The organism is Rhizobium hidalgonense (assembly GCF_002914525.1).
Classification (GTDB): domain Bacteria; phylum Pseudomonadota; class Alphaproteobacteria; order Rhizobiales; family Rhizobiaceae; genus Rhizobium; species Rhizobium hidalgonense.
On sequence record NZ_LODW01000139.1, the window covers coordinates 55,294 to 111,968 of the forward strand.

Sequence of the window (56,675 nt, forward strand, 5' to 3'; positions counted from 1 at the left end):
ACACGTTGCCAATGGTGAGCGATTCCGAGTGAGGCCACCCAGAAGGTCGTACCGGGATCAACTATAACGGCTTGCTGAGCCGATTGTCTCCTTGGTCAATGGCGGTAATCGGGCGCATAGCTGCCAAGGCCGCAAGGGTTGTTGGCGTGCTCCCAGTGTCGGCCTCTATAGCCGCTCAAAAATCAGAATTGGCAGAAAACGGGCCTTTTCCATTCACGATTCGCGGTTTATCGCTTGCCCGCGGGCCAATGTGGGGCCATTCTTAGGTCGGATCCTGGCGGTGCGGTAAGACGAGAGGTCAGGCCCTGCAACGCTCAATCTCGACCTCGAAGCCTTAACGTGGCGCCTTTGCTCGACCGATCCCCGAGCGAGGAGGTTGTCCATGTCCACGCCCTCAGTCGACCATCCGCTGCAACCCGGCGACCGGGTTCCGAACGTTGTGTTTGATGCGATCTCCTGCGAGGGCAAGATCGCCCTTGATGATTTCCGTGGCCGCAGCCCATTGCTGATCGGCTTGTTTCGAGGCCTGCATTGCCCGTTCTGCCGGCGCCATGTCGCGGCCATGGCCTATCTCAACCCGATGCTGCGTGAGAAAGGCGTCCAATCCCTGGCGGTGGTCAACACCCCGGTCGAACGCGCGCGGCTCTATTTCCGTTACCATCCGATACCCGATCTTCTTGCTGCTTCCGACCCGGTACGGGCTTCGCACCAAGCCTTCGGCTTACCCGAGATCGGGATCGACGCCGCCATGGCGATACGGATCGATCTTCCGGGCGAGTTGCCCGAGCCCATGAGCGTGATGGACATGGACGAATTTCTCAACGAGAAGGAAGGATATCAAGTTACGGAAGCCGACCAGCAGATGATGACTGCCGACCATGGGCAGCTTGTCGGTCAGTTCCTCATCGACCGGGAGGGCATTGTACGCTGGAGCTTCACTGAAGTTCTGGAGCCTGGGTTCCAAACATACAAGGCACCGAATTCGCAGGAATTGATGTCGGTCGCTTCCCAGGTCGCACATTGACGGCGAAAAAATCGCTCGACGACCACCGTCGAGTGGAGGCTCGATCGGCAGTCGCCGGTTCACTTCACCATCAGGTAAGGAACTGAGAAGCCGTACCTGAGAGCTAATGCGTTCGACCGTTCCCGTAATCCCTTATCAATGTCATGTTCGCACATAGTCGTAGTTGCAGTATAGTCTGCGCAACGTATAGTATTTCCTGGATTTTTGGAGGGAGTAAATGGCAATAGAAAATTCCGGAACCTTAGCGTTGCTTATCGATGGCGATAACGTTTCGTCAAAGATCGTCGTTGGCCTCATGCCTGAGATTGCCACCTACGGAACGGCTAGCGTCAAACGCATCTACGGTGACTGGACCGGCCCCAACCTCAAGGGCTGGAAGGAATGCCTGCTCGAACATTCCATCCAGCCAATTCAGCAATTCGCCTATACGACCGGAAAGAACGCGACCGATGGCGCAATGATCATCGACGCCATGGACTTGTTGTATACGGGTCGTTTCTCTGGATTCTGCATTATCTCCAGCGACAGCGATTTTGCGCGGCTGGCGGCGAGAATCCGGGAACAAGGTGTTACCGTCTATGGGTTCGGTGAGCGAAAGACTCCTCGCCCCTTCATCACTGCCTGTGACAAGTTCGTCTATTTCGACGTGCTCAATGCTCAGGCTGCGCAGGCGGAAGAAGCGGCGGCCCCGGCCCAAAACCCAGCTCAGGCCAAACCTGCCGCCGCGAAGGCGACGCCTAAAAAGGGGGGCTTGAATAAAGCGGCACGCGACATGCTGACCAAAGCGATTGTCGCAACTGCCGATGAAGACGGCCGAGCCAATCTGGCTCAGGTCGGCGCACATCTGGCGAAGCAAGCGCCCGACTTTGATGCACGCAACTACGGCTTCCCCAGGTTAAGCGATCTCGTGAAGTCTTCCGGTATCGTCGATGTCGAGCGAGCACCTGACAACCCGAAAACAATTCTAGTTCGCCTCAAGAAGGCTTAGCGGCACGCAGAAGCCACCTGACATCCTATCACTGGTTCAATTCTGCGCAATTCAATGCGACTTTTGAAATAAGGACTATCCTTGCGCGCTCGAAGGCAGGTCCGGCCACCGCTCACCAGCTCCCTGCTGGACGACGGTGAGAGCGGCAATACCCGCCTCATCGGCCGCGCGCAAAAGCGCTTGCTGGAACTGCTGCGGTGTGATTTTGCCGCTGATGGCGTCGACGCAGGCTTTTACGGCGGCGACATATTCCTCGCCGTCATCGAAAGGCCAGTCGTTGAGCAGCAGATACGCGGCGTCACCCAGCGTTCGTACGATCCTATGAGATGCCGGACTGCCCAAAGAAAGGCCGACCGGCGTGAATGCAGACGACGTATTCCAGCACATTGTCCTCGACCCCTCAAGGAACGGAGAACGCAATCCCCATCTGCAATATATACGCGTATTTTGTAATTGGGAATTGAAATTTATTTTAACGACACTGCTTGAACGCGAGGCTGCCGAAAGACCCCTCCGACAGACGCGTCCTGGACTTCATACGGTTGACAGGCCGGAACGGATCTTTCATCTGGAGCGCCAAGCGCCAGATCGGGAGCCTCTCATATGACCCTTACCATACGCCCCGCAACGCCTTCGGACGCGGCAACGATCCTGCGGTTCGTCCGCGAATTGGCCGATTATGAAAAGGCGATCGACGAGGTCGAGGCGACCGAGGAGAGCACGCGTGCGGCGATTTTCGGCGACGATTCCGTCACGCATGCGCTGATCTGCGAACGCGACGGCCAGGCGATCGGCATGGCGGTCTATTTCTTCAGCTATTCCACCTGGCAAGCGAAGAACGGCCTTTATCTGGAAGATCTCTACGTCACGCCGGAGGCGCGCGGCTCAGGCGCCGGCAAGGCGCTGCTGCGGCGCCTGGCGCAGATCGCGCTGGAGAAGAGCTGCGGCCGCTTTGAATGGAGCGTGCTCGACTGGAACGAACCTTCGATCCGCATCTATGAGGCGATCGGCGCGGCGCCGCAGAAGGAATGGATCCGCTATCGCATGGCGGGAGAGACGCTGGCGGCGTTTGCCCGCGGCGAAAGCCTTTCCGGGCTAGATTAAAGATTCACGGAGCAAGGCCAGCGCAGTCCGATCGCTCCCTCACCGCAACTCAGCACGAGCTCGAAAAATCCAGCCGGCCGAGGCATCGGAGCAGACGACGAAGGTCGAGTCCTCTTGCGCCATGAAGGCGACGTTGCCGCCGGCTCACGCGCGTTGATGCCATCGCGGCGGTTATGGACACCGCCCTGCCCGCTGCCGATCGCGCTGCAAAAAATTGCGGTGAACACCTGGGACGCGCAGGTCTACCAGGTAGTGTTCTGGAGTGGTGGCGGCCGGCACGATCGCCGGCGGGCCGATCGGCGACGCTGCCTGTAAAGACAGTGACGCAGAGCGGCCACGCACCGGCACGCCAGGCCAGCGTGTCAGCTGGCACGCATGGAAAGTTCGATATCCCCAGCGAACGGTGTGGAGATATAGCCGTTCGCCGGAGAGCGGACGTGTTCGAGATATTCCGGGCAATCGTCGGCATTGTCGGCGATGACGAGTGCACCTGGGCGAAGGCGCGGCTCGAGCAAGGCGAGAATTTCAGGGTAGAGCGCTTTTGCGCCATCGAGCAGCACAAGGTCGATGGTCTCCGGGAGATCGGCGGCAAGGGTTCTCAAGGCGTCGCCTTCGCGCATTTCGACGAGGTCGATCAGGCCGCCTTCGGTCAAATGCCGCCGTGCCCGCGCCACTTTCGAAGGCTCGAATTCCGTGGTGATCAGCCGGCCGCCGCCGTTGTCGCGGAGCGCGGCGGCGAGATGAAGCGTCGATATGCCGAACGACGTGCCGAACTCGACAATGTCTTGTGCCCGCCTGCTGCGCGCCAGCATATAGAGAAGATTGCCCGCCTCGCGAGACACGGGCAGCCAGAGGTCCTTCAGGCTGGTGTAGAGGTCGAGATATTCGGTCTTGCTTGTCACAAGGCGCAGCCGTTCCTCGCCGGACATGCTTGAGAGAGCCGGGCTTGTTGCCGAGGCGGCCTCTTCGAAGAGGCGAGCGAGCAGCGGTGCGAGCGGTGCGTTTGTCAGTGTTGTCATCGTCGAAATCCTTGTTGGCAATGTCTCTTGCGTCGCCATGGAAAATACGAATAATTCGTCGCATTCGCTAATCGCATTGCGGATCGTCGAGATGAGCAAGGTTACAAGCCCCCGGATTTCTTCAAGAAAGTCGCCGAAGCAGGAACGCTCAAACGACCTCGTCGGCGCGATCCTTCAGGCGGCTGTTCGCGTTTTAGCGGAAGAAGGAGCGCATCGCTTCACCACGGCGCGCGTGGCCGAACGGGCCGGCGTCAGCGTCGGTTCGCTCTACCAGTACTTTCCCAACAAGGCGTCGATCTTGTTCCGGCTGCAAAGCGAGGAATGGCAGCAGACGACCGATATGCTGGCGGAAATCCTTAGCGATCGGACGAAGCCTCCATTCGAAAGGCTTCGATTGCTGGTCCATGCGTTCCTGCGCTCGGAATGCGAGGAGGCATCGGTTCGGATCGCGCTCAGCGATGCCGCGCCACTCTACCGCGACGCTCCCGAGGCGGAAGCCGCAAAGCGCGCGACCGAGCCGGTCATGGAGGAATTCATGCGCGAGGTGCTGCCTGCAGCATCGAACCCGGTTCGCAATGTCGCCTGTGACTTGATCATGACGACGCTGAGCACGGTCGGCCAGGATTTCTCGGCAACGCCGAGGACGGAGGAGGAGATCACCACTTTCTCGGCGGCCATGGCGCAGATGTTTTGCGCGTACCTGCAGAGCCTGGTGAACCAGCCCGATTACAACCGTGAAGAGTATTGATATGTGGTATCAAAGGGCAGCGATGCAGCCGCTTCCCCCATGGGGTGCCGCTGATCTGGATATCGCATGCGATCTCCCGGCAATGTGTAAGATCTTGCCGTGTCAGTCTTCATCAGCACTCGCCCGCTCTTGGCGCATAGTCAGCGGCGCGCTGCGGCTTCCTCACCGCAACTCCGCAGTAACCCGAAAAATCCCGCCGGCCGAGGCATCCGAGCAGACGACGAAGGTGGAGCCCTCTTGCGCCATGAAAGCGACGTTGCCGCCGGCTTCGCAGGGGGTGGCGCTCCATTGCAGGATGATGTCGCCATTGTCGGGCAGTTTTTCCGTGGCGATCTTCGTGGCACTGGCCATCCATTCCGTCGCCGACGGCAGGTGGACGGGGGCGTTCAGCTGTTTCGACAGCCAGGCGGTATAGTTCTGCGCGACGGCGAGCGGCACGTCGTCGGCGGGCTGCTCAGGGCTGTCGGCATAGGCCTGGGCGGCGGCGGGATCGGAATTGGCGGTGTAATATTGCGCCATTTCGGCGCGGGTGACGGCCTTGGTCTGCATGCAGAAGGACTTGTCGATCTTCACGGCGCCATTGGCAACGCCGAGCATGCCGCCGAGCTCCTTCATCGAGGCGGTCATCAGCCGGACATTATCCAGCGAATAACTGCCCGCAGGCACGGTCTCGAAGGCAAGGGTCGGCGAGACCGGGCAGAAGCCGCGCGCCGACAGCGCCTCGAGATCGGCAAGGATCGGCTGGTAGGCTGATACCGCGAGCTTGTAGGCCTCGGCGCTGTAGCGCCCGTCGGCCTCGCCGATCTTCGGTGCGAGGGCGGCAAGCGTCGGATCGGCGGCCCCGGCGCGAGTGGCGATCGAGGCGTTGAGATCGGTGACTTTCTGCTTCAGCGCGGTGGCCTCGTCCTTCGCCGCCATGACATCGGCGATGAGAGCGTCGAACAGTTTGGCGGCGTCGCCATAGCCCGAGGTCGCGACGGGAAGCTGCCATTGCTCGGCCTTGGCCTTGGCCTCGGTCATCAATCCGCTCGCCTTGGCGACATCGGGGCTGTCGCCGGCGCCGATGCGATTGACGGTTTCGCGTTTGGCCGTCGCGTCCTTTTCGGCCGCCGTCAGCGCGGTCAGCGCCTTGGCGAGATCGTCGTAAGCGGTTTTCGCGGCGTCGTAATTGTCGACGGCGGCGTGCATCTGCTTGGCGCTAGCACCGTCGGCGGCGGCCTTCATCTTGACGTCGGCCTCGGCAAAAGCCGGCGCCTTGTCACCGCCGGCAGCTGAAGCGGCTGATTTCGCCTTCTCGGCGCCCTCCTTTGATATGGCGATCAGTGCATTGCCAAGATTGATGGCGGCGGTCTGGTAGCCCGGAAGCGCCTTGTCGTAATCTTCGTCCTTGAGCAGGGCATCGGCCGACGTCAGCGCCGCAGCACCCGTGTCATAGGAAAGTTTGGCCTGGTCACTGGGCGGGCGCTCCGGCGCCTTGGCGGCGATCGCCTTCTGTTTGCGGCTTTCGGCTTCCTTCTTCCAGGTGCCGACATCGGCGACGAGTTTCGGATCCGGGCGCAGCAGCTTGGGGATGGTGACCACACCGACGCCGACGCAGATCAGCAGCAGTGCTGCGATCATGGAGATTTTGACAGGCGTCCACTTTTTCGGTTTTGCCGCCTCCGGCTGCTGCTGCATGCCGCCGCGCGGATCCCACGCCATCGGCTGGATGCCTGTCGTTACCCGTGTGTATTCGCCGAGTGCATCGGCGCCGGTGCGCGGGCGCCCCGCCGGGTCGCGGCTCAGCATCCTTTCCACAAGGCTTGCAAGGCCCTCGGGAAAACCGGGGATCAGCACGTCGAGGCGGGGAAAGACATTGGAAGGATCGAGATGGATGTTCTTCCAGCTCTGCTCGCGCTGGTGCTCGTCTTCCCAGACCATGACGCTGTCGAAGACGCTGGCATAGGTCTGGCGCGGCAGGAAAAGCTTGTAGGCGATCATGCCCATGGCATAGATATCGAGGGCCGGTGAAGCGGAGAAGGTGCCGCTGGCATAGATCTCCGGCGCCCCGAATTCCGGCACATAAGGCGGGATGATGTGTTCGCCGATCTTCGAGATCAGGTGCAGGTTGCCGATCCGGACCGACAGGCCGGAATAATCCTCGGAGACATAGATGCACTGGTCCGTCAGGGCATTGTGGGCGTAACCGGCGCCGTGCAGCGTCGCCAGGCCTTCGAGGATGTGGCGGCCGATCTCGGCGGCGCGCTCATAGGCCACCATTTCGGTTTCGTCGAGATACTGGCGCAGCGTCTTCGATGGCCGCTTCTCGACGATGTAGAAATTATCGTCTTCCGGCGAGGGCGGGATGAGGTCCTCGATTTCGACGAAGCGCCGTGCGGTCAGGGACTTGGCTTCATTGATCGAGGTCCAGACCCGCTCGAACCGCGCCTTGTCGAGTTTCAACGCCACATCGGGGGCGACAATGAAGACCGCATGGTCCATCCGCTTGTCCTGAGCGGGATAGACGATGAACTCGTTCTCATAGACCGGCTCGCCGATCGTGTAGCGGGCGATCAGATCACTTCTCATGCACGTGTCCCCCTGCATAACTTTCCATGAAACCGAATTCCTATTCGCCGGCCAGAAGCGGATCGCCGATCAGGCCTGCGGCGAGCAGCAGGCCGGTCCTTGTATCCCTGAGTGCGAAGGCAAAACGGGCATTGGCGACGACGCGAACGAGTTTCGGATCGATGCTGCGTTCGGTGATCGCTGCCGTGGCTGCCGCCGCCTCCGTGCCGTTTTCGTCAACCTTGATCATGGTCTTCTGCAGGACGCGCGACAAGCGGATGTTTTCCTTGGTGAAACCCGGAAAGGCTCCAACCTTTGCCTGCTCCGGCGCCAGGCCGATCGCATTCAGGACCGGCATCAAATCACGCCCGTCGTTCAGGGAAAAGCGGGGCAAGAAGATTTCGCCCTTGGCGGCTTCGAATTTTTCCCCCTGCAGCCAGGAGGTGAGCGCCTTCAGGTCGGCGCCGCCGACGCCCTTGGCTGAGCGCGCCGTCACCACGACCATGCTGTAGCTCTCGCCTGTATAGGCAAGGTCGACGGCGGCGAATTTTTCATCGAAACGGAATTTTTGCCCGTCGCCGGCAAGATGCATCATCGGCACCGAAATCGTCGAACCGTCCGGCCGCTGAAAGGCGGCGGCTGGGCTTTCCCTGTCGAAGGAAGTCTTCCAGCGCGCCTTGAAGGACAGCGCGGCGAGGCTGACGAAACCGCCGCCGGGGGGAGCGTCGAGGATCGACGGAATGGCGCCTCTTGTGGCGTCCTTGACCCAGCCGTTGATATGCGCGACCGATGCCGGTCCGTCGAGATCCTCGATCGTCGGTTTGACGTGATGGGTGGCGAGCATGGGAAGTGCGCCGGGGACAAGCACCAGCCGGTCGTCGAAGACGATCGCGACCGCCGTCGCCAAAGGTGCATCCGACGCTGCCGGCTTCTCCGGAACCATGGCGTCAAGCACCGTCGCCGGTCCCTTCGGCTCTTGGAAACCCAGACTTTTGGCGATCGCCGCCTTGCCCTGATCCGAAGCGCCGAGGCCTGCCAAGCCGAGGGCGGCGGCAAGACTTGCCGGCGATACCATGATATTGGCCGCCTTTTCCATCGCCAGGGTGCGGTCGAGCAGTTCGACGGCAAGCCCCGCCTGGGCGGCAAGCATCGTCTTACCGTCTCCGGCATGAGCAGGCGCAAGCGTCATCAGAAAAGCGGCAAAACCCGCCAGCAGAGTGGATTTCGGCATGGTTCCCTCCTCTTTTAGCGGATGCGATAAAATTTGGAATCGAACGACCATTTGCCCTGGGCGCCGTTCTCGTCGTCGCCGACGATCCTGAGGCTTCGGGCGAGATCGTAGACATAGTTGAAGGCGGCGCGCTGGCCGACGAGCGGAGTCGGCACATCCGGCAGGTCGAGCACCTCGATCGGCTTGTCGCTGAGGATGGCGACGACCATGCCGACGCCGGCCGGCCCCTCCACCTGATATTCGAAGCCGATATAGGGGTTGCGGGCATCCGGCACGACCACGGGCCTTGCCGGATCGAGCCGGTTGTCGCCGCTTTTGGCCGTCGGCTTCAGGCCCATCGAGCGTTTGTTCGGGTAAAGCTGGGTCAGCTTGCCCGACGCGTCGATATCGACCAGGATCAGGTAACCGGATTTTTTGGTGGAGACGCGCATCGCCACCTTGTCGCCGATGCTGACCGAGGTGCCGGGCAGCATGTCGACGGCGACACCGGCGTCGTTATCGCTTTTCAGCGTATTCTCGACGGCGGCAACCGGCGTCTTTGCCTCCTCGCCGGTGATGACGTCGCGGCCGAGCGCATCCGGCTGGCCGTAAAATTGCGGCACCGGCGTGAAGCGGCAGTCCGCGGCATGCGTCCGGCAATATTCGTCCGATTTGCGCCGGACATAATCGAGCAGGGCGGCGTTGCTAACATTCGGCTTATCAGCGGCACGCGCCACGCCATCCTGCACGCCTTCGATGAAGTTGCGGGTGAAGACGCCGACCGGCGCCTTGGCCTCGCGGTCGACGAGCGCCCATTGGCCTGCGTTGACGGCCGACCAGACCATGGCGTTTTCGCCGCCGAAGGAAAACTTCGCTTCCTTCCCCGATTTGTTCGGCGGTTCGAGCGCTGCCAGCGCCGGGCCGAGGCAACGCACGGTGCCCGCGGGGGCTGCCACTGCGCTGCGGCTGCCGGGGCCCACGTGGCAGGCGTCGATCAGCAGCGTCACGCGGCGGTCCTTGAGGCTGTTCAGCCGGGCGGCGATCTCGGTTTCGCGGATCTGGTTGGTGACCGTTACCTTGCCGCCTTCGCGTGTCAGCTTGGCATCGACTGCCACCAGCGTCGGGCTCGTCGTCGCCTCGGCGCCCATTTCCTCCGAACCCTGGCCGCTGAAATAGAGGAAGACCCGGCTGCCCGGCGTCGACTGGCGCACCAGCCAGTCGTCGATCTCGGCAAGGATCGCCTCGCGGCTCGCCTTGCGGTTGGTCAGCGTGTGGATCTGTTCCGGACGATAGGCGAGCGTCTTGGCGAGGAAGACCTGCATAGCCTTCACGTCGCTGGCGGAGCCGGTCAGCTTCGCCTCGCGCATGTCGTAATCGTCGATGCCGATCAGCAACGCGCGGTCGCCAGGGGAGCTTTGCATCGTGGGGATTTGAACGGGTGCCGGCTGGACGGCGGGCTGATTGTCGGCCGGAGTATCTGCGGCCGGCACGTCGGGGTTCGGCGTTTCGGTTGCGCCAGCGGGCGGGGTGTTGCCGTTGGGCGAGGTCTCACCGGTCGGCGAGGCCTCACCTGTCGGCGAGGTCTCACCTGTCGGCGAGGTCTCACCTGTCGGCGAGGTGATGGCGAGGTTGGCCTCTTCCTGCCCGGACTTCCTCTGCTTCGTTCCCTCACTGGTGGTGGTCGACGCGACCTGATCGCCGGCGGCAGGCCCTTCCACATTTGGCACGTCACCGTCGGTCTTGGCGGCGATCCAGTCGCGGAAGGCGGCCACACGGGTATAGACGCCGTAATGTTCGGCCTCGGCGCAGCCCGCACCCCAGCTGACGATGCCGAGCTGGATCCAGCGCTTGTCCGGGCGCTGGGCGACCAGCGGTCCGCCGCTGTCGCCCTGGCAGGCATCCTTGCCGCCTTCGGCATAACCGGCGCAGACATTGCGCTCGTCGATCGGGTTCATCCGCATCGAGCTGTCGCGATAGGCAGCACGGCAATCCTCGCGCGGGACGATCGGCAGCTCGACCTCCTGCAGCTCGGTCGGCAGGTATTTGTCGTCCCAGCCGTGGTCGGCCTTGGTGTAGCCCCAGCCGGTGACGACGGCCTTGTGGCCGGCGCTTTCGACCTCGTCGTCTGAGGCTGAGGCGAGAATTGCCGGTCTGGAGACGGCCGGTTCGGCAAGCTTGATCAGGGCGATGTCGTTGGCGAAGACCTTGCGGTCGAAATCCTCGTGAATGACAACGTCTTCGACAGCAAGGCCGGGTTTGTCGGGCCCGTCGACCGCGATGACCTTGTCGATCTTCGACTTGCCCTCGACGATCAAGAGATCGCGGGCGAACAGATCCTGCTTGCCGGAGCGGCCGCTGGTGACGCAGTGGGCGGCGGTCAGGATCCAGCGCGGCGCAATCAGCGAGCCGCCGCAATGGCCGCCGAAGCGGCCGCGCTGTTCGGGATCGGGCGCCAGGATCTTGACCTGCCAGGGCCATTCGCCCTTCTTCGCCGCCTGGCCGCCGATGACACGCCCGCCATCCTCGCCGGCGAAATCGGTATCCTGCTGCGCCAACACCGGCGCGGCCAGAAGCAGCATGACGGACGCAATAGTGAGGACCCTGCTGATCGACGCGCTCATAGCTTGGCTCCGGCGGAGGTATAGAGGACGGTAAATCCGACGCGGGCGGCCTTGGGCAGGACGTCGCCAAGGCGCCTGGCTATATTGCCGGCGGTGCGGCGCCGGTCGTTCTGCTTCAGGAACTCCACAAGCTGGGGCATCGGGCTTTCAGAGCTGACGGCGACGAGCAGGTCGGTGCCGAAGGGGGCAACGACGGAGAGATCGAGATCGAAATTCTGAGACATCCCGGCATCGACGTCTTTCTCACCGGGATAGAGGAACTGCACGGTTCCATCGCCGGTGACGTCGAAAAGCACCAGCTTGCGGCCCGATAGATCGGAGATCGCGACGCCGACCCGTTCGCCCTCGCGATGGACGGTGTCGGACGGCGTGACGCGCACGGTCTGTGGATTAACTTCGGATAACCGCTTCAGCGTGTCGAGGGCGGCCATCCGGTCGACGACGAAGGGCATGTCGCCGGCACCGATGCCGGAGGCGACGACATCGCCGCCGGCAATCGCCTCGTGCTTTTCCGGATCGAAGACCAGTTCGGCATTGGCGCCATCCGTCAGCTTGAACGGCGTGACGGCCGGCTCGATGCTCTGCAGCACCGGCTCGGCGCCGAGGGCGGCGATACCGATCGGCGCCGGTTCGGCCGGCGGCGGAGTGGTTGATTTCGCTGCTGCCGCCGGCGTGCCGGCGCCGCCATAATCATAGACGATAGCGCGGTCGAGATCGGTTCCCGGCGGGCTTTCGGTGAAGATGTTCTGCCGCTGGTCGGTGAACTGATAGACCGACTGGCGGACATATTCGAAGAGTTCGCGGCGGGTCACAGTGCCGTCGCCATTGCGGTCGGCCGCCCCTTCGAAGGCGCGGGCGGTGGCATAACTCAGGGCGCCGCGTTTCTGCGGGATGCCGGGAATGGATATTTCGGGCGATTTGGTGTTGTCGTCGACGGCGGCGAGAAAGGTCAGCCGCTTGAAATCGAAGCCGGTGGAGAGCGCATCCGCGGTGGTCGAAATCGGCGCGAGATCGTCCTCCTCGATCGTATAGGACGGCGCCTGGCGCCAGCTGATCTCGGCGCCGCGCGGATCGACCTCGCGGGTCATGCCGCCGGCATGGCAGGTATCGGCGATGAACAACACATCGGCGCCCTTGGCCTCGAGATTGCGGATCAGCACCTTGAATTCGTCGCCAAAGATGCGCTCGCGCGATCCCGGTAGCCGGGTATCGAAACCGGCCAGCACATAGACCTCGTCGCGGCCGCTCGGCTTCGAGCCCTTGACGCGCTCCGGCTCGCTCGAGCCGTGGCCGGCAATGCCGAGCACGACGAGATCGCCGGCCCCTGCCCGTTCGGTGACGGCTTCGATCGCGTGGAAGATGCCCTCGCGGTCGGCAGCGCCATTCTTCAGCAGCGTCATGTCCTCGACGCCGACCGAACGAAGCGACAGCGAAAGGTCTTCGGCATCGGCAACAGCGCCGTGCAGCGGCGGGACGTCGCGATAGAGATCGATGCCGATCAGCACCGCCCGGACGGCGCCGCGCTCGGGCGCTTCGATCGTCCTTGCCAGGCTAGTGGTGGCCGCCAGGGTGAGGAAGGCAAAAGCTGCGGCCATGGAAACGGATGTGGACATGGCCGAGCTCCCCCCTCGCCCCAGCTATTCGCGACGCCATTCGACGCGGCGGTTCAGCGCATCGACATCGTCTTCGGTGAGGTTTGCGGTTGCGGTGACGTCCACCGGCTCGGAGGCGCCGCGGCCTTCGGCGTCTATCGTGGCGTCGATGCCGTGGCTCTTCAGGAAATCGGCGACGGCCTGGGCGCGGCGCTCGGAGAGTTTCTGGTTATAGTCGTCGCCGCCGCGCCGGTCGGTGTGGCCGACGAGGATGACGCGGCCGGGCTTCTGCTCCTTGAGCGCCTCCAGCAGCTCCTCAGCGGCTTCGGTGCCGATCGAGGTGAAACTCGACTTGTCGAAATCGAAAGTGATCGGCACCGGAATGGAAACCGGCACGATGCCGCGGACATTTTCCGAATAGATGCCGCCGAGCACGCCGCTGCGGTGATCCTTCTCGGCCGGCACGAAGCTGCCCTGCGGATTGTCGCTCGAAGGGTTGGCGGCAAGGATGCGGGCCTGGGCGGCGCGCTGGATGAGATCGGAGATGGTATCGGCCGGCGGCGCTTTCGGCGTGCGGGTCTCGTTCTTGATGATCTCGATCGCCTGCTGGTAATCGGCGGCAGCATCGGCAAAGCGGCGGGCGGAGAAATAGATCTCGCCGAGTGTGGCGGAAGCCTGCCAGAGCACCTGCGGACTGTCTGCGGCGACCAGCAGCGGCTCGTAATCGGCAACCGGCTGGTTGGCGGCCATCATCTCCTGGGCGGCGGAGAGCCGGAGCGCGGCGACCCGACGCTGGGCATTCACCTGGAACTGGCCGCATTCGGCGCTGACGGCGATCGCATCGGCCTCGGTTGCGGCGGCATTGATATCCTTGGCGGCGACGGCCGTGTTCAGCTTGTCGAGAAGGGCGGTGCAGGCAGGCGTATCGGCATTCGCCACCTCGATCTGTTCGCCTTCGCCGGCCTGGCCGGGCTCTGCCGAACGGCCGAGGTTGAGCTGCGGCATCTTGATGCTGAAACCGCCGGGAAGCTTGAATTGCGGCATCTTGAGCTGCGGCATCGGCATCTTCGGCATCTTGGTCTGGGATGACTGGGCCGGCTGCTTATACTGGCTCGGTTGTTTATATTGGCTGGGGCGGGTGGATGATGTGGTGTCGGCCGGGCCGATCAGTTGCAACTCGTCGGCGGCAAGCTCCTGGCCGGGGGCCAGATTGGTGACGATCTTGTATTTCTTCGGCGGCTGCGTCGTCGCCTGCTCCACAGGCTTTGGCGCGACTTTTTTCGGCTTTTCGATCACCGGCTCCGGTTTCTTGGCGACCTCCTGTTTGATCACCGGCTTCGGCTTCGGAGCGGCGGCCGGTTTCGGCGGCTTTGCAGCCTGTTCGACCGGTTTTGCCGCGGGGGCGGCTGCAACCGGCGGGGTTGTGACGGGCGGCAGGGCCGCCGGGCTGTCGACCGTCGTCAGCATCAGTGTCTTGCTGCTGATCTTGGTGCCGAGGCTGCGGGCTTCCTCGAGGCTGCGGGAGACGGCATCCATGCCGCCGTCGATCGAGCGGAACATGCCGCTGCCACTGCCGCCGAGATCGGCGAAGATATTGAGCGGCTTGGAGGAATAGAAGACCTTGATCTGCTCCTGACCCACAGGGCCGGAGACCTGCAGCCGGGCGCCGCTGGCCGGATCCGGAACCTGCACGCGTTTGCCGGCGCCGACGAGGGCATCGGTCTGGTATTTGTTCGGGAAAAGTTTGACGACAGAACCGTTCGGCGACACGTTCAGTACCGTGACATAGGCATTCTCGCTCGACTGAATGAAGAGGCCGACGACTTCGCCGATGGCGTATTTGGCCTCGGCGCGATCGAAGGTGATGCTGACGGGGCCGGTCTGGGCCGGGGCTTCGGTCAGTGTGCGTTCGTTCTGCGCCTCGACGGCGGGAACCACCGCAAAGAACGAAAGAAAGGTGGCTGCGGCTAGGATGGCTTTGCGGTTCGGCATTGGAAAACCTCCTCTTTCGAACAATCTCACACTGTGTCGAAGATGAGAATAGCACTGACCGGCGAAATTGGGATGGCTTTGCCCGTCTTGCTTGAGGGAGGGTTACAAATTATTTGGAGCCTGGAAGAAACCGTCCCGGAAAAGACCTGCGCATGACTCTGGTTCGGCAATATCCGCCGTCCGATGCAATCCTTTTGACTTCGAAGTCGTGGTTAGTTCTTGGGTTTCTGCCCGGCTGATTTCAAAATCGAGATCAGGTCGCTCATGCCCTCGGGCGAGGAATTGTAGAGCCAGAGAATATCCGGATTGTCTGATGTGAATTCTTTGCCGGGGCCGGAGCCCATGTCGCGGCCGGGCGAAGTCGCGTCCGGCAACTTGGTTTCGCCGGGTGTCAGCCCCTTGGCGCGTTCATGATCGGCGATGATCGCAGTTGCCGCGGCAAAGGCCTTTTCGTCATGCTGGCGCAGGGCGGCAAGCGCGGGGTTGCGCGCCGCCAGCGCATCCTCGGCCGGGCCGGCATGGCCGAGCTGGGGCAGCGCCGTGAGAAGGCCGATCGACAAGGTTATGAGCCGGAATTTCGTCATCGTCGTCACATCCGTCTTAGGGGCGTTATTGCGCGGCAATCGCTGAAACAATAGGCAGAGGCCGGAAAGATGGCAACGGCGCTCGGTGGCAATCGATTGGGAGGGTCGAAATCGGCTGGCCGCGAGCGCTAGCGCGAGGATTGGAGGCGCTGTCGTCAGAGGATCTTCAATTGCTGCAGGCCGAGGCGGAGATCGCGCAGCATCTCGCCGAAGATCTCCTCGATCATGCCCGTCGACCAGACAACCATGGTGCCGTAGGGCGAGCGCTTGCGCTGCATGAAGCCCGCCGTCTCGAAATCGATCAGCGTCTTGCGGCAGGTCTCGCTCGACATGACAGCAACCAGGAAGCGGGCGAGATTGGACTGGTCGATGGCGCCCGATTTTTCCGCCCAGTTCTGGATCAGCCGCGGCTTGGTATCGGCGGTAAACATCGAGGCGAGCGCCCGATCCTGCGACAGCCCGAGGCGCTGCAGCTTGGCCGGATCGCGGGTCAGCGACACCACGTAATCATTGTGCAGATCGGCGAAGCGCTCGATATCCGCAGCCGTGCTGATGCCGAACACCTTCATTGAATAGAGGAACTCGGCCATCAGATAGGTCGGCTCGGAACGCAACTGCGCCAGATGCTTATCGTCGGAGCTGGCCGAAGCCGCGCAGACGCGATCGGAGAAGCCTATCCGGGCTGCGCGCACCTGCTCCAGCAGGCTGATATCGAGCGCCAGTTCGTCACCGTTCCATTCCAGCATAAGCATTCCCTGCCAGTAATCTTCGCGACGATGTTCTTGTACTATTCCCCGCGCCGATCTCCAAATCGTTTGGAAAGCAACAGCTTGCTGACAAGCCACATCTGTCCTACCATTTTAAAGACTTGACGGTCTTTTGGGGGTCGAGGCAATGCGTGGTTTAGCGTCGCATGTTCTGATTGCCGCGGCACTTGCGGTTGCTTCGCCGGTTCTTGCCAAAGACACTGTGATGATCGAGCTTCCCGGCGGCGACGGCGGGCGTTCGGTCGGCATTATTTCCGCCAATGAGGAAGTCGAGGCATCCGGCCCGGCGGCGATCACCGTCGGCGACGACGGCACCCTCTATATTCTCGACCAGAACAACGGCCGCGTGCTTGCCGTCGACGCCGAACGCTCGCAGGCCGAGCCCGAGATCCTGCCGCTGCCTGACAATACCGCGCCCGAGGATCTGGCCGTCGTTCATAACGAACTTTACCTCTGGTCGGATGGCGTCGTGCCGCTTGCGCGTTCCACCGAAGCCGACGGCCGGTCGCAGACGCTTCGCGCCGTCGATGGCGGCGATGCTGACGACTATACCCGCTCGGTCTTCGCCTCGATGGGCTCGGTGCCGCCGGGGCCGCTGAACAGCATCGTCGACGAGATCGGCCGCAGCACCAGCCGGCCCGACGCCCGCCCGCCGGTCATCCAATATGTGCCGAGCCGCGGGCTCGGCGATATCGTCGCCGAAGTCGCGGCTACCAACGACAAGGCGGAGATCCTGCTGCGGCGCGAGAGCTCGGAGGAGAATTTCCTGTCGCTGCAGCTCGCCTCGGAAGGGCGGATCGGCACCGTCGAACTTCTCGACATCGACACGACGGGCCGCCCCTATGCGCTGGTCGAACTGGTGCCGGCCGACCGGCCGGAGCGCACCGGCATGCTGGTGGTGCGCTTCACGCCGAATGGGGCGATGGACCGGGTCTACGATCTGCCGATCGACCCCGGCACGGTTTTCTCCAGACGCTTCGTGGCGATCGGCCCGCGCGGCGACGTGCTCTATTTGAGATCGCAGGAAAGCCGGGCGCAGGTGCTGCGGCTCGACGGCCGCGACCCTGGCCGAAAGCTTGCCGTCGCGCGGCCCGCCAAGCCGCTGGTTGCCGGAAAACCCGGCAGGACGCCGAAGGTGGCGATCGTGCCGAAGTCGCGCAGCGATGTCATCGAGCGGGCGATCGGCTTCGAGACGCTGAACTGGCTGGTGACGTCAACCGCCTACGGCGGGGATCCCGGGCCCGGCTGCCTCAACATGAACCGGCTGCGCCGGCCGATCTACCTGATCGGCAAGCGCGGACAGACGGTCAAGGGCGTTCCCTATTGCTGGGGCTGCAAGACGCCGCTCGAGAATTTCATCGGCGGCGTCGAAAAGGGCCAGACCGCCGGCAATGTCTGCACCAAGAGCGCGCCGCAATCCAATATCCTCGGCGTCGACTGCTCCGGCTTCGTCAGCGATGCCTGGGGCCTGAAGATGCATGTCTCGACGCGCGCCATTCCCGGCATCACCAAGCGCCTCTCCGACCCCTGGTCGCTGCGGCCGGGCGACGCGCTGAACAAGCCGGGCTCGCATGTCCTGCTGTTCATGCGCTTCACCGACGACCGCAAGGTGGAGGTGATGGAGGCCTCGCCGAACGCCTGCAAGGGCCGCGTCTGCCGCAACACCTATTCGCTCGGCAGCCTGCTGATGCGCGGCTACCAGCCGGTGCGCTTCAGGGGGCTGGATGGCTGATCGACCGGAGCTTCGCGCCGGCTGTCTGCTGCATTCAAAGTATTATAGCGGCCGCCGCTGTCTGAGGCACGCGGACCACAGTCCTGACGTGGGTGTCCACGCTAAGATTTGCCACTTCCGCCCACCTCGTCCTCCGTCATGCTCGGCCTTGCGCCGAGCATCCACGCGGCACCCACCAGCAGCCGCGGCATGGGTCCTCGGGTCAAGCCCGCGGACGACGGAGTGGGGGACGCTGTTCCGCCAAACTCACCCTCGCCTACATCCTGTGGGTCTTCAGACGCGTGGCGCCGTCGGCGCCAGACGACGCTTCGCCATCGCCAAAAGCCCGTGCGCGGCAATGCTCTCGACATAATCCCGATAGGCGGGATCCCGGCTCAGCATGCGCTCTTCGGCGCGGGCGCGCATGAGGTAGATGAGACTGACGATCGCCAGCATGCCGGCCCGCGCAAGTCCTTCGGCAAACCCGCTGGCGACAAAGCTCGGGGCCGCAAACAGCCACCAGAAGATATTCTTCGCGACATAGGCCGGATGTTTGATGAAGCGGTAGGGGCCCGAGGTGATGATGCCGCGATGGGTCAGGTTGGAAAAACGCGGTCCGAAGGCAACGGTCGCCCAGACGTAGACGACCGTGCAGGACAGCGTCGCGACGCTCCAGAGAATGAAGACGGCCGAACCCTCCCGGATCACGCTCTGCCAACCCGGCCCGTCGCCATAGGGCAGGAAAGCATGTGAAATCGCCGGGAAGAATGGCTCGTAGCAGATGAGGCAGACGAGCCAGCCGAGCGCCGTCGTCTCCGTCGCCCGGACATGCCATGCGAAAAGCTTGAAGGTAGCGATGTAGCCGCCGGCTGCAAGGATGACGTCGAGAAGAATGGCAAGCCGCATCAAGCCTTCGAACCAGGCTGCTGAAAGGGGAGGAAAGACCCAGGCCGGCCTGTCGGCAAGATCGGAAAGCGCCGCTATGCCGCCCGAAAACATCAGCACGAGGAAAAAGCATTTGATCATAAGCAGGCGCAGTGCGAACAGTACGTCTTCTTCGCGAAAATCCTGCATCAGCACCGCACGCCCGACCTGATGGAGATAATCGTCGGGTTCTTCGGCGACGAGATCGGTGACTGCGACGTAGAGAATGGTAGCGCCGGCAACTGTGATGGAGATAGGAATGGTCGTGTGGCCGGCCTCGATGAACCATTGGACCGCCGGCGACTGCGTGAAAAACGGAAAGACGGAGCAGGCAATGACGACCGCGCCCAAAAGCGCAGCGAGTCCGGCGAGCTTGGTTCCGATGCGCCGCCAGCGAGCGGCGGGAGCCTCGTGCCGCCTGTCTCGCGCTGACCAGGCGCGACGAACGGCCGGCGTGCCGTCGACGGCGATCCAAACCAGGAGAAGACAGGTAACGGCAAGCGCCATCCCCTTGCCGGGCTCGAGCTGCAGATAGGTCGAGAGCGCAATGCCGATCAGGGCGCCGACAAGGGTCGCAGCCTGAATAACAAGGGGGTCCCCGGCAAGGGTATCCCTGTCCTGCGATATCGGCACGGCTCGGCCTCTCGATCAGATTGCCGGCTGGACGGGGACGGGAGAGCGTTTCCGCGCCGCCTTCACCGCTTGCGCCAACGCTGCTTCAGCTGTCACCGGTGACAGATCTGGCACAGAGATCATCGCAATATCGAGCTTGTCATAATCGACCATGTAATAGCCCCATCCGGTGGCGATGACCGCATCAGGTCTGATCGCCAGCAGGTCCTGCGCCATGGTGCCGACGAACATCGGCCCGCCCCAGATGTAGCGGAAGGCATAGATTGGAATACCCTCAGCCGAAGTGCCAAGCCGGCGGATTTCGGTCTTCAGGCGGCGATCCGACCAGGACGTGCCGCCGCTGGAGCTAGAGGAACTGCTGGAACTTGATGAGCTGCTTGAGCTGGAAGAACCGCCCATGCCGCCCGAGGAGCCGCCCATGCCACCGGAGCTAGAGCCGGAGTTCCCGCCGGCTCCATTATCAGAGCGGGCAAAAGCCGGTTGACTGCTCGTTGCCGCTACCTTTTTGACGGCCGGCGTTCGTTTTACCGTCGGCTGGTTGTTGACCGTCGGCTCTTCGCTGGCAAACAGCGTCCTGGCGCCCGGGTCGAAGATACAACTCTGCAGGATTGCGCCTGAGCCCGCGATGAAGGTTGAGCACATGAGAACACGAATGATGAGTTTGCTGTTCATGTAAGGCGCCCCCAGACCGCCATTTAGAAGAGATCGTACCTCGGATTTCGCTTGACCCATGTCGCCTTGGCGAGCTGAACGAGCCTGTCGTCGAGCGACTTGGTTTTTGGAAGCGCCTTTTTCTCCTGAGCGGTCAGCTCGGCGGCAAAGCTCTCTTCCGCTTTCTTCTTGGCAGCATTGGGCAAGGTCTTGAGCGCCGCCTTTGCCTGGTTCTTCGGATCGCCGCTGCCCGGCATGTTGACGGCGGTCGCCAGCGCGAAATAACGGGCGGCCGTTGCCAGGCCGTCAGCATCGGCACCGTCTTCCTTGGCCAGGATCGCCCGGTCCAGCGCGCCCCAATAGTCGCCACGTTCGGCGCCCATCTCCAGCCACTTCACAGCTTCCGCCTTGTCCGCGGCAACGCCGACGCCGTCCCGGTACATGCGGCCGAGATTTGTCGGGGCATAGGGCTGACCGCCTTCCGCCGCCCGCGTGAAAAGGTCGAGCGCTTTCGGGAGGTCCTCCGGCGCGCCTTTTCCGAAACGGTAGACGAGCGCAAGATTGTTCAGCGAATAGATGTCGTTGCGCTGGACGCCGGCCTCGTAGAAGCGAATGCCGCGATCCGGATCGGCCGGAACGTTGACGCCGTTCAGGAAGATATAGCCGAGTTCGTTCATCGCGTAGGTATGGCCAAGATCAGCGGCTTGCAGCATCAGGCGTAATCCCAGCTGTTGATCGGCCTTGGTGCCGCGGCCGTAGTAGAGCGCCTTGCCGTAACTGTGCAGGGCGAAGGGATCGCCCTTGGCCGCACCGCTCTTGGCGATCTCGCTTGCCTTGGCGGCATCGCGCGGAACGGAAGCGCCGAACTCGTAGAGGCTCGACAGTTCGTAGATCGCCCGCACATGCCCGGCATCCATTGCCTTCTTGATCGTCGCGAAAGCCGTCTTGGTGTCACGGTTGGCGAGCTGGGCGCGGCCGAGCTGATAGACGAAGCGCGCCACCTCGGGATAGGTTTTCATCGCCTCGGCGCAGGCAGGTACCGCGATGCTCGGGTCGATCTCGTTCGGCAGCTTGCCCGCGGTCACGCCCTGCAGGTCGAGTGGTGCTGCGGCAGCGGTGTCGCAGGCGTCGAGCACTGGCTTGAAGGTGATGGTGGCGGGCTGGAGATCGTCATTGGCGGCCTGCAGCGTCAGGGCGAAAGGCTGGTTTTCGGTGCCGATCTGCGGCTCGTAGGAAAGGGCCGGAATATCGGCTGCCTCCAGCACATGGCCGAGCCCGATCACCCGGTCGCCGGCCCGCAGCGTGCCCTTGTCGGGCAGGGCCGCGACCTTGAAGGTCATTTCCGCCGCCGATGCCGGAACGACCGGCAGGCTTGTTTTGACCGGGCCGACGCCGATCGGCGTATCCATGTCGCGCGACAGCGTCTTCAGATAGGCATCGGCATCGGCAAGCCGCACCTGTTTTTGCTGTTCGAGCTGGGCTAGCTTGGCGCCGGCATCGGCCGAGACGGTGATGGCGACCACGCCCTGGGTCGCCTGGCCATAGGGATCGCTGACGGTATAGCCGATCAGGCCGACGGTTCCGGCGGCGACACCGGAGGAATCATAGCTCAGCGCCGTCAGCGCCGCGGCGGGCATCTTGTCGCCCTGGGCGACCGGCTTGCCGTCGAAGCTTAGTTTGCCGGTCTGCGGAAGCTGGTTGAGGGTGACCAGCAGCGTCGAGCCGGTCTCGTCATGCGGCGGCGCGATCGGCAGCTTGGTGCTCGCCGCGTCTTCCGGCACGCTGACCTGCTGCATCGGCTCGACGCTCGGCGGCGGCGGCGCCGGGATGAAATAGAAGCTGTCCATCAGCGAGGAGTTTTCCCAGGGGACCTGCTTGCCATTGGTCATGGCGATCACGTCTCGGCGGACATCGGTCAGAACCTGGCGGATTTCCTTATTTGGTTCGCTGGCGCGCTTGATGAAGGATTCGGAATAGGGGCTCAGTGCGCCGGTGCCGTCGAGCGCCACCTGGCCCGGCTCGGTTGAGAAGGCGATCAGGCTGCCGAGATCGCTGTCGATGCGCGCAAGGCCGCGGGTGGCGCCGACCGGCTCCAGCTTTTCCGCCATCCAGAATTTTTGGGCGTTGAAGGGATTGTTGCGGCAGGCATCGAGGAAGATCAGCTGCACCCGCGAATTCTGCTTGAGATGGTTGAGGATCAGGTCGAGCGGCATGGTCTGCGTCTCGACGTCGTAGGGCGTCTCCAGCGTCGCATCGACCGGCACGAGGAAATTCTGCCCGCCGACCTGGATGCCGTGGCCCGAATAATAGATCAGGCCGGCCTCGGCATTGCTGGTCGATCGCAGGAAGCGGCGCACCGTATCCTCGAGCCCGATGCGGTCGACATTGACGCCGATCGTCACGTCGAAACCGGCGGCCCGCAGCGTGGCTGCCACCTCTTCGACATCATTGGCGGGATTGGGAAGCGACGGCAGCGTCTTATAGACCGAGTTGCCGATGACGAGGGCGACGCGGCGTCCGCTCTCACCTTCGCTGATGGCGGCATGTGCCGTGCCGATCGACAGCAGCATTGCCGCCAGGATCAGCAGATAAGCACACAGTCTCCTGACATGGTGAAACTTGGGCATGGCTCGATCGCAAACATTCTATTGTTTAAGTTCAATAAAATTTGCTGGCCTGCTGGTGCTTGGCCCCCTCCGCATTCACCCTTCGAAAATATTCCTCAGCGCCGTAAAAAGCAAGCTTCGCCGCCTCCAAGTGAATTGGAGCAGTCCTCTCAGATTGGAAGTCAATCGGCGGCGGGAAAGACTATAAAGATCCGGAAATTATTCTACGGCCAACAATGAATACGTTGACCTATGGTAGCAACGGAGCGGAAAGCCTGCATAGCGATTTCACGGCTTGTCGTAATCGATGGATTGCGCGTTGCGAAAGACGCGGAGCACGTCGGTCAAATCCGGTAGGGATGCGGCGTAATCGTCGAGCCTATAGACGCAGTGATCCTGTAAGATAATTGCGCCATTCGCTTTGCTGTATCTCTTCCAACGTCGGATCGCCGGTATCGAAATTTTGGAGTAGCGTAAGAAAGCCTTTCTCGGCGTCTCCGACATCCGAGGGATGTAACCATCCCCATTCGCACTCTTCACAATGTACGTAGAGTCTACGATGAGTCATGTCATTTTGGAAAATCAGCCGTCCCTGATGGCAGTGCGCGCATGCGCCTGCCCAATAGAGATTTCTCGTGTTCAATGACTATCTCTCTGCCGGTGTTATTTCTTCTTCAGGGCCCTTTGATGAAAGCTCTGCCGCCGCGGCGGAGTTTTCCTAACCTCGGAGCGTATAGTTGCTGATCGAGGCCGGTTTCATTTCGATGGAGAAGCCCGGCAGGGTGGGCGGCATATAGGCGGCTTTGTCGATCCGGCAGGGGTCGAGGAAGTGTTCGTGCAGGTGATCGACATATTCGATGACGCGGCCGTCCTTGGTGCCGGATATCGCGATGTAATCGATCATCGACAGATGCTGCACATATTCGCAGAGGCCGACGCCGCCGGCATGCGGCCAGACGGGCAGCCCAAATTTGGCGGCGATCAGCAGCACGGAAAGCACCTCGTTCAGGCCGCCCATGCGGCAGGAATCGATCTGCACGATGTCGATTGCGCCCTCGGCGATGAACTGCTTGAACATGATGCGGTTCTGGCACATCTCGCCGGTCGCGACCTTTACCGGGCTGATCGCCTGGCGGATCTTGCGGTGACCGGCAACATCGTCTGGGCTGGTGGGTTCTTCGATGAAGAAGGGCTTGGCAAGGGCAAGCGCCTTGACCCAGTCGATCGCCTGGCCGACGTCCCAGACCTGGTTGGCGTCGATCATCAGGTAACGATCGGGACCGATCACCTCGCGGGCGATCCTCAAGCGGCGGATATCGTCTTCGAGGTCGCGGCCGACCTTCATCTTGATATGGTTGAAGCCGGCGTCGATCGCCTCCTGGCAGAGGCGGCGCAGTTTCTCGTCCTCATAACCGAGCCAGCCGGCCGAGGTCGTGTAGCAGGCGTAGCCTTCCTTTTCGAGGATGGAGATGCGTTCGGCCCTGCCGGCTTCGGCGCGCTTGAGGATCTCGATGGCCTCGTCGCGGGTCAGCACATCGGTGAGATAACGATAGTCGACGATGTCGGCGATCTCTTCCGGCGACATGTCGGCGACGAGCCGCCAGACCGGTTTTCCCGCCTGTTTGGCGAGCAGATCCCAGACGGCATTGACGACGGCACCGGTCGCCAGATGGATGGCGCCCTTTTCCGGGCCGATCCAGCGCAACTGGCTGTCGCTGGTCAGATGCCGCCAGAATTTGCCGGGATGGGCGAGCACGTCGGCAAGGTCGGCGCCGACGATCAGATGGCGCATCGCCTCGATCGCCATGCAGCAAATGTCGTTGCCGCGGCCGATGGTAAAGGTGAGGCCGTGGCCGGCCAGGCCTGAGGTATCCGTATCGAGAATGACGTAGGCCGCCGAATAGTCCGGATCGGGGTTCATCGCATCAGATCCATCCAGGCTTTGCGACGTGGGAAAGCGGAGATCGAAGACACGAAGGTCGGTGATGCGGGTCATGGTTGTTCCTCCCGATTCCTTAAAGCCTGTTATATCGGCCGATTATCTTGCCGGCAGGCAATGCTTGCCGGCCGCGTCATTAACTGAGCTCAGATCGTCCAGCCGCCGTCGATGGCGATTGCCTGGCCGGAGGTGTAGGTGGCACCGGCGAGATAGACGGCGAGATCGGCAATCTCCTCCGGCGAGCCGAGCCGGCCCATCGGCTGGCGGGCGATGAAGGCGGCGCGGGCCGCGTCATAATCGCCTTGGGCGCGCATCCGGTCCTGCAGGGACGGGCTTTCAACCGTGCCGGGGCAGATGGCGTTGCAGCGGATGCCCTCGGCGACATAATCGGCGGCGACGGATTTGGTCAGGCCGATGACGGCCGCCTTGGTGACGCCATAGGCAAAGCGGTTCGGCACGCCCTTGATGCTTGAGGCGACGGAGGCCATGTTGATGATTGACCCGTCCTTGCGCTCCAGCATGCCGGGCAGCACGGCGCGGATAGTGCGGATCATCGCCTTGACGTTGAGGTCGAGCGCAAATTCGAAATCGGAATCCTTCATCTCCAGGATCGAGCCGGCATGCACGAAACCGGCGCAGTTGAACAGCACGTCGACAGCGCCGATCTCGGCGACGAGGGCCTTGACCGCATCCTCCTCGAGCACGTTCAGCTGATGGGTGGAAACCCCGGTTTCCGCGGCTAACGTCGCCAGCGCGCCGGTATTGATGTCGGTCGCGTGGACCTTGGCGCCGGCCGCGGCAAAGGCTTCCGCCGTCGCCCGGCCGATGCCCTGGCCGGCGGCGGTGATGAGAACGGTCTTGCCGGAAAGTCTGTTTGTCATGTCACGGGCCTTTTCTGGAATGTCTATGCCGAACGATCGAAATGCTGTTTGTCTTGACGAGGGCTGAGCATGCGCTTTTTCCCAGTTTGCGCGCTCTAACCACCCTCCGGCAAGATACAACCTGCCGCCTGGTCTAGTTCTCGAGCGTGCGATATCTCAACTTGCCGAGGCGATCTTCAGTGATGATTTGTCTGTTTATAGACAAACAGACGATTGGCCAAGGGTCAAGCGCAAACTTTTCCTTTTCCGGCTGCGGTTCTGCGTATATGCAGAATGATATTTACAGGAGGAAGCAATGGAGACCGAGGAGTCAGACCGCTATCGCGCTCCTGCGCTCGACAAGGGCCTCGATATCCTGGAATTGCTCGCCGGCGTCGACAGCGGTCTCACCCAGGCCGATATCGCCAAACGGCTCGATCGCAGCCCCAACGAATTCTACCGCATGCTCGACCGCCTGGTGCGCCGCGGTTACGTCACCCGGCTGGATGGCGACCGCTATTCGCTGACGCTGAAGCTTTTCGGTCTTGCCCAACTGCACGCGCCGGTGCGCCGGCTCGCCTCCTATGCCACGCCGCTGATGCGCGACCTTGCCCAGCGGACGCGCCAAGCCAATCATCTCGCGGTCTTCGATCGGGGTGCTGCCGTCGTCATCGCCCAACAGGAGGCGCCGGACTATTGGGGTTTCTCGATCCGCATCGGCGCCCATATCAGCCTGTTCGACACAGGCTCGGGGCACGTGCTGCTCGCCTTCCGCAGCGCCGAGGAGCGGGAGATGATGATTTCGGAACATGTGCGCAGCCGCGCCGATCTCGAACTCGGGCCCGAATTCTACGATCGTCTCGACCAGATCCGCGAGCGCGGCTACGAGATGATGGCGAGCGCCCAGACCGCTGGCGTCTACAATCTTTCCGCGCCGGTGCTGGGTCCGGACGGCCGCTGCATCGCCGCCCTCACCTGCCCCTTCATCGCGCTGGTCAATGCGCCGTCGGCGCCTGACATCACCCAAACGATCATGCTGGTGCAGAAGACCGTCGCCGAGCTTTCGCTGCTGGCCGGGGCGGATATCGGTAATGCCGTCTGACTGGGGGAGCCGCCCTCATCCGCTGGCCGGCACCGACCGGGGTCGAGCCACGGGTCTCGACCCGTCCTTCGGACCCCGCTTGCGGGGCGAAGGGGATGTGCCGCAACCTCTCCGTTCCGCAACGACCTCTCGCAGGGCACGTCCCCTCGCCCCGTTCACGGGAGAGGGTTAGAGCACGAGCCGGGAATTTCTATTTGAATAATCCATTCACCAGAAATAGGCTGCGGCGAGGCCAATCCTGGAGGAGAAAAGCGTGCTCATCGACACCCATCTGCATATCATCGATCGCTCGGCGCTGCCCTATCCCTGGCTCTCCGACGTGCCTGCTCTCGATCATGATTTTCTCTACGAGACCTATGCTGCCGAGGCGCGGCGCTGCGGCATCACCACGGCGCTGCACATGGAGGTCGACGTCGACCCTGCCGCCATGCAGGCCGAGACCGATCATATCGCCGGCATCGCCGGAAAGGCAGGCAGCCTGATTGCCGGGGCCATCGTTTCCTGCCGGCCTGAGGAGCAAGGCTTTGCCGCCTATCTCGAGCGGCAAAAGGCCGACCGCTTCGTCAAGGGGTTCCGCCGCGTGCTGCATGTGGTGCCCGATGACGTCTCGGAAGGCGCCCTGTTTCGGGAAAACATCCGGCGCATCGGCGGCAGCGGCCTGACCTTCGACCTTTGCACCTTGCCGCATCAGGCGGGCCGCGTCACCGCCCTCATCGATCTCGCGCCGGATGTGCAGTTCGTGCTCGACCATTGCGGCGTGCCCGATATCCGCTCGGATGCCTTCGAGCCATGGAAGGCCGGCCTATCGGAGATTGCCCGACGGCCGAACGTCGTCTGCAAGGTCTCCGGCGTCGTTGCCTATGCCGATGCCGAGACTTGGACAGCGCAGACGCTGCGGCCCTATATCGAGCATGTCACAGCAAGTTTCGGCTGGGATCGCGTCGTCTGGGGCAGTGACTGGCCGGTCTGCACCTTAGGCGGCGGCCTCTCCACCTGGGTCGCGGCGACCCATGCCGTGCTTTCCGGCAGCAGCGAGGCCGAGCGGTCCAAGCTGCTTTTCGCCAATGCACAGCGCCTCTGGTCGCTTTGACGTCACGAAATCAAAGGATGTGCTGTGCCTAGCAAAAGTGCTACTTTGGCATGTCTTTTGCTTGTGTAAGCATGAAGCAACGTAAATGTTTCGGTTTGGGACGACTTACCACCAAGCAATTGCTAGCTTTAGCCATCTCAGGTAAAAGTTGTCAGACACGGATTTGGCGAATAAATCAATCCGATGTCCTCAGGAGGGAAAACAAATGAAAGAAGAACCGCATTCCGTCGATGTCCACGTCGGAAAGACCATCCGTATACAGCGTTTGCTGAGGAAGGTTTCCCAGACGGAACTCGGCGATCGTGTCGGCGTAACGTTCCAGCAGATCCAGAAATACGAAAAGGGCTCCAACCGCGTTTCCGCCAGCATGCTGGTTGAAATCGCCGGCGCTCTGAAGGTCGACGTCCGGACGTTTTTCGACGATCTGTCGACGCCCGATACGGCCAACGACAATCCGGCCCCCAGCGAGGAATTCATCATTTCGCGCGAAGGCGTGCTTCTCAATGCGGCGTTCTTTTCGATCAAGAACGAAGCTCTTCGCAAGAAGATCCTGAAGCTCGTCCAGGCAATTGCCAACACCGAGCAGCTGGAAGGCGACGCGGCCGAATAGGCTGGTTGTCCCTCACGCGACCGGGGCGGACCGCATGAGGATATACCGATTGATTTAGATCGATGGGGATCGATCCGGATCAATGGAGATTGATCGAGCTTGATGGTGACTCATCGAGATCGATGGGGATCAACGCGCTTGACGGTCACCAATTTCAATGGCGATCGATCAGGATCAGATTCTCGCTGGCATCCTTCATTGCGATCTTGGCCTTGCTGCCGAGCAGCTTCTCGAGATTGACGTCTAGCTCCCTGTCGGGATCTATGCCGTCCCAATCGATGACGACCTGCAGCAGCGCCATGTTCGTCAGGTGCATCAGATTACGCAGCTGAAGCTTTTCAGCCTCCTCCTTGGCCGCCGACAGCAGCCGGAAGATCCTTGCGTATTCGCTGCCGGTACCTTCGTTGCGTTGTTCAAACATCATTCCGCCCCTTTGGCCGTGAAACCCTGCGATTCCATCACCACTGCATTTTTCTGCCGTTACCGTTATTCAAGCGTTACAGGAACCGAATTGCGCGTGACTTCGGCGTGCAGCAGCTGCCAATGCGAGGTTGCGGCAAAGCGCCAGTCACGGTTGACGGGCAGGAATTCGTCCCGGCGCAGCCAGTCCAGCACCAGCCGGGCGTCGTTGCGCTTGCGCTCGACGCGATTGCCGCGAATAGCGGCGAGGATGGTGTCGCGGCGCGGCTTGCGGAAATGGCACTCGTCGACGACCTTGGCATAGGTGCGCTCGGAAAAATGCAGGAAACGGCCGGCAAGCAGCAGTTTCTTGCGTTCACCGGAAGAGATGTCGCCGCCGGCAAGAAGCGCGTCGATCGTCGGTTCGAAATCGACCCACGGCACGGAGAGCGGCAGCCAGCCGAGTGCCTGCGGCGCATGCACCAGCGCTACGGCCTCGTCGTCGAGCAACCGCCCAGCTTCGTAATCCTCGAAGATCGAGCCGATCCCGACCATGCCGAAAGGCGCGCATTCGGCCGCCCGCAAGGCGCCCATGCTAGCGCCACCGGCAACCGCGACATCGTGCTCGAGCGCGAACAGAATTTCCTTGTGCCAGACCGAAGGCAGGTCGCCGAAATAGCCATCGACGAGGCCGATGGCGGTGGCGCCGTCGTGAACGGCCTTCAGGATGTCGCCGCAGGCAGCCGGCGGCCGGAAATCGATGCGCGGGGACATGGCTCTCGCTGCAGTGAGATCGCTGCCAAGGCTCGGACCGACGAACAGCACCTTCATGACTGGGCTCCTCTCATAGTGTTGACCGCCCGCATGCCGAGCTGGATGTACTGGCCCGAGATATCGACCTCCAGGCCGGGCACGATCACCCTGACGACCGAGACCGGCAGAGCCCGGTGCGCAAAGGGCACCACGACGATCTGCTCGATGCCGGTCGCCGCCAGCCGGCCGGCGATAAGAGCGATGGTTTCCTGGATCGTTGCCGGGCGGCGATGACGCGGCTGGAAGGCGCGCATCCGGCCGCCGCCCTCGCAGAGTTCGACCACCTGCTGCATCGCCGCGCTCTGGTCGAGCCGCTGATAGACGCGCGGCGAAAAATCGTCTCGGCTGCCGGCAATTGCGGTCAGCCGGCTCTGCGCCGCTTCGGTAATGGCGCGCAACGCGGCGCGCACGGGATCGGGATGGCAGCCGCAGCCGCCGCAGACATGGGCCCAGCGCGCATCGACGCGGTCGGAAAGATTACCGGGCATGATGACGGCGAGAAAGGCAGGAACGCCGATATCGGTGGTCATGTCGATGAGCAGCAACCGCATGCCGGCCCGCGCGATCCGGTCGGTCATTACATCGATGACCGCATCGCCGAAGGAGGCAGGATCGATGCGGCTCTCCTTCAGCCGCTCGGGCGATTTCAGCTGGGTCAGGGCCCAGGCGTCGCGCTCCACCAGTTCGCAGAGCCCGTGCAGCACCGCTTCGGACGGCGTGTTGCCGGAGGCGAGCCCATCGCTCGACTGCTCGAAGCCCGGCGGCCGTTCGCCGCGATGATCGAGGCCGACCAGCCACCAGGGCACGAAAACGCTGCTGCCGGACAGGATGTCGAGCCCGGAGCACCAGGGGATGGGGCCGCCGCCGATCTCGTCGGGCGCGCAGCGTGCGACGTTGTCGAGATCAATCATGGCGGCATGCTCCGCCCGCATGCCGGCGACGCTCGCCTGGGTCAGATCGGCGGGCGCAATTTCGGCGATCCGCGTCTCGATCGCTTCCATGGCGGCCGAGGTCATGGCGGCATCATTGTCGATACCCTTGCCCTGAAAGACCGAGAGCGTATGGCTGTTCGGCCGGGTGGCGAAGGCGACGGGGATGTTGAGGATGTCGAGTGCGGTCAGCAGGCCGACGCGGGTGATGCCGAACTCGCGCAGATGCGGCCTGACGGCCGCAAGTGTCTGAGCCGGCGTGACTGCGCGGTCATGATAATCGCTGACGCCGGCCGATGATCGTTCGAGGTCATCGGCAAGCGCTTCAAGAGCATTTCCGTTTTTCTTCGATACACGAAAATGCTCGTTGTTTTCACGCAATTGCGGACGCAAAACCGCTTCGCATTTTTGCTGGAATTGCTCTAGATCGGCGAAAGCGGACATACCGATCTTGTCCTTAGCGGAATCTCAGCGCATGCGTCAGGCTTTCGAGCGCATTGGCGGATACGGTGAGTTCGTCCTGTTTCATCGCTGCTCTGGCAGCTGCAGAGAAGCGCAGGGACTGTGTCTGAACTGCGGTGGTTTCAGCATTCGCCTTCATGTTCTATCTCCGATGATTGGGCAGCCCTTGCTGCCGTTAACCATCGGAGGAAAACATTACCTGCGTCATTTAAGCGTTACAGGCTTCGTTAAAAGGCGGTGCAATCAGGGAAGACCGGCCAATTGCAGGCCCTTTATCAGCGGTTCGGTGAAAGCGGGATCGCGATCGGGGACGAAATGACGAATGTCCTCGCTGCGGAAATCCGGGAAGTTTTCCAGAACCGTCCTGGCGTAGGTGCCGGCCTTGCCGGTATCGCCCGCCATCGCATGCGAGGCGGCGAGCAGGCGCGCCGTCGCCTGTTTCGTCTTCACCGGCTCCAGCGCCTCGATCGCTTTTTCATATTCCTCGCGCATGAAATGGATGCCGCCGAGATTCCAATAATAATAGTCCGGCGGCAGCGGATTGAGCTTGAAGGCCGCACGGCTGAGCTCCAGCGCCCGGTCGAAATCGCCGTCATGGGAAAGCGCGTCGGCGAAATCGGCAAGAATGTCGGCGTCGTTGGGATTGAGATCCTGGGCCTGCTGGAAATAGTCCAGGCTTTCGTCGAAGCGGCGGCGATAAAGTGCGACGAAGCCAAGCTCGCGGTAAGCCCGGCCGCTATTGGGGTCGGACTGCTGCGCCAGCCGGGCAGCACCATTGGCCTCATCGAGCAGTTCCTTGTCCCGCATGCCGCGGATCAGCCATTCCATGCCGAGCGCGCGCGACACGCCGGCATGGGCGGCGGAGAAATGCTCATAACGGTTGAGCGAGGATTTGAACCATTTGCGCGCCTGGCGCAGATGCTGCAGGTCGGTCTGGGCGATCAGCCGCTTTCCTTCCAGGTAAAGCCGGTAGGCAGACGCCGGCGCCTCGCCGATCGGCATCGCCAGTTCGTGGCGCTCGATCGTGTCTGCGAGCGAGGAGACGATCCGCCGCGTCAGATGCGCGAAGGATTCGCTGATCTTCTGCATGACCAGCGGAAGTTCCAGCGCCCAGATCACCTCCGATGTCGTCGTCCGCGTCAGCCGGCATGTGGCATAGACATCCTCGTCGCGGCCTTGGATGGTAACATAGACCGCATAGTCGAAGCTGAGGTCGAGCGGGCCGGGCACGGCACGCGCCGGATCGATCGAGCGGCTGAGGATCTCCAGGCTCGTATGCGCCGCAATCACCTTGAAGCCGCGCTGCTGGCTGAGGCCGATGGTGACGTCTTCTAGAAGCGCCCTGCCGACGCGTTCCATTAGCGGATCGGTGAAGATGCTTTCCGGCGGCAGGATGATGATGCGCGGCTGGCCAAGCAGATTGGAAGACATGCCAGGCGCCGAGGGGCGCTCCGGCGTGGCGGCTTGGGCCGGGGGGATCAGGCCGAGCTCGCGGGCAAGCGCCGTGGTGCTTTCCTCCGGCTCGGTGTCGAAATCATCTTTCAACTGGCTCTTGCATTTCAAATAGGCCTGACGGGCGGCGGCCGGGTCGCTCATCCTGACATGGGTGCGCATCAGGGCGCGATAAGCCGTCTCACTGGCAGAGTCGAGTTCCAAGAGGCGCCGGGCAAGTGCGACCTGCTCTTCGTCCGATCTGTCTTCCGATGTTTCGATCAGCCGCGTGAGATGGGCGGAGCGCAATTCGTCGATCCGCTGGCGCTCGAAGGTCAGCCAATCCTCGGCGCCCTGCGTCGGCGATTTGACGCCTTCGAGGAATTCACCGTTCAGCATATCGCTGTCGTCGGGGGCGAGCGCCCCTTTCTGCTTCAGGATATGGACGTCGACCTCCCAGCCATCGGCAAGCCCGATATGGGTTCTGGTTGCGGCAAGCAGCGGCGGAAGGTCGTCGGGAATGCTCTGTTCGATGCGCGCCAACAGCTGCCGCAGGCTGCCTGCCCGCTTTTCCGGCAGCTCCGATTGCCAGAGCTGCCGCCTGACGGTTTCGCGGTCGAGTTCGAGATTGACTTCGGCGGCAAGCATGGCGAGGAGAAAATAAGATTTCTCCGGCAAGGGGAGTTCCTTCCCCGCCGCCAGCAATCGCGGTCTACCGAGCAGGCAGAGCCTGTTCGTCGACACATGTCCGGATGTCCGCTGCATCCCGGTTCTCACCCCTGAAGCCAATGCGCGCAAACGCGCCGGCGGTCCAGAGATCATGTTAGAGCTATAAAGCCGCAGCGCAAAGCGGTTTTGCTATAAAAAGGCAAAATTTCAGCGAATATTTGCATTTTCGTGTGTCGCTCGCCGAGAAGATGCTTTGCCGACACTTTCGGCGACCGCCGTTTTTTAAGTTCCGAGGCGGCGCGTTATTCAAACTGTCACCGTTACAGCACCTGCGCAATCCGTTTCGAGCCTGTTTCCGTCGCGGCCGCGGCCTCGACGAAATCAAGCCCGATATCCAGTACCGGTGCGCTGTGTGTCAGCCAGCCGACCGAGATGAGATCGACGCCGGAGGCGGCGATTGCGGCCGCTGTTGCCGGCGTCACCCGGCCGGATGCCTCGGTGATCGCCCGGCCGGCGACGATGGCGACGGCTTCACGCAGCTGATCCGGGGTCATATTGTCGAGCAGGACGGCGTCGATGCCGGTCTCCATCGCTTCGCGCAGCTGATCAAGGGTGTCTACTTCGACCTCGATCTTCACCAGATGGCCGATGCCGGCGCGAGCCCGGCGGATGGCCTCGGCGACGCCGCCTGATATGGCGACGTGATTGTCCTTGATCAGCACCGCGTCATGCAGCGCGAAACGGTGGTTCATGCCGCCGCCGGCGCGCACCGCATATTTCTCCAGTGCCCTCAACCCCGGCGTCGTCTTGCGCGTGCAGGCGACCGAAGCTTTGGTGCCGCGGATCGCGACGGCAATCTCTGCCGTCACCGTGGCGATGCCGGAGAGGTGGCCGAGAAAATTCAGCGCGGTGCGCTCGGCGGTCAGGAGGCCGCGCGACGGGCCCTCGATGGTGGCGATGACGTCGCCCGGCTTGACCGCATGGCCGTCCTGGAGATGCCGGCGCATGCCGATCTCCGGATCGACAAGGGCGAAGGCGAGTTCGGCCGCGTCGAGACCGGCGATCACCCCCGGCTGGCGGGCGGCCATGATGACCGTCGAGCGATGATCGCTGGGGATGACCGATGCCGAGGTGATATCGCCGGCCAGACCGAGATCTTCGAGCAGGGCTGCCCGTACCAAGGGTTCGACGATCAGGCGCGGAAGCGGAACGAGGTTCATCTCAGGCACTCCTTGCAAGAGTATAGAGCGGGGCAAGAGTATAGAGCGGGGCAAGAGTATAGGTCGGCGTGTCGCGGGCGATCTCCAGCGCTTGGGAAAGGCGCATCTGTCGCCGGTTCGCCTGGGCAAGCTTCAGCGGAAAATCGGTGCGGGCATGGGCGCCGCGCGATTCCAGCCGCAGGCTGGCAAAGACGGCGATCAGCAGCGCAACGATACCAGGATCGGCGGCAGGCCCGTCGCCTTCGGCCAGCGGCAGCAGGGTGGCGATCGCGCCCTCAACGGCGCCCGCATTGCGCAGCACGCCGAGATGGCGCGAGACGATCGGCCGGACGAGCGATGCATCGGCCGGTGCCGGCAGCCTCGCGGCGAGGATGGCGCCGGCAGGGCGTGCCGGTGTGGCCGAGATGTCGCGCGCCGCGCGCATGCCCATGACAGCCGCCTCCAGCAGCGAATTGCTGGCGAGGCGATTGGCGCCGTGCAGGCCGGTCGAGGCTGCCTCGCCCACCACCCAGAGGCCCGGGACCGAGCTCAGTCCGTTTTCATCCGTGGCGACGCCGCCCATGTGGTAGTGAACGGCCGGGCGCACGGGAATGAGGTCTGTCGCCGGATCGATGCCGGCCTCGCCGCAAAGGGCCGCGATGAGGGGAAAACGGGCGGCAAAGCGGTTGCCGAGTGCCGCGCGGGCATCGAGGAAGACCCGGCCGCCGCGGGCCATTTCGGCGCTGATGGCGCGCGCCACGACGTCGCGTGGCGCAAGCTCGGCGCCCGGGATGCGGGCCATGAACCGGTCGCCGCGTTCGTTGACGAGCAAGGCTCCCTCGCCGCGCACCGCCTCGCTGACCAGCGCCAAGGGCCTGCGGCGGGAATCGAGTGCCGTCGGATGGAATTGCACGAATTCCATATCGGCGAGATCAGCCCCTGCCCTTGCGGAAAGCGCGATCCCCTGGCCGAAATTGCCCATCGGATTGGTGGTCGCATCGTAAAGCCCGCCGATGCCGCCGGTGGCGAGCACCACTTTCGCGGTCGGCAGGATGGCGGCGCCATTAGCGCTCGCGCAGAGCAGGCCGGCAACGCGCTCGCCATCAATCAATATCCGCCGGGCTTCGAAACCTTCGAGCACTGATATGGCAGGCGTTTGCGCCACGGCCCGCACCAGCGCGGCGATGATCGCCGCACCCGATCCGTCGCCTTCGGCATGAATAATGCGACGGCGGCTATGAGCGGCCTCCAGCCCGAACGAAAGTTCGCCGGCAGCATTGCGGTCGAAGCGCACGCCGGCCCGTTCCAGCGCGGCAATGGCCGCTGGCGCCTCGGTAACGATGCCGGCGGCGGCGATCGGATCGCAAAGGCCGTCGCCGGCGACCAGCGTATCGGCAAGATGCAGCGCCGGGCTGTCGTCGGCACCCATGCCGGCGGCGATGCCGCCCTGCGCCCAGGCGCTCGATGTCTCGGCGCCGAGGGCGGCACGGGTGACGATGACGGAAGGTTCGGGCGCCAGCGTCAGCGCGGTCATTAGCCCGGCAAGGCCGCTGCCGACAATGACGGTGCGCCCAGAGAGATGGTTTAGAATTTCGGTCATATCGCCAGCATCCTTTCGACGGCACGGCGGGCGGCGACAGCAATCGCCGGATCTACGGTCACCTCGTGGCGGTTTTCCTCGAGCGCTGCACGGATATTGGCCAGGGTGATCCGTTTCATATGCGGGCAGAGATTGCAGGGGCGAATGAACTCGACGTCGGGATGATGCACGGCGACATTGTCGCTCATCGAGCATTCGGTGAGCAGCACGACGCGGGCCGGCTTCTGCCTGCCGACATAATCCGACATCACGGCGGTCGAGCCGGCGAAATCGGCCTCGGCCACCACCTCGGGCGGGCATTCGGGATGGGCGAGCACGGTGACGCCGGGATGGTTTTCGCGCAGCTGGCGCACGTCGTCGGCGGTAAAGAGTTCATGCACTTCGCAATGTCCGTGCCAGGCGATGATCTCGACATCGGTCTCGCGGGCGACGTTGCGGGCCAGATATTCGTCCGGGATCATCAGCACCTTCGGCACGCCGAGCGATTCCACCACCTGTTTGGCATTGCCCGAGGTGCAGCAGATATCGGAGGCAGCCTTCACCGCCGCCGAGGTGTTGACATAGGTGATGATGGGCACGCCGGGATGGGCCTGGCGCAAGAGCGCGATATCTTCCGGCGTGATCGAATCCGCCAGCGAACAGCCGGCGCCGAGATCCGGAATCAGCACGGTTTTCTCTGGGTTCAGAAGCTTGGCGGTTTCGGCCATGAAATGCACGCCGGCAAGCACGATCACATCGGCATCGACCTCGATCGCCTTGCGGGCAAGCGCCAGGCTGTCGCCGACGATATCCGCCACGCCGTGGAAGATCTCCGGCGTCTGGTAATTGTGGGCGAGAATGACAGCGTTGCGGCGGCGCTTGAGCTCGAGGATGGCGTCGACGTCATTTTCGAACGTCTTCCATTCGGCTTTTGGAATGACGCGGCTGACGCGTTCGTAGAGCGAGGATGCGGAAACAAGGTGATTCATGGCCGGCTCCAAATTATGCTCTATTTGAGCATATCATGGGCAAATAGATATTCTCACCATGAGCATATGTCAATTGCGGGAGAGCGGTAATTTCGTTCCGGCGAGCGCCCGTTCTTCGAGCACCGTGTGGCGGAAGCGGAAGAGCTTGGCTGGCCGGCCTCCGGTTTCGCTTTCGGTGCCGCCGGTTTCCTCGACCAGTTCCTGCTGTTCGATCAGGCGGCGGAAATTCTGCTTGTGCAAAGTCAGTCCGGCCAGCGCCTCGATGGTGCGCTGCAGTCTCAGCAGCGTAAAACTCTCCGGCATCAGCTCGAAGACGACCGGGCGGTATTTGATTTTGGCACGCAGCCTTGCGATCCCGGTCGCCAGGATCCGGCGGTGATCGGCAAACATCGCCCGGCCGAGATTGGCCTCGGCGGTACATCCGGCTTCCGCGACGAGCCCGGCTTCATAAAGCAGCTCATAGCGTTGCAACGCCAGATCCTCGTTCCAGCCGCCGCCATCGAGACCGAAGGTGAAATCCGCCCGGCGATGGCGGTGGCCGCGCCGGGCCGGATCGGCGTCGGCCCAGCTCTTCAGACGGGCGACGATCTCGTCCAGCACGACGGGGCGGCCATGGCGATGGTCTTCCCAGGGAAAATATTCGTACCAGCCGTGCCAGCCCGGTCTACCGCCCGACTGCTCGTTGACCAGGCCGAGATAGCTGATCGAGATCGTCCGACCGCCCGGGATGTCGTTGTTGCGGTCACGGTCGGCGAAAGTATAGAGCTGTTCGAGATAACCGACCGGATGCTCCGTCTGCTCCTGCACCCATTCGCGCAGGCCCGATTGCAGGGTGCGATGGCCCATTTCGAAGGGGCCGGACGGCAGCGCATTGCCGGAGCGGATGGTCATCACGCGCGGCTCGTCCCCCGTCACCGCGACGAGCACCGCAATCAATTCCGCATGCGCAAAGCCGATCGTCACAGGGGGCCGAATACTCCGTTCCGGTTGGGTCGAACGGATCATTCCTGACACAGGCCAAGGCGGAAGCCAATGGAGGCTTCCCCCTTCTCCCCAGCGGGGTGCGAAGGACAGGTCGAGCAGGACCTTCAGCCGTTGCCCATCTCGCCCGCCAGTTGATCCCGGAAAATCTTCAATTCCGCCTCGTCGATGCCGACGCAATGATGCTTTTCCGGATAGGCGCCGGTTCTTACATCGGCGGCGAATTCGGTGAAAGCGGCGATGCGTTCGCGCTGCAGGCGGTCGTGTTCAGCGGCGAAGTTGCGATAGACCTTGGCGTGGCGCGGAGTGTGGTCGCGATTGGCGCCGAGCACGTCGTCGGCGAAGAGATATTGGGCGTCGCAGCCGCTGCCCGCCCCCATGGAGATCATCAGCATCGAGGTGTTGCTGCTGATGGCAGCGGCGACATCGCCCGGCACGACTTCGATTTCGGCGGCGAAGGCGCCGGCCTCTTCCAGCGCCTTGGTCTGCCGCCAGATTTCGGCGGCACTCGCCGCCGTCTTGCCGACGGCGCGGAAACCGCCGGTCCAGGTCGCCTTCGACGGGATCAGTCCGAGATGACCGCAGACCGGGATGCCCTCGTCGCGCATGCGCCGGATCGTCTGCAGGCTTGCGGCGCAATAGACGGCATCGCCGCCGGCTTTCAGCGCGGCGAAGGCGGCCCTGATATAGTCCTCGGCCGAGACGTGGTCGCCATATTCGAGGCCCGGAATGGCAAAGGGCGTAGGCGCGATCTCGCGGAAGACCGGGCCGAGCAGCGAAGGCGGCACCGAGACCATGTCGATCCCGGCCTTTTCAGCGGCTTCCGCCTCCTCCAGCGAGGTGACACGCAGCATGGTGAGCTGGCGTTTGCCCTTTTCCGCAAGCAGGTCGGCGACGGTCGCGCGTCTATGTTTCTTCATCGTCAATTCCTATGAAAATAGCGGCCGGCTCAGGCGGCGAGCAGGGATTTCAGTTTGATGTCGCTGGCTGCGAGTGCGGCCGGATCCGGATGGGCGCCGGCTGCGATCAGCATTTCGGCGAGGCGGATATCGCGCGCCACCGCATTGCCCGGTCCGATGCCGCTTGCGGCGATCAATCGTCCGCCGGCATCGAGATGGAACAGAATGAAGGCGGCTGCACCGAGGTCGCGGCGCTGATGCGTGGCGGCCCCTTCGGCAAGGCCGGCTATTTGCAGCGTCATGTCGTATTGATCAGACCAGAACCACGGCACGGATGAAACGGCTTCATCGAGGCCGAGCATGTTGGCCGCGGCCAATGTGCCCTGCTCCTGGGCGTTGCGCCAGGATTCGAGCCGCACCCGCCGGCCGCCATAGATCGACAGCGGGAAGGAGCAGCAGTCGCCGGCGGCAAAAATATCCGGTGCCGAGGTCTGCAGATGGATATCGACTGATATGCCGTTGTCGATGGCGAGCCCTGCCCTTTCGGCGATCTCGACATTCGGCCGGGCGCCGATGCCGACAAGGGCGAGATCGGCTTCTACCCGCTCGCCGGTAGACAATTTGATGACGGCCTTCCCGCCTTCCTCTGTCAGCGCCGCGATCGAGACACCGCAGCGGATATCGACGCCCTCGGTCCGATGGCGCTCGGTCAGCAGATCAGCGATCTCCTCCGGAACACCGCGCTTCAGCACCCGCTCCAGTCCCTCGATGACGGTCACCTCGGCGCCGAGCAGCCGCGCGGTCGCCGCCAGTTCCAGGCCGATGAAACCGCCGCCGATGATGGCTATATGTTTCCCGGGCTTCATCACGTCGCGCAGTGCCGCCGCGTCGTGATGCGTCCGCAGAGAGCGAATATGGGCGCTGCCCTCCGGGGCGCCGGGGAACGAACGCGCGGCTGCGCCCGTCGCCAGCAGGAGCTTGTCGTAGGAGAGCGTCGTTCCGTCCGAAAGCGTGACAGCCTTGGAGGATGTATCGAGATCCCTGGCTTCCAGGCCGGTCAGCAGCCGGATGCCGCTTTCGGCGTATTTTTCCACCGTCGCAATGTATTTCGGATTGCTTGCATCGGCAGAACCGGCTTTCGAGAGCGGCGGCCGTTCGTAGGGATGAAGGGGTTCGGCGCCGACAAGCGTGATCGCGCCGTCAAAACCTTTTTCTCGCAAGGCGAAGGCGGCACGGGCACCGCATTCGCCCGCCCCTAAAATAACGAAATGAGCCACATCCGCCTCCCTCAGACCGAGATGAAGACGGCGCCGCCTTCGACCTTCACAGGATAGGTTTTGAGATTGACGCAGACCGGCGCGCCCTTGGCTTCGCCCGTCTTGTAGTTGAAGCGGCCGTTATGTTTCGGACATTCGATGATCTCATCCATCACAAGCCCATCGGCGAGATGGATATGTTCGTGGGTGCAGAGCCCGTCGGTCGCGAAGAATTCGTCGTCGGGGCTGCGATAGACCGCGAAAGTGCGCCCGTCATGATCGAAGCGGATGACATCCTCTTCGTCGATCTCGTCCTTGCCGCAGACTTCGATCCAGTTTCCGCTCATCTTATCCTCCCTGAATGGTGATTATTGTGCCGCTGGGGCCAGCTCGTTGTGGAATTCTTCGCGGTAGGGCCGCGCGGTCGCCGGCAGTTCGCGCTTCAGGAAATAATCCTCGTTGCGCAGTTGGCGCAGGAAGGCCGGGATCATCTCGCGGTAGCCGGACCAGATCGACGGATTCGGCGCCGGCAGGTCGTGCTTGATCATCGCATGCAGCCGCGGCAGCGCGTGATAGGGCACCATCGGGAACATGTGATGTTCGACGTGGTAGTTCATGTTCCAATAGATGAAGCGGCTGATCGGGTTCATGTAAACGGTGCGGCTGTTCAGCCGGTGGTCGATGACGTTGTCGGCCAGGCCGCCATGCTGCAAGAGCCCGGTCAACACATGGTGCCAGGCGCCGTAGAGGCGCGGCAGGCCGATCAGCATCAGCGGCAGGATCGAACCCATGGCGATCGCGGCGGTGATCGTCACGACATAGATTGCCAGCCAGATGCGGGCGAAGCGGATCGCCTTCGGTTGTTCCATCTCGGGAATGAATGTCTTTTCCGCCGGGCTGACGATGCCGGCGGCGTTGCGCAGCATGTCGATAACAGCATGCCAGACGTCGAGGATGCCGAAGAAATTAAGGACCAGCCGGACGAGATCGGGCGGCCGCATGACGGCGATCTCGGGATCGCGGCCGACGATGACGGTATCGGTGTGATGGCGCGTGTGGCTCCAGCGCCAGGTCACCGGATTGCGCATGATCATGAAGCAGGCGATCTGATAAACGGCATCGTTCATCCAGCGGGTCTTGAAGGCGGTGCCGTGGCCGCATTCGTGCCAGCGGCTGTCGGAGGCCGAGCCGTAGAGCACGCCATAGGCGAGGAAGAAGGGCAGCGCGATCCACGAGCCCCAGAAATAAATGCCAAGGCCGGCAAGGGTGACCATGCTGCCGAGCCAGATGACGGTGTCACGGATCGCCGGAGCGTCGGAGCGCTGCATCAGCGCCTTCATCTCCTTGCGCGGAATATCGGTGTGATACCACTGCGCTGCCGCCAGCCCCGTCTCGACGGCGGTGCGGCCGCTTTCGCCGAGCAGATCGTAATCCCGTTTCTTTGCCTCGAGCGCCATCATCCACACCTCCCGTTATGCCGTTGCCGAGAGAATAGGTTGACTTCGGAAGAGGCTCAATGCAGGCTTGATATATTCTATCAAAAGCCATCAGAAGCGGCTTGCAACAATGATCGAATCCATCAGGAAAACTCATGCGCCGTCCCACCATATCCGATCTTGCCCGTGCCTCCGGCGTCAGCGTCGCCACCGTCGACCGGGTTCTCAATGCCCGCCACCGCGTGCGGGAGGAAACGGCGCGGCGGGTCTATGATGCGGCGCAGTCGATCGGCTATCACGCCGTCGGCCTGATCCGGCAGCGTGTTTTCGAGGACCTGCCGCAATACAAGCTCGCCTTCCTGCTGCAGAAGCCGACGCAGCAGTTCTACCAGGCGTTCGCCCGCGAGATCGAAGCGGCGGCGCGGGGGGTCACGAACGCTCGCATCCAGACGCAGATCGACTTTCCGTCAGCCGCCACGCCGGCTGCGATCGTCGAGAAGCTAAAGGCTCTCGGTGCCCGCAACCAGGCCGTTGCCCTGGTTGCACCTGATTACCCCGCGGTGACGGCCGCTATCGAGGAGCTGAAGGAAAAAGGCGTGCCGGTCTTCTCGCTGCTCTCCGATTTCGCGTCGGGCGTGCGCACCGGCTATATCGGTGTCAACAACCGCAAGGTCGGGCGCACTGCCGCCTGGTTGATCGCGCGAACGGCGCGCAAGCCCGGCAAGGTCGCCTGTTTCGTCGGCAGCCATCGTTTCCATGGACATGAGCTGCGGGAAATCGGTTTCCGCTCCTATTTCCGCGAGAATGCGCCGGAATTTGACGTCATCGACACGTTGATCAACCTGGATACGCCCGAGATCACGCATGAGGCGACGCTGACATTGCTGCAGAAGCATCCCGATCTTGTCGGGCTTTATATCTGCGGCGGCGGCATGGAAGGGGCGATCTCGGCGTTCCGCGAGGAGAACCTCGGCGGCAAGGTCGTCCTCGTCGTCAACGAACTGACGCCCGACAGCAAGGCAGGCCTTGCCGATGACATCGTCGCCATGGCGATCGGCACTCCCCTGCCCGGGCTCTGTCAGGAATTGATGGTGCTGATGAAGGATGCGATCGAAAACAGCGAAGCCGCCATCCCCGGTCAGTCCTTCCTGCCCTTCGACATCTACCTTTCCGAGAACATCTAGGAATGATGGAATCCTATCATTTCGGCTGACATTCTTTCAGCGATGAGGGCGGCCGCCAGCGATGACGGATGGATTGCCTTGGGAATTCCGATAGAGATTTGCTCATTCATTCACGAGGAACCGCTCCGCTGATGTCGCGGAGACGAGGAGGAGATATCCGTCATGACTTCGATCCGCTTAGCGCTCAACCATATGGCCGCGCCGTCGCTCCCAATCGATGATTTCTTCGCGCTGGCACAGTCGCTCGGCATCGATGCGGTCGAGATCCGCAACGACCTTTCCGGCAATGCCATTCTCGACGGCACAAGGCCCGAAGCGATCAGAGAGGCCGCCGCCCGCCACGGGCTGACGATCATCTCGATCAACGCCCTGCAGCGTTTCAACGAGTGGAATGAAACCCGCGCCGGGCAAGCGCAGGAATTGATCGATTATGCCGCTGCCTGCGGCGCCAGGGCGCTGGTCCTCGTTCCGAAGAACGACGGCACCGGCTGCGCCGACGGCGAGCGCCAGGCCGATCTGCGCCAGGCTCTGGCGGCGCTGAAGCCGATGCTTGATAAAGCCGGCATCACAGGCCTCGTCGAGCCGCTCGGTTTCGAGATCTGCTCGCTGCGCTCGAAGGGCGAGGCGGCCGCGGTAATCAAGGAACTCGGCGCAGAAACGACCTTCAAGCTCGTTCACGACACCTTCCATCATCATCTCGCCGGTGAAGCCGCGACCTTCCCGGAGCTCTCCGGCCTCGTGCACATCTCGGGCGTCAGCGACCCTGCCGTTTCCGTTGCCGATATGCGGGATTCCCATCGTGTGCTCGTCGGCGACGACGACCGGCTCGACAATGCCGGACAGATCAAGGCGCTGCTGCAGGCGGGTTATGCCGGCCCGTTCTCCTTCGAGCCCTTCGCCGCCGAAGTTCATGCGGTCAAGGACCCAGCCGGCGCTCTTCGCGCCAGCATGGAGTATTTGTCCGCGCGCGTTTGAGACCTGAGAGAAACGTCCTGATACCGCCATTGGTGTCGGGACTGGGGGACGATTGTCACGATTGGGCCGCGCCACCAGCGCGGCCAATCTTTGAAATTATTCCCGGCCTCTGAAACGGCGCTGATAGGCGGGATCATAGAGCGAGCTGTCGCGGAAATCTTCCGCTGCGAGCGACGGGCCGACGAAGATGATCGCCGTGCGTTCGATCGGTTCGGCCGCAACCTTCGCCTCGATATCGGCAAGGGTACCGCGCAGGACACGTTCGTCGGGCCAGGAGGCCTTGACGACGATCGCGACCGGGCAATTGGCGCCGTAAAGCGGCGTCAACTCCTCCACGACCTGCTTCAGCGCATGGATTGCCAGATGGATCGCCAGTGTGGCGCCGGTCGCGCCGAATTTGGCAATGGTCTCGTCGTTCGGCATCGGCGAGGCACGGCCGGAAACGCGGGTGAGCACCAGGCTTTGGGCGACGGCCGGGACCGTCAACTCGCGGCCGAGCGCTGAGGCGGCGGCGGCAAAGGCCGGCACACCAGGCGTCATCGTATAGGCGATGCCGTGTTTTTGAAGCCGGCGCACCTGCTCGGCCACCGCACTCCAGACCGAGAGATCGCCGGAATGGAGCCGGGCGACATCCTGGCCGGCGGCAGCGGCACTGAGATATTCCGCCTCGATTTCGTCGAGCGACATGGGCGCGGTATCGACGATCCGCGCATCTGCCGGGCAATATTGCAGCAGGTCCGGCGAGACGATCGAGCCGGCATAGAGGCAGACGGGGCATTGGCCGATGAGATCGCGCCCCCGCACCGTGATCAGATCCGCAGCCCCTGGGCCTGCGCCGATGAAATGCACCCTCATGCCGTTATCCTTTCGTCCAGCGCCACTGCGTTACCGGCATGGCCGGTCGCCAGCCGCTCATGCTGCCGACCGGTGCGGCGCGCGATATTTCGATCCGTGTCAGCGAGCCGCCGCGTTTTGCATGTTCCAGGAGCAGCACGGCTTCCATCTCCAGCGTCACGGCATTGGCGACCAGCCGCCCTCCCTGCTTCAGCGCGGCAATCGCGGCATCGATGACGCCGGGCTCGCTGCCGCCGCCGCCGAGGAAGATCGTGTCGGGTTGCGGCAAGCCCGCCAACGCAGCGGGTGCAGCACCTTCGATGACGGCAAGATGCGGCACGCCGAAGGCGGATGCGTTGCGGGCGATACGGGCGGCCCGCTCCGGCGATTGCTCGATGGCGATCGTCTTCAGGCTGGGATCGGCCAGCATCCATTCGATGCCGATCGATCCGGAACCGGCGCCGATATCCCAGAGCAGTTCACCGTGGCGCGGTGCGAGCGCCGACAGCGTCATCGCCCGGATTTCGCGTTTGGTGATCTGTCCGTCATGCTCGAAGAGACCGTCCTCGAGCCCGGAAGCGAGAGGCAAGATGCGAGCCCCCTCCCCTGCTGCGATCTGGAGTGCGCAGACGTTCAGCGGATCGATGTTCGTGAGATCGAAATCCGCCGCCGCGGTGCGTCTCTGCCGTTCCCGATCGCCGCCGAGCGCTTCGAGCACGGTAAGCTTCGACTGACCGAACCCGGCGGCGATAAGCAGGGCAGCCAGGGCGCTCGGCCCCTTCTCGTCCGAGGTCAAGGCGATGATGCGCCGCCCGGGGTGGAGATGCGGCCGGATCAGATCGATCGGCCTGCCATGCAGCGAAATCGTCGCGACGTCCTGCAGCGGCCAGCCAAGGCGGGAGGCGGCAAGGCTGAAGGCCGAGGGCGCGGGGATGGTGTGCATCTCTCCCGCCGCGACGTGACGGGAAAGGGTTGCGCCGACGCCGTAGAGAAACGGGTCGCCGGAGGCGAGCACGACCACGGGCGTGCCGCGCCGTTCAAGCACGGCATCGACCGAGCGCTCGAACGGGCTCTGCCAGGAAAATTTCTCGCCTGTTATCAGCGACGCGGCGAGCGCGTGGTGCCGCGCGCCGCCGAATACGGCGGATGCGCGGGCGATCAGCCGCCTTGCCTCTTCGCCGAGCCCTGCTGGACCATCTTCGCCGATGCCGATAATAGTCAGCCAGCGCGGGCCGTCAGCAGGAGGAAGATCAGACATGGGAAGACCTCGCATCCTGATCCTCGGCGGCACCGGCGAGGCGCGCCTGCTGGCCGAAGCTCTCGCCGTGCGGGATGATTGCGATGTCCTTCTGTCGCTGGCCGGACGCACCGAAAAACCGGCCGCACAGCCGGTTTCGGTTCGCGTCGGGGGTTTCGGCGGTGCGGCGGCGCTCGCCGATTTTCTGAAGGCCGACGGATATCACCTGCTGATCGACGCCACGCATCCCTTCGCCGAGCGCATTTCCGCCAATGCCGCCTTTGCCGCCGAGTCCACCGGGATAAACACGATCGCTCTGCGCCGCCCCGAATGGCAGCGGCTGCCGGGCGATCGCTGGCGCGACGTGCGGAGCATTTCGGCTGCCATCGAAGCGCTTGGCCCCTCCCCTCGCCATGTCTTTCTGGCGACGGGTCGGCAGGGCGCGCATCATGCGCAAGCGGCGCCGCAGCATTTCTATCTCATTCGCAGCGTCGATCCCGTCGAGCCGCCACCGGCGCTTGCCAATGTCGACTATGTCCTCGATCGCGGCCCGTTCACGCTGGAAGGCGAATGCGCCTTGCTGAAGCAGCACGGCATCGACGCCATCATTGCCAAGAACAGCGGCGGGGCCGCCACCTATGCGAAGATCGAGGCCGCCCGCCTGCTCGGCATCGAGGTGCTGATGGTGGCGCGCGCGCCGGCGTCCGCGGTCAGGACGGTCGATACTGTCGAGGCGGCGCTGGCGGCGATCGATCACCTCTTCCCCTCCGCCATGAAACGCGGGGTATAGACGAGGTCCGGCCGGCCGGGCCGCGCAACGATCCGCGTCTCGGCCGAACCGATGATGATGCAGGTCGCCATGTCGGCAATCGAGGCATCGGCATCCGACAGCGCCTGTAGGGTGATGCGTTCGTCCGGCCGTCCGGCCGCCCGCCCGAAAATGACCGGCGTTGCTGCGGGCAGATGCTCGCGCAACAGCTTGAAGGCGTCGCCGAGCTGCCAGGGGCGCGCCCGGCTGATTGGATTGTAAAGGGCGATGACGAAGCCTGCCTTGGCCGCCAGTTCCAGACGTGTTTCGATGATATTCCAAGGCTTTAGATTGTCGGAAAGCGATATGGCGCAGAAATCGTGGCCAAGCGGCGCGCCGGCTCTCGCCGCCACCGCCAGCATCGCCGTGATGCCCGGCAGAATGGTGAGATCGACCGCGCGCCATGCCGCCGGCCCGTTCTCGATCGCCTCGCAGACGGCGGCAGCCATGGCGAAGACGCCGGGGTCGCCGCCGGAGACAACGCAGACCTTGGCGCCATCCGCCGCCATGGAAAGTGCGGCCCCTGCCCTATCCAACTCCTCGCGATTGTCCGAGGCATGCCGCAGCTGATCGTGGCGAAGCTGCAGCCTGTCGAGATAGGGCCCGTAACCGAAGAAATCCGTCGCCGCATCGACGGCGGCGAGCGCTTCCGGCGTGATCTGCTCGGGATTGCCGGGACCGGTGCCGATCACGAAAAGCCGCCCGCTCATCGGCTGCCCTCCCAGCCCGGCACCAGGACGAGCGAAAAATACGGCGCATCGCCATCGGTCCTGTCGGCAAGTTTTTCCATCGCCGCATTCGCCATCGTGCCGCGCTCGACATAGACGGCTTCGGCAAGCCGGCCGGCCGCCGCTAAGGCCCGGCGGATCTTCGGCAGATTGCGGCCCACTTTCATGATGACGGCGGCTTGCGTATCGGCAAGACGGCGCGTCAGCTCGGTTTCGGCCATCGTACCCGGCAGTACGGAAAGCACGTCGTCGCCCTGGACGATCGGCATGCCCGCTAAAGACCAGCAGCCCGACATGGCGCTGATGCCGGGGATCACCTCCGTCGGGTAGCGCTGGGACAGCCTGACATGCAGGTGCATGTAGGAGCCGTAGAACAGCGGATCGCCTTCGCTGAGCACCGCGACGGTCCGTCCGGCATCCAGATGGCCGGCGACGCGTTCGGCCGAGCGATCGTAGAACTGAGTGATCAGGCTCCGGTAGCGTTCGTCGTTCTTGTCGATCTCGGTGGTGACGGGATAATAGAGTGGCAGCAGAGTGACGCCGGGTTTCAGCAGCGGTTCGACGATCGCCTTGCCATTGCCGCCCCTGCCCTGCTTGGCGAAATAGGCGATGACATCGGCGCCTTCGATGGCGCGGACGGCCTTGAGGGTCAGAAGCTCCGGGTCGCCGGGACCGGTGCCGACGCCGATGAGACGGCCTGGTGTCGTCATAGGCCGGGCCTCGCCAATGCATTGATGGCAGCCGCCGTCATGGCGCTGCCGCCGAGCCGGCCGCGGACGATGGCAAAAGGCACGCCGTAGGAATTCTCCGCCAGCGCATCCTTCGATTCCGCCGCGCCGACAAAGCCGACGGGCATGCCGAGGATCGCGGCCGGTTTCGGCGCGCCGTCACGCAGCAGTTCGAGCAGATGAAAGAGTGCCGTCGGGGCATTGCCGATCGCAACGACGCTGCCGCCGAGCCGATCGAGCCAGAGATGCATGGCGGCGGCGGAGCGTGTATTGCCGGTCTGACGCGCCAGTTCCGGCGTGGCGGGATCGCGCAGCGTGCAAATGACCTCGTTCAGTGCCGGCAGCCGCGCCCGGGTGACGCCATGGGAGACCATCTCGGCGTCGCAGAAGATCGGCGCCCCGCCCTTCAATGCGTCGCGCGCCGCACCGACGCAATCGGCGGAGAAGACGAAATGCTCTGCCGCCTCGACCAGCCCGCAGGCATGGATCATGCGCACGGCGATTTCGGCCTGATCTTCGGTGAAGCGCGAGAGGTCGGCCTCGGCGCGGATGATCGCAAAGGAACGCTCGTAGATCGCGTCGCCGCTGCGGATATAATCGTAGTCTGGCATTCTTATTCCTGTCGCAGCGCCTCTAGAACGCCGGTTGCGCCAAGCCGTGTAAGGCAGGCGGCAGCCGATTCGCCAGCGCTTCTGTTGTCTTCGATGGACCGGGCGAGCCTCTCTATAGCGAAATCGATCCGACCGCCAGCGATCCGTTCGTCCGGGCGATCCCCTGCCAATCCGTTGAGGATGAGGTCGTAACCCTCCGCCGTGCCCGATAGGGTCAGCGCCGGCCGGGCATGGGCGCAGCCTTTGGCGCAGCCGGAGAGATGCAGTGTCAGCGAACCGTCGAAGAGGGTGGGTGCCGCGGCAAGGATGCGGCGGGCCAGCGTTCTTGTCTCGTAGAAGGCAGAGCCGCAGGCGCCGGCGCCGGCGCAGGCGACTATATGCTCGCTGCTCTCGCCGGCCTGCGCGCTGAAACCATACTTGCTTGCTGCGATCTGCATAGCCGGCACTGTATCTGCGGGCAGCCCGATGAGGAAGAAACCGCGGCCGGGTGCAAGCCGGATGGCGGTTGCGCCATGGGCGCTGGCGAGATCGATGAGGGCGGTCAGATCGGCTGCCCACATCTGTCCGAATTCCGGCCTGATGCCGAGTACGGTTTTGCCGTCTGCAAGCCGATGCAGGCCGGAAAGCGGCTTACTTACCGCGCGTGACGGAACGGCGCGAAGGCTATCCATAGTGGGAAAACGCGCCCGCAGAAGCGCCGGATCGATATCTCGCGCCCGGCTGCCCTGCCTGAGTGCTTCGAGCAGGCTCAGAATTTCGCCGACGGCCGCTATCGCCGCCTCTGTGGGAGCGATCGCAACCGGTTTTGCGGTCTCACCGTCACCATTGATCGCGACCAGCCAACCCGTCGGGGATAACGCGGCGAGGCGGATATCGGCGGAAAGCGCCGACAGCCCGAATGCTCCACCGCCGTCGATGACGATCGACAGTTTCGGCGCGAGCCGCGGCGAGGCGATGAGATCGTGAAGCGCGCTGCGCATTGCCATTTCCATGGCGGCCGGATTGATCGTCTCTTCCGGATCGATGCCGTGCAACGGCGAGATCTCGATCGCCGGCCCGGCCGGCACGGTGATCCCGGCGACATCGATATTGGCAGCGAACTTTTCCACGCTCTCGGCCCGCAGCCCGCGGATCTGCAGATTGCCGCGCGCGGTAATCTCCAGAATGCCGTTTCCGTGCACTGCGGCCGAGCGGGCAAGTGCGGCGAGTTGCGGCAGCGTTAAGGCGCCGCCAGCCGGCCGCAGCCGGACCAGCAGGCCGTCGCCGGTCGGCATGGGTGCTGCCAGTGTGGGGCAGGCGCCGCGCGCGCGTATCTTCGCCGCCGGGCGCCCGTGCAAAGCCGCCTCGCCTATCCTGTCGATCGCCGTTGCAGCCTCAATGCTCATTCTCGATCCTCTGACCGTGTCTTACATGATCGCAGCCGGTGCGGCAAAACATGATGGAACGGTTCCGGCCGGCTATTCCTCGAAATCCCGTCCCTTGCGCAGCAGATAGATATCCATGATCCAGCCATGCCGTTGCCTGGCCTCGGCTCTCAGCGCCAGAATATCGGCGGCGATATCGCCGAGCCGCCCCGATCTGACGATCTCGTCCTTGGTGCCGAGATAGGCGCCCCAGAAAATCTCCGCATCGGGATCATCGATCTTTGCAAAAGCCTGTTCTCCGTCGAGCATGACGATCGTGCTGACGGTCGTCAGTCCCTCTCGCGCCAGCCTGCGCCCTGTGGTGATCTCGACAGGTTTGCCGACGAGGTTGACCGGGATCTTGTGACTGGCGGCGAGCGCCTGGATGCTGGTGATGCCGGGAACGACGCTGTAGTCGAAATCCAGTGTTGCTTCCTGCCGCACGCGTTCGATGATGCGGATCGTGCTGTCGTAGAGGCTGGGATCACCCCAGACCAGAAAGGCGCCGCTGCCATCATCCGGCAGGCCGGCGATCAGCTCTTCATAGATGCGGGCGATCTCGCCATGCCAGGCGTCGACGCTTTGCGGATAGGTCCTCTCCGCGGTCTGCCTTTGTGGCACCGCGAATTCTAAAATCCTGACGCCTGTGAGGTATCGTTCGCAGATGTCTCGCCGGATTTCGGCGAGCTCTTCCTTGCCGGTCCCCTTGACCGGCAGAAAGACCACGTCGGCGGCGTTCATCGCGTTAATCGCCTGTATGGTGACGTGCTCCGGATTGCCTGTGCCGATGCCGATGATATGGATATGCTTCAAGCCGATACTCCCGCGATTCCAGGCGGTCTTGCCGAAAAAGTCGGTTCGCCGCAAGGGCTGGGCGGAGAGTTGGCCGCGGCCAACCGAGCCTGTGGACAGCGCCCGAGCCCTATTCTTGCTGCAAATCCCGAATCGTGTCACTTTCGATACGCTTTTTGACGCTATGTTGACAGAAAAGCGCATCGAAAAGGATTGGGTGTTTTGGACAACATTAGCGTATCGACGACAGATGTGCGGATCGAGCGGCATGCGACTCAGCTTTCGCGGCAATTGAAGCTGCTGCGCGAAAAGCTGTTTCCGCCGCTGTCCCAGAAGACGCTGCGGACATTTTCGTCCGGCGAAGCGGCTCATATGATCGGCGTTTCCGACGGCTATCTTCGCCAGCTCTCGCTCGATGGCAAGGGGCCGCAGCCAGAGCTTTCCCAGAATGGTCGACGTTCCTATACGCTCGGTCAGATCAATGAATTGCGCCATTATATGGCAAAGCTGAAGCCGAAGGATGCGCTTTCCTATCTTCCATGGCGGCGCCCCGGCGAGAAGCTGCAGACGGTTGCCGTCACCAATTTCAAGGGCGGTTCGGCCAAGACGACGACGACACTTTATCTGGCGCAATATCTGGCGCTGGAGGGGTATCGAGTGCTCGCCATCGACCTCGACCCGCAAGCCTCGCTCTCCTCGATGCTCGGCGTCCAGCCGGAATTCGATCTTGCCGACGGCGATACACTCTATGGCGCCATTCGCTACGATGCCGGCCGCAAGCCGCTGAAGGACATTGTTCGAAAGACCTATTTCGACGGGCTCGATCTGGTGCCGGGCAATCTCGAACTGATGGAGTTCGAGCACGAGACGCCGCGGGCGCTGAATGATCGCCAGAAGCCGGCTGAGCTGTTCTTCCGCCGCGTCGGTATTGCGATCGCCGAGGTCGAGGCCGATTACGACGTCGTGGTGATCGATTGCCCACCGCAGCTCGGTTACCTCACGCTCGGCGCCGTCTGTGCCGCCACATCTCTGCTGATCACTATCCATCCGCAGATGGTCGATGTTGCCTCGATGTCGCAGTTCCTGCTGATGACTTCGGATCTGCTCTCGGTCGTGCGCAAGGCCGGTGGCGATCTGCAGCACGACTTCATCAAATATGTCGTCACCCGTCACGAACCCTTCGATGCGCCGCAGTCGCAGATCGTCGCGCTATTGCGCAGCCTGTTCAGCGACGACGTATTGACGGCGACCATTCTTAAATCGACGGCGATCGCCGATGCCGGCCTGACCAAGCAGACGCTCTATGAGATCGAGAAGGGGCAGGTGCGCCGCTCGACCTATGATCGGGCGCTGGAGTCGGTCACTGCCGCCAACAGCGAGGTTCTCGCCGGCATTCACAAAGCCTGGGGCCGCACATGAGCAGACGTGATCGCCTGAAAGGTCTTTTCGACGATACGGCGCAGGAGTTGGCCGCGGCCAACTACGAGGAGACGTCTTCGCGTGGATCGGCCGGCCCGGTCCGGACGATGGCGCTGACCCTCGGGCGCATGGAGGAAGAGAGCAGGGCGATGCAGGAGGCCTTGCTCTCCGGTGAACGCATCGTCGAACTCGATCCGGATCTGATCGATTCCTCCTTCGTCCGCGACCGCCTTGCCGACCAGCCGATCGATATCGAGGACGAACTGGTGCAGTCGATTGCCGAAAATGGCCAGGAAGTGCCGATCCTCGTGCGCCGTCATCCTGCGGATGAAGACCGCTATCAGATCGCCTACGGCCATCGCCGCCTGCAGGCCGTCAAGCTGCTCGGCCGCAAGGTGCAGGCGATCGTCCGCAAGCTCGACGATACCGACGTCGTCATCGCGCAGGGCATTGAAAATTCGGCGCGCCGCAATCTTTCCTATATTGAGCGGGCCGTCTTTGCCCTCAATCTCGAACTCAAGGGCTTCGAACGTCCCGTGATCATGAAGGCGCTGTCGACTGACAAGACGGAGCTGTCGAAGCTGCTTTCCGTCGCCAGGGCTATCCCGGCCGAGATCGTCAGGTCGGTCGGGGCTGCGCCCGGCATCGGGCGACGCAAGTGGATGGCGCTTGCCCAGGACTGGAACGGGATGACGGCGGCGCGGCTTGCCAAGCTCGTCGGCTCCGAAGGTTTCATGGCTGAGGAGAGCGACCGCCGCTTCGAGCTTTTGGTTGCCGAGCTCGCCAGGAAAGAGGCCAAGCCCGAACCCACGGAATATGACTGGAAGCCGAAGAGCGGCGCCAAGATTGCCGGCCGAATCAAGAGCGCCGGTAATTCCTTCACGATCGCGTTGAAAACCGGCGATGCGCCGGATTTCGGCGCTTACATTTCACGTCGTCTCGATGAGCTTTACGAAGCCTATCGGGCCGGCAAGTTGCAAGCAGGAGAGTAGGCCGCAAAAGAAAAAAGCCTCCGAACGTTGCCGCCGCGGAAGCCTTTCTCATATCTGGACAATCTGAGAATCGCACTTCCTCGAATCACTGTCAAGCGTCTTCGGCATCCTTTCGGGTGGTAGGTTTCTTTTGCCTTGAAAAAGGTGAGGGACATGGAGCCTCAATATGTGTCGACGCCCTTTGGGCGGCGATCGATGACGCTTGGCATGCTGGCAAGCCAAGAAAATGCCAGCAAGGTCGATCCGGACGCATCGGTCGACAAGTGGAAGATCTTTCGTTCGCTCTGCGAAGCAAAGGAGCTGGTCGGCGTATCCGATCGTGCGCTCGCGGTTCTCAACGCGCTGTTGACCTTCTACCCGAAGAACGAGATTGCCGAGGCCAACGGCTTCGTCGTCTTCCCCTCGAACGAGCAATTGTCACTGCGCACGCACGGCATGGCCGGCACGACGCTACGGCGGAACCTAGCGATGCTGGTGGAGGCTGGCCTGATCATCCGCAGGGATAGCCCGAACGGCAAACGTTTTGCCCGCCGTAACGGCGAGGGCGGGCTTGGAGAGGCCTTCGGCTTTAGCCTGGCGCCCCTGGTTGTCCGTGCCCGCGAGATCGAGGCGCAGGCGGCTGAGGTGCTCGCCGGCAAGCTGGAATGGAAGCGCCTGCGGGAGCGATTGACGCTGTGCCGGCGCGACATCGCCAAGCTCATCGAAATCGCACTGGAAGAGGAAATTGCCGGCGAATGGATCGAGATGCAGAAGCATTTCAATCTGCTTTCGGCAAGCCTGCCGCGCCGCCCGTCGACCGCCGAGATGGAAAATCTGCTGGCCGATCTCGAAGCTTTCCGCGAATTGATCGTCAAGACGCTGGAACTGAAGACGAAAACAGAAAAAACAGACGCCAATGACATCCAAAACGGTCGGCACATACATAATTCAAACCCATACCCTTCATCTGAACTTGAACCAAGCTTCGAAACGAAGCAGGGCGCAAAGCCGGAGGACGAACCACGGCCGTGGCGGGAGCCGCCGAAATCCTTCCCGCTTGCCATGGTGCTGCAGGCGTGCCCGGAGGTCGTGGCTTACGGACCGGGCGGCAGGATTGACAACTGGCGGGATTTGATGGCCGCGGCCGTCATCGTCCGTTCGACGCTGGGCGTCAGCCCGAGCGCCTATCAGGTGGCCTGCGAGGTCATGGGGCCGGAAAACGCCGCCACGGTGATCGCCTGCATTCTGGAAAGGGGCGGACATATCAACTCGGCCGGCGGCTACCTGCGCGATCTGACACGGCGGGCGGAGCGTGGCGAGTTCTCGCTCGGCCCGATGCTGATGGCGTTGATGCGGGCCAATGGTCCGATAGCGAAAACCGGGTGAACGGACGAGAAGAAGCTTCGCGCCAGTTGCGGCGGCTAGAACGAGGTGCAGCCGGGCAAGCGGCCAGCTTGCCTGCTTCCTTCCCCAGCACTTTGTTGAAATATGCCGTTAACCATGTCATAGATGACGGAAGAAAACATGCGTTTTGCTTCCATTTGTGAGAAACCGTAAAGCTTAACAATGCGCTACGATATTGACGGTGTCATGCTTCAGGCCCTGCTTCCCTCGCTTGCCGCGGCGGAGGATGCGGCGGCGCGGCTGGACGAGCGAGTGTTGCGCTCGCCGGTCGGTGAGGGATTTGCCGAACGCAGTCATTTCTTCGATGCCGCCGGCGCGCTGTGGGTGGCCGGCGAACTGGTGCATGTCGAGGATCTGGTCTTGCACGATGCGCACATGGATAGCCGCGCCCCCAGCCACGAGCTAACGATCGCCCATTCCGTGCTGCGGGCCCGCCGGCGCATCTGGACCGGCGAACCCTCCTGGGCGCTTGGAGCGCCGGGGCTCGCTACGCTGACAGCAACACTCGGGGAAGGGGAGGGGGATGCGGGGGAGCCGAAGCGTCCTGAGGCTCCGGTCGAGACCGACGAGGAGGGCGAGGATGAGGACGGGCCGCTCGCCGCCGAAATGGCCGAGATCGACGCCATTCTCGCGCGCTCGCAGAAGCTCATCGATATCCACACGGGAAAGGCGCCGGCAAGCGAACAGGTCGCAGTCCCGGCGGCACGGCGAAACGAAGATCCTCTCGGTCTGCTCGGGGATGACGAATGGGACGAGGAGCAGCGGCTGGCGGAGTGGCGCAGTGTGCTGCCGCTAGCCGACAGCCTGCCGCCAGTTCTCGGCGCCGTCATCCTTTTCGAAGCCTGGGAAAGGATCGAGCCGCTGCGGCGCCAGCACTGGCTCGGCGGTCTTCTGGTCGCCGGCCATCTGCGTGCCCGCGGCAAGGTCGTCTCGCATCTCTTTTCTTTCTACGGAGGGCTGAAGTTGGTGCGCCACGAGCGTCGCCGGGCTCGCGACCGGGCGACGCGGCTGCAAGCCTTCCTGGAAGCAATGCATCTGGGGGCTACGGCCGGATTGAAGGAACTCGACCGGTTGACGCTGGCGCGCACGCAGATGGAGCTGCGCTTTCGCGGCCGCCGTTCGAACAGCAGCCTGCCCAAACTCGCCGATTTCATTCTGTCGCGGCCGATGGTCTCGGCGGCGATGATCGCCCGCCATCTGCGCATCACGCCGCGGGGCGCGCTGAACCTCGTCAACGAGATCGGCATTCGTGAAATCACCGGCCGCGGCCGTTATCGCGCCTGGGGCATCATCTGAAATAAAAACGGCCGGGCGTCGACCCGGCCGTCTGGTTGGCTCTTGTTTTATACGAGCCTAAGAGTGAACACCCGATCTGCCGTCCTGTCACAGATTGCAGACCGGGCGCTCTTGCGCTTCCTTTGCCCCCGGAAGCGCGGTCCTATTCCCGCTCGCCCGTGAAGTTGAGCAGAAGCTGGAAGATGTTGACGAAATTCAGGTAGAGCGAGAGTGCGCCGAAGACGGCGAGCTTCTGGTTCGATTCCTGATCGTAGTTTTCCGAATATTGTTCCTTGATGTTCTGCGTGTCGTAGGCGGTAAGGCCGACGAAGACGACGATACCGATCACCGAGATGGCGAACTGCAGCGCCGACGAACCCAGGAAGATGTTGACGATGCTGGCGATGATGACGCCGATGAGACCCATCATCAGGAACGAGCCCATGCGCGAGAGGTCACGTTTCGTCACATAGCCGTAAAGGCTGGTGGCGCCGAACATCGTCGCGGTAATGAAGAAGGTCCGCGCTATGCTCATCCCGGTGAAGACCAGGAAGACGGAGGCGAGCGACAGGCCCATCACGGCGCAGAAGGCCCAGAAGGTGATCTGCGCGGTGCTGGCCGACATCGTCTGGATACGGAACGAGAAGAAGAAGACGAAGGCGAGCGGCGCCAGCATCACCACCCACTTCAGCGGCGAGCCGAAGATCGGGACGTAGAGGGCTGGCGTCGAGCCGACGACGAAGGCGACGAGGCCGGTGATGACTAGGCCGAGAGCCATATAATTGTAGACGCGCAGCATGTGCTGGCGCAGGCCTTCGTCGAAGACGGCCTGGGAGCCGGCGACGGCGCCATAGCGGGAATTGATCGGGTTCATGCTGATCTCCTCGGTTTGAACTAATAGAGCGAGCGGGCGAGCCGTTCGGCCGCCTGATCGAGATTGAG

51 protein-coding genes (1 of these 51 running past the window's edge) are annotated in these 56,675 nt (G+C 62.9%); 15 read left to right on the plus strand and 36 right to left on the minus strand.

Annotation, left to right across the window (positions count from 1 at the left end; translation table 11 throughout):
* The first annotated feature begins 382 nt into the window (after nt 1-382).
* Together ATY29_RS35335 and ATY29_RS35340 are read left to right on the plus strand one after the other, a co-directional pair.
* Nucleotides 383-1,024, plus strand: a complete 642-nt coding sequence (locus ATY29_RS35335) for a redoxin family protein (protein ID WP_097534297.1) — start codon at nt 383-385, stop codon at nt 1,022-1,024.
* Nucleotides 1,025-1,241: 217 nt separating this feature from the next.
* A complete protein-coding gene (locus ATY29_RS35340; protein ID WP_097534298.1) occupies nt 1,242-2,012 on the plus strand; it encodes an NYN domain-containing protein in 771 nt (256 codons plus the stop codon).
* 75 nt (nt 2,013-2,087) lie between these two features.
* On the opposite strand, the gene ATY29_RS35345 is transcribed toward ATY29_RS35340, so the two are convergent.
* Nucleotides 2,088-2,399: a DUF982 domain-containing protein gene (locus ATY29_RS35345; RefSeq protein WP_097534299.1), complete on the minus strand. Its 312-nt coding sequence runs from the start codon at nt 2,397-2,399 to the stop codon at nt 2,088-2,090.
* 216 nt (nt 2,400-2,615) lie between these two features.
* Here ATY29_RS35345 and ATY29_RS35350 point away from each other — a divergent pair, with 216 nt between their 5' ends.
* Complete coding sequence (locus tag ATY29_RS35350; protein ID WP_003563626.1) at nt 2,616-3,116, plus strand: GNAT family N-acetyltransferase; 501 nt, start codon at nt 2,616-2,618, stop codon at nt 3,114-3,116.
* A gap of 362 nt (nt 3,117-3,478) precedes the next feature.
* Here the strand turns inward: ATY29_RS35350 and ATY29_RS35355 are convergent, their stop codons facing one another.
* Nucleotides 3,479-4,135: an O-methyltransferase gene (locus ATY29_RS35355; RefSeq protein ID WP_097534457.1), complete on the minus strand. Its 657-nt coding sequence runs from the start codon at nt 4,133-4,135 to the stop codon at nt 3,479-3,481.
* Nucleotides 4,136-4,226: 91 nt separating this feature from the next.
* Between ATY29_RS35355 and ATY29_RS35360 the strand changes: the two genes are divergently transcribed.
* Nucleotides 4,227-4,883, plus strand: coding sequence for a TetR/AcrR family transcriptional regulator (locus tag ATY29_RS35360; protein WP_097534458.1), 657 nt, complete (start codon nt 4,227-4,229; stop codon nt 4,881-4,883).
* A 162-nt stretch (nt 4,884-5,045) separates the two neighbouring features.
* Here ATY29_RS35360 and ATY29_RS35365 read toward each other — a convergent pair whose 3' ends face one another.
* The 7 genes from ATY29_RS35365 to ATY29_RS35395 all read right to left on the minus strand — a co-directional run bounded on the left by ATY29_RS35365 (nt 5,046) and on the right by ATY29_RS35395 (nt 16,175).
* Nucleotides 5,046-7,451, minus strand: coding sequence for a protein kinase domain-containing protein (locus ATY29_RS35365; protein WP_097534300.1), 2,406 nt, complete (start codon nt 7,449-7,451; stop codon nt 5,046-5,048).
* A 40-nt stretch (nt 7,452-7,491) separates the two neighbouring features.
* Nucleotides 7,492-8,661, minus strand: coding sequence for a serpin family protein (locus ATY29_RS35370; RefSeq protein ID WP_097534301.1), 1,170 nt, complete (start codon nt 8,659-8,661; stop codon nt 7,492-7,494).
* 14 nt (nt 8,662-8,675) lie between these two features.
* A complete protein-coding gene (locus ATY29_RS35375; RefSeq protein WP_097534302.1) occupies nt 8,676-11,261 on the minus strand; it encodes a trypsin-like serine protease in 2,586 nt (861 codons plus the stop codon).
* Nucleotides 11,258-12,874, minus strand: coding sequence for a caspase family protein (locus ATY29_RS35380; RefSeq protein ID WP_097534303.1), 1,617 nt, complete (start codon nt 12,872-12,874; stop codon nt 11,258-11,260). The genes ATY29_RS35375 and ATY29_RS35380 overlap by 4 nt, the downstream gene beginning before the upstream one ends.
* Before the next feature lie 24 nt (nt 12,875-12,898).
* Complete coding sequence (locus ATY29_RS35385; protein ID WP_097534304.1) at nt 12,899-14,845, minus strand: DUF4384 domain-containing protein; 1,947 nt, start codon at nt 14,843-14,845, stop codon at nt 12,899-12,901.
* A gap of 212 nt (nt 14,846-15,057) precedes the next feature.
* Nucleotides 15,058-15,429, minus strand: a complete 372-nt coding sequence (locus ATY29_RS35390) for a hypothetical protein (RefSeq protein WP_003563615.1) — start codon at nt 15,427-15,429, stop codon at nt 15,058-15,060.
* Between the two features lie 155 nt (nt 15,430-15,584).
* On the minus strand, nt 15,585-16,175 hold the full coding sequence (locus ATY29_RS35395) for a hypothetical protein (RefSeq protein WP_003563614.1): 591 nt from the start codon (nt 16,173-16,175) through the stop codon (nt 15,585-15,587).
* Nucleotides 16,176-16,323: 148 nt separating this feature from the next.
* Here ATY29_RS35395 and ATY29_RS35400 point away from each other — a divergent pair, with 148 nt between their 5' ends.
* Nucleotides 16,324-17,928, plus strand: a complete 1,605-nt coding sequence (locus ATY29_RS35400) for an NHL repeat-containing protein (RefSeq protein WP_097534305.1) — start codon at nt 16,324-16,326, stop codon at nt 17,926-17,928.
* A gap of 273 nt (nt 17,929-18,201) precedes the next feature.
* On the opposite strand, the gene ATY29_RS35405 is transcribed toward ATY29_RS35400, so the two are convergent.
* The 5 genes from ATY29_RS35405 to ATY29_RS35440 form a co-directional block, all read right to left on the minus strand.
* A complete protein-coding gene (locus ATY29_RS35405; protein ID WP_097534306.1) occupies nt 18,202-19,464 on the minus strand; it encodes a methyltransferase family protein in 1,263 nt (420 codons plus the stop codon).
* Nucleotides 19,465-19,479: 15 nt separating this feature from the next.
* Nucleotides 19,480-20,136, minus strand: a complete 657-nt coding sequence (locus ATY29_RS37255) for a tail fiber domain-containing protein (protein WP_025418765.1) — start codon at nt 20,134-20,136, stop codon at nt 19,480-19,482.
* A gap of 23 nt (nt 20,137-20,159) precedes the next feature.
* Nucleotides 20,160-22,742 (minus strand): caspase family protein, encoded by a 2,583-nt coding sequence (locus ATY29_RS35425; protein WP_097534307.1) that lies wholly within the window; start codon nt 22,740-22,742, stop codon nt 20,160-20,162.
* Nucleotides 22,743-23,439: 697 nt separating this feature from the next.
* Complete coding sequence (locus ATY29_RS35435; RefSeq protein ID WP_097534308.1) at nt 23,440-24,717, minus strand: L-fuconate dehydratase; 1,278 nt, start codon at nt 24,715-24,717, stop codon at nt 23,440-23,442.
* A gap of 89 nt (nt 24,718-24,806) precedes the next feature.
* Nucleotides 24,807-25,541 carry an SDR family oxidoreductase gene (locus tag ATY29_RS35440; protein ID WP_097534309.1) on the minus strand — a complete coding sequence of 245 codons (735 nt, stop codon included), beginning with the start codon at nt 25,539-25,541 and terminating at the stop codon, nt 24,807-24,809.
* A 295-nt stretch (nt 25,542-25,836) separates the two neighbouring features.
* Between ATY29_RS35440 and ATY29_RS35445 the strand changes: the two genes are divergently transcribed.
* From ATY29_RS35445 to ATY29_RS35455, 3 genes are all read left to right on the plus strand, one after another.
* Nucleotides 25,837-26,622 carry an IclR family transcriptional regulator gene (locus tag ATY29_RS35445; protein ID WP_097534310.1) on the plus strand — a complete coding sequence of 262 codons (786 nt, stop codon included), beginning with the start codon at nt 25,837-25,839 and terminating at the stop codon, nt 26,620-26,622.
* 253 nt (nt 26,623-26,875) lie between these two features.
* Complete coding sequence (locus ATY29_RS35450; protein ID WP_025418762.1) at nt 26,876-27,712, plus strand: amidohydrolase family protein; 837 nt, start codon at nt 26,876-26,878, stop codon at nt 27,710-27,712.
* Nucleotides 27,713-27,917: 205 nt separating this feature from the next.
* Nucleotides 27,918-28,322, plus strand: a complete 405-nt coding sequence (locus ATY29_RS35455; RefSeq protein WP_025418761.1) for a helix-turn-helix domain-containing protein — start codon at nt 27,918-27,920, stop codon at nt 28,320-28,322.
* A 154-nt stretch (nt 28,323-28,476) separates the two neighbouring features.
* Here the strand turns inward: ATY29_RS35455 and ATY29_RS35460 are convergent, their stop codons facing one another.
* From ATY29_RS35460 to ATY29_RS35515, 13 genes are all read right to left on the minus strand, one after another.
* On the minus strand, nt 28,477-28,743 hold the full coding sequence (locus tag ATY29_RS35460) for a hypothetical protein (protein WP_003594963.1): 267 nt from the start codon (nt 28,741-28,743) through the stop codon (nt 28,477-28,479).
* A gap of 65 nt (nt 28,744-28,808) precedes the next feature.
* Nucleotides 28,809-29,552, minus strand: coding sequence for a TfuA-like protein (locus tag ATY29_RS35465; protein WP_097534311.1), 744 nt, complete (start codon nt 29,550-29,552; stop codon nt 28,809-28,811).
* Nucleotides 29,549-30,907 (minus strand): YcaO-like family protein, encoded by a 1,359-nt coding sequence (locus ATY29_RS35470; RefSeq protein WP_244597502.1) that lies wholly within the window; start codon nt 30,905-30,907, stop codon nt 29,549-29,551. Before ATY29_RS35470 ends, ATY29_RS35465 begins: the two co-directional genes overlap by 4 nt.
* 13 nt (nt 30,908-30,920) lie before the next feature.
* Nucleotides 30,921-31,064, minus strand: coding sequence for a hypothetical protein (locus ATY29_RS37185; protein ID WP_003563600.1), 144 nt, complete (start codon nt 31,062-31,064; stop codon nt 30,921-30,923).
* Between the two features lie 104 nt (nt 31,065-31,168).
* Nucleotides 31,169-33,121, minus strand: a complete 1,953-nt coding sequence (locus ATY29_RS35475; protein ID WP_097534312.1) for an AfsR/SARP family transcriptional regulator — start codon at nt 33,119-33,121, stop codon at nt 31,169-31,171.
* Nucleotides 33,122-33,345: 224 nt separating this feature from the next.
* Complete coding sequence (gene nadC, locus ATY29_RS35480) at nt 33,346-34,245, minus strand: carboxylating nicotinate-nucleotide diphosphorylase (protein ID WP_097534313.1); 900 nt, start codon at nt 34,243-34,245, stop codon at nt 33,346-33,348.
* Between the two features lies 1 nt (nt 34,246).
* Nucleotides 34,247-35,824 (minus strand): L-aspartate oxidase, encoded by a 1,578-nt coding sequence (locus ATY29_RS35485; protein WP_097534314.1) that lies wholly within the window; start codon nt 35,822-35,824, stop codon nt 34,247-34,249.
* Nucleotides 35,821-36,792, minus strand: a complete 972-nt coding sequence (nadA, locus tag ATY29_RS35490) for a quinolinate synthase NadA (RefSeq protein ID WP_097534316.1) — start codon at nt 36,790-36,792, stop codon at nt 35,821-35,823. Before nadA ends, ATY29_RS35485 begins: the two co-directional genes overlap by 4 nt.
* 69 nt (nt 36,793-36,861) lie before the next feature.
* A complete protein-coding gene (locus ATY29_RS35495) occupies nt 36,862-37,797 on the minus strand; it encodes an NUDIX hydrolase (protein WP_172644337.1) in 936 nt (311 codons plus the stop codon).
* Nucleotides 37,798-37,880: 83 nt separating this feature from the next.
* Nucleotides 37,881-38,693 (minus strand): 3-methyl-2-oxobutanoate hydroxymethyltransferase, encoded by an 813-nt coding sequence (locus tag ATY29_RS35500; protein WP_003563588.1) that lies wholly within the window; start codon nt 38,691-38,693, stop codon nt 37,881-37,883.
* Between the two features lie 29 nt (nt 38,694-38,722).
* Complete coding sequence (locus ATY29_RS35505; RefSeq protein ID WP_025418751.1) at nt 38,723-39,949, minus strand: NAD(P)/FAD-dependent oxidoreductase; 1,227 nt, start codon at nt 39,947-39,949, stop codon at nt 38,723-38,725.
* Between the two features lie 11 nt (nt 39,950-39,960).
* The gene (locus ATY29_RS35510; protein ID WP_025418750.1) at nt 39,961-40,275 is read right to left on the minus strand and encodes a MocE family 2Fe-2S type ferredoxin; all 315 of its coding nucleotides are present in this window, start codon (nt 40,273-40,275) and stop codon (nt 39,961-39,963) included.
* Between the two features lie 21 nt (nt 40,276-40,296).
* Nucleotides 40,297-41,385 (minus strand): fatty acid desaturase family protein, encoded by a 1,089-nt coding sequence (locus ATY29_RS35515; protein WP_003563582.1) that lies wholly within the window; start codon nt 41,383-41,385, stop codon nt 40,297-40,299.
* A gap of 134 nt (nt 41,386-41,519) precedes the next feature.
* Between ATY29_RS35515 and ATY29_RS35520 the strand changes: the two genes are divergently transcribed.
* Both ATY29_RS35520 and ATY29_RS35525 read left to right on the plus strand, forming a co-directional pair.
* Nucleotides 41,520-42,548 carry a LacI family DNA-binding transcriptional regulator gene (locus tag ATY29_RS35520; RefSeq protein WP_025418749.1) on the plus strand — a complete coding sequence of 343 codons (1,029 nt, stop codon included), beginning with the start codon at nt 41,520-41,522 and terminating at the stop codon, nt 42,546-42,548.
* A 162-nt stretch (nt 42,549-42,710) separates the two neighbouring features.
* The gene (locus ATY29_RS35525) at nt 42,711-43,523 is read left to right on the plus strand and encodes a TIM barrel protein (RefSeq protein ID WP_097534318.1); all 813 of its coding nucleotides are present in this window, start codon (nt 42,711-42,713) and stop codon (nt 43,521-43,523) included.
* Nucleotides 43,524-43,619: 96 nt separating this feature from the next.
* Here the strand turns inward: ATY29_RS35525 and cobM are convergent, their stop codons facing one another.
* Both cobM and cbiE read right to left on the minus strand, forming a co-directional pair.
* Entirely contained in the window at nt 43,620-44,378 is a 759-nt protein-coding gene (gene cobM / locus ATY29_RS35530) for a precorrin-4 C(11)-methyltransferase (protein ID WP_097534320.1), read from the minus strand.
* Between the two features lie 4 nt (nt 44,379-44,382).
* Nucleotides 44,383-45,615, minus strand: coding sequence for a precorrin-6y C5,15-methyltransferase (decarboxylating) subunit CbiE (cbiE, locus tag ATY29_RS35535; protein WP_097534322.1), 1,233 nt, complete (start codon nt 45,613-45,615; stop codon nt 44,383-44,385).
* On the opposite strand from cbiE, the gene ATY29_RS35540 reads away from it, so the two are divergent.
* On the plus strand, nt 45,614-46,384 hold the full coding sequence (locus ATY29_RS35540; protein WP_097534324.1) for a cobalt-precorrin-6A reductase: 771 nt from the start codon (nt 45,614-45,616) through the stop codon (nt 46,382-46,384). The genes cbiE and ATY29_RS35540 overlap by 2 nt on opposite strands.
* Here ATY29_RS35540 and ATY29_RS35545 read toward each other — a convergent pair.
* The 5 genes from ATY29_RS35545 to cobF all read right to left on the minus strand — a co-directional run bounded on the left by ATY29_RS35545 (nt 46,348) and on the right by cobF (nt 50,685).
* Nucleotides 46,348-47,112 carry a precorrin-3B C(17)-methyltransferase gene (locus tag ATY29_RS35545; protein WP_097534326.1) on the minus strand — a complete coding sequence of 255 codons (765 nt, stop codon included), beginning with the start codon at nt 47,110-47,112 and terminating at the stop codon, nt 46,348-46,350. The genes ATY29_RS35540 and ATY29_RS35545 overlap by 37 nt on opposite strands.
* The gene (locus ATY29_RS35550) at nt 47,109-47,840 is read right to left on the minus strand and encodes a precorrin-2 C(20)-methyltransferase (protein ID WP_003563567.1); all 732 of its coding nucleotides are present in this window, start codon (nt 47,838-47,840) and stop codon (nt 47,109-47,111) included. Before ATY29_RS35550 ends, ATY29_RS35545 begins: the two co-directional genes overlap by 4 nt.
* Complete coding sequence (locus ATY29_RS35555; protein WP_025418742.1) at nt 47,837-48,469, minus strand: precorrin-8X methylmutase; 633 nt, start codon at nt 48,467-48,469, stop codon at nt 47,837-47,839. Before ATY29_RS35555 ends, ATY29_RS35550 begins: the two co-directional genes overlap by 4 nt.
* A gap of 2 nt (nt 48,470-48,471) precedes the next feature.
* Nucleotides 48,472-49,854 (minus strand): precorrin-3B synthase, encoded by a 1,383-nt coding sequence (gene cobG / locus ATY29_RS35560; protein WP_097534328.1) that lies wholly within the window; start codon nt 49,852-49,854, stop codon nt 48,472-48,474.
* Between the two features lie 72 nt (nt 49,855-49,926).
* Entirely contained in the window at nt 49,927-50,685 is a 759-nt protein-coding gene (cobF, locus tag ATY29_RS35565; protein ID WP_097534330.1) for a precorrin-6A synthase (deacetylating), read from the minus strand.
* Between the two features lie 201 nt (nt 50,686-50,886).
* Here cobF and repA point away from each other — a divergent pair, with 201 nt between their 5' ends.
* The 4 genes from repA to ATY29_RS35585 all read left to right on the plus strand — a co-directional run bounded on the left by repA (nt 50,887) and on the right by ATY29_RS35585 (nt 55,754).
* The gene (gene repA / locus ATY29_RS35570; protein ID WP_025418739.1) at nt 50,887-52,083 is read left to right on the plus strand and encodes a plasmid partitioning protein RepA; all 1,197 of its coding nucleotides are present in this window, start codon (nt 50,887-50,889) and stop codon (nt 52,081-52,083) included.
* Entirely contained in the window at nt 52,080-53,075 is a 996-nt protein-coding gene (gene repB / locus ATY29_RS35575; RefSeq protein ID WP_097534332.1) for a plasmid partitioning protein RepB, read from the plus strand. Before repA ends, repB begins: the two co-directional genes overlap by 4 nt.
* A gap of 153 nt (nt 53,076-53,228) precedes the next feature.
* Nucleotides 53,229-54,440 (plus strand): plasmid replication protein RepC, encoded by a 1,212-nt coding sequence (gene repC / locus ATY29_RS35580; protein WP_097534334.1) that lies wholly within the window; start codon nt 53,229-53,231, stop codon nt 54,438-54,440.
* A 180-nt stretch (nt 54,441-54,620) separates the two neighbouring features.
* A complete protein-coding gene (locus tag ATY29_RS35585) occupies nt 54,621-55,754 on the plus strand; it encodes an RHE_PE00001 family protein (RefSeq protein ID WP_097534336.1) in 1,134 nt (377 codons plus the stop codon).
* Between the two features lie 142 nt (nt 55,755-55,896).
* Here ATY29_RS35585 and ATY29_RS35590 read toward each other — a convergent pair whose 3' ends face one another.
* Nucleotides 55,897-56,607, minus strand: coding sequence for a Bax inhibitor-1/YccA family protein (locus ATY29_RS35590; protein WP_003563559.1), 711 nt, complete (start codon nt 56,605-56,607; stop codon nt 55,897-55,899).
* A 20-nt stretch (nt 56,608-56,627) separates the two neighbouring features.
* Nucleotides 56,628-56,675 carry the 3' end of an anti-sigma factor family protein gene (locus ATY29_RS35595; RefSeq protein WP_025418735.1) on the minus strand. 720 nt of this gene lie beyond the right edge of the window, so 48 of the gene's 768 nt are visible here — the last part of the coding sequence; its start codon lies off the right edge, out of view; it ends in the stop codon at nt 56,628-56,630.

What these genes read in the sequence shown, in the direction of transcription:
- ATY29_RS35365 (WP_097534300.1), bottom strand. Translation starts at nt 7,451, where the DNA reads ATGAGAAGTGATCTGATCGCCCGCTACACGATCGGCGAGCCGGTCTAT.
- repC (WP_097534334.1), top strand. Translation starts at nt 53,229, where the DNA reads ATGGAGCCTCAATATGTGTCGACGCCCTTTGGGCGGCGATCGATGACG.
- ATY29_RS35425 (WP_097534307.1), bottom strand. Translation starts at nt 22,742, where the DNA reads ATGCCCAAGTTTCACCATGTCAGGAGACTGTGTGCTTATCTGCTGATC.
- ATY29_RS35510 (WP_025418750.1), bottom strand. Translation starts at nt 40,275, where the DNA reads ATGAGCGGAAACTGGATCGAAGTCTGCGGCAAGGACGAGATCGACGAA.
- ATY29_RS35385 (WP_097534304.1), bottom strand. Translation starts at nt 14,845, where the DNA reads ATGCCGAACCGCAAAGCCATCCTAGCCGCAGCCACCTTTCTTTCGTTC.
- ATY29_RS35495 (WP_172644337.1), bottom strand. Translation starts at nt 37,797, where the DNA reads ATGATCCGTTCGACCCAACCGGAACGGAGTATTCGGCCCCCTGTGACG.
- ATY29_RS35355 (WP_097534457.1), bottom strand. Translation starts at nt 4,135, where the DNA reads ATGACAACACTGACAAACGCACCGCTCGCACCGCTGCTCGCTCGCCTC.
- ATY29_RS35345 (WP_097534299.1), bottom strand. Translation starts at nt 2,399, where the DNA reads ATGTGCTGGAATACGTCGTCTGCATTCACGCCGGTCGGCCTTTCTTTG.
- ATY29_RS35390 (WP_003563615.1), bottom strand. Translation starts at nt 15,429, where the DNA reads ATGACGAAATTCCGGCTCATAACCTTGTCGATCGGCCTTCTCACGGCG.
- ATY29_RS35545 (WP_097534326.1), bottom strand. Translation starts at nt 47,112, where the DNA reads ATGAGCGGGCGGCTTTTCGTGATCGGCACCGGTCCCGGCAATCCCGAG.
- ATY29_RS35360 (WP_097534458.1), top strand. Translation starts at nt 4,227, where the DNA reads ATGAGCAAGGTTACAAGCCCCCGGATTTCTTCAAGAAAGTCGCCGAAG.
- nadC (WP_097534313.1), bottom strand. Translation starts at nt 34,245, where the DNA reads ATGAACCTCGTTCCGCTTCCGCGCCTGATCGTCGAACCCTTGGTACGG.
- cbiE (WP_097534322.1), bottom strand. Translation starts at nt 45,615, where the DNA reads ATGTCTGATCTTCCTCCTGCTGACGGCCCGCGCTGGCTGACTATTATC.
- ATY29_RS35555 (WP_025418742.1), bottom strand. Translation starts at nt 48,469, where the DNA reads ATGCCAGACTACGATTATATCCGCAGCGGCGACGCGATCTACGAGCGT.
- ATY29_RS35335 (WP_097534297.1), top strand. Translation starts at nt 383, where the DNA reads ATGTCCACGCCCTCAGTCGACCATCCGCTGCAACCCGGCGACCGGGTT.
- ATY29_RS35590 (WP_003563559.1), bottom strand. Translation starts at nt 56,607, where the DNA reads ATGAACCCGATCAATTCCCGCTATGGCGCCGTCGCCGGCTCCCAGGCC.
- ATY29_RS35500 (WP_003563588.1), bottom strand. Translation starts at nt 38,693, where the DNA reads ATGAAGAAACATAGACGCGCGACCGTCGCCGACCTGCTTGCGGAAAAG.
- ATY29_RS35470 (WP_244597502.1), bottom strand. Translation starts at nt 30,907, where the DNA reads ATGTCCGCTTTCGCCGATCTAGAGCAATTCCAGCAAAAATGCGAAGCG.
- ATY29_RS35400 (WP_097534305.1), top strand. Translation starts at nt 16,324, where the DNA reads ATGCGTGGTTTAGCGTCGCATGTTCTGATTGCCGCGGCACTTGCGGTT.
- cobG (WP_097534328.1), bottom strand. Translation starts at nt 49,854, where the DNA reads ATGAGCATTGAGGCTGCAACGGCGATCGACAGGATAGGCGAGGCGGCT.
- cobM (WP_097534320.1), bottom strand. Translation starts at nt 44,378, where the DNA reads ATGAGGGTGCATTTCATCGGCGCAGGCCCAGGGGCTGCGGATCTGATC.
- ATY29_RS35375 (WP_097534302.1), bottom strand. Translation starts at nt 11,261, where the DNA reads ATGAGCGCGTCGATCAGCAGGGTCCTCACTATTGCGTCCGTCATGCTG.
- ATY29_RS35515 (WP_003563582.1), bottom strand. Translation starts at nt 41,385, where the DNA reads ATGGCGCTCGAGGCAAAGAAACGGGATTACGATCTGCTCGGCGAAAGC.
- ATY29_RS35465 (WP_097534311.1), bottom strand. Translation starts at nt 29,552, where the DNA reads ATGAAGGTGCTGTTCGTCGGTCCGAGCCTTGGCAGCGATCTCACTGCA.
- ATY29_RS35440 (WP_097534309.1), bottom strand. Translation starts at nt 25,541, where the DNA reads ATGACAAACAGACTTTCCGGCAAGACCGTTCTCATCACCGCCGCCGGC.
- ATY29_RS35475 (WP_097534312.1), bottom strand. Translation starts at nt 33,121, where the DNA reads ATGCAGCGGACATCCGGACATGTGTCGACGAACAGGCTCTGCCTGCTC.
- repB (WP_097534332.1), top strand. Translation starts at nt 52,080, where the DNA reads ATGAGCAGACGTGATCGCCTGAAAGGTCTTTTCGACGATACGGCGCAG.
- ATY29_RS35460 (WP_003594963.1), bottom strand. Translation starts at nt 28,743, where the DNA reads ATGTTTGAACAACGCAACGAAGGTACCGGCAGCGAATACGCAAGGATC.
- ATY29_RS35370 (WP_097534301.1), bottom strand. Translation starts at nt 8,661, where the DNA reads ATGCCGAAATCCACTCTGCTGGCGGGTTTTGCCGCTTTTCTGATGACG.
- ATY29_RS35435 (WP_097534308.1), bottom strand. Translation starts at nt 24,717, where the DNA reads ATGACCCGCATCACCGACCTTCGTGTCTTCGATCTCCGCTTTCCCACG.
- ATY29_RS35380 (WP_097534303.1), bottom strand. Translation starts at nt 12,874, where the DNA reads ATGTCCACATCCGTTTCCATGGCCGCAGCTTTTGCCTTCCTCACCCTG.
- ATY29_RS35340 (WP_097534298.1), top strand. Translation starts at nt 1,242, where the DNA reads ATGGCAATAGAAAATTCCGGAACCTTAGCGTTGCTTATCGATGGCGAT.
- ATY29_RS35525 (WP_097534318.1), top strand. Translation starts at nt 42,711, where the DNA reads ATGACTTCGATCCGCTTAGCGCTCAACCATATGGCCGCGCCGTCGCTC.
- ATY29_RS35520 (WP_025418749.1), top strand. Translation starts at nt 41,520, where the DNA reads ATGCGCCGTCCCACCATATCCGATCTTGCCCGTGCCTCCGGCGTCAGC.
- ATY29_RS35540 (WP_097534324.1), top strand. Translation starts at nt 45,614, where the DNA reads ATGGGAAGACCTCGCATCCTGATCCTCGGCGGCACCGGCGAGGCGCGC.
- ATY29_RS37185 (WP_003563600.1), bottom strand. Translation starts at nt 31,064, where the DNA reads ATGAAGGCGAATGCTGAAACCACCGCAGTTCAGACACAGTCCCTGCGC.
- ATY29_RS35350 (WP_003563626.1), top strand. Translation starts at nt 2,616, where the DNA reads ATGACCCTTACCATACGCCCCGCAACGCCTTCGGACGCGGCAACGATC.
- nadA (WP_097534316.1), bottom strand. Translation starts at nt 36,792, where the DNA reads ATGAATCACCTTGTTTCCGCATCCTCGCTCTACGAACGCGTCAGCCGC.
- ATY29_RS35395 (WP_003563614.1), bottom strand. Translation starts at nt 16,175, where the DNA reads ATGCTGGAATGGAACGGTGACGAACTGGCGCTCGATATCAGCCTGCTG.
- ATY29_RS35445 (WP_097534310.1), top strand. Translation starts at nt 25,837, where the DNA reads ATGGAGACCGAGGAGTCAGACCGCTATCGCGCTCCTGCGCTCGACAAG.
- ATY29_RS35455 (WP_025418761.1), top strand. Translation starts at nt 27,918, where the DNA reads ATGAAAGAAGAACCGCATTCCGTCGATGTCCACGTCGGAAAGACCATC.
- ATY29_RS35585 (WP_097534336.1), top strand. Translation starts at nt 54,621, where the DNA reads ATGCGCTACGATATTGACGGTGTCATGCTTCAGGCCCTGCTTCCCTCG.
- ATY29_RS35485 (WP_097534314.1), bottom strand. Translation starts at nt 35,824, where the DNA reads ATGACCGAAATTCTAAACCATCTCTCTGGGCGCACCGTCATTGTCGGC.
- ATY29_RS37255 (WP_025418765.1), bottom strand. Translation starts at nt 20,136, where the DNA reads ATGAACAGCAAACTCATCATTCGTGTTCTCATGTGCTCAACCTTCATC.
- ATY29_RS35550 (WP_003563567.1), bottom strand. Translation starts at nt 47,840, where the DNA reads ATGACGACACCAGGCCGTCTCATCGGCGTCGGCACCGGTCCCGGCGAC.